The organism is Bradyrhizobium sp. Arg816, from assembly GCF_029989365.1.
GTDB lineage: Bacteria > Pseudomonadota > Alphaproteobacteria > Rhizobiales > Xanthobacteraceae > Bradyrhizobium.
Window position 1 is genome coordinate 277986 of the sequence record NZ_JAPRAQ010000009.1, and the last position, 57671, is coordinate 335656.

Consider the following 57671-nt stretch of genomic DNA (forward strand, 5'->3'; position numbering starts at 1 on the left):
GTCGAGAAGGAAGGCGCGGGCTACGACTTCGCCTACTACCGCGATGCGCCGGCCGGTCTGCGCATCTGGTGCGGCGCCACGGTCGAGGCGAAAGACGTCGAGCTCTTGACCCAGTGGATCGACTGGGCCTTCGCCGAGACCAAGGCACAGCTCGCCAAGGCCGCCTGAGCTTCTGACCCTCCCCTGGAGGGGGAGGGTCGACGCACCGTCAGGTGCGGCGGGGTGGGGTGATTTCTCCACGCGGCGCACCGGCGAGTTTCGAATCCGTAGCTTCACCCCACCCCGGCGCTTTGCGCCGACCCTCCCCCTCCAGGGGAGGGTGTGAAGGAAGACACCATGACCAAACCCAAAGTTCTCATTTCCGACGCGCTCTCTCCCGCCGCCGTTCAGATCTTCAAGGATCGCGGCGTCGAGGTCGACTTCCAGCCCAACCTCGGCAAGGACAAGGACAAGCTTGCCGAGATCATCGGCAATTACGACGGCCTTGCCATCCGCTCCGCGACCAAGGCGACCGCAAAAATCCTTGAGAAGGCGACCAACCTCAAGGTGATCGGCCGCGCCGGCATCGGCGTCGACAATGTCGAGATTCCCGCCGCCACGGCCAAGGGCATCATCGTGATGAACACGCCGTTCGGCAATTCGATCACGACCGCCGAGCACGCCATCACGCTGATGCTGGCGCTCGCCCGCGAGATCCCGCAGGCCGACGCTTCGACCCAGGCCGGCAAGTGGGAGAAGAACCGCTTCATGGGCGTCGAGATCACCGGCAAGGTGCTCGGTGTCGTCGGCTGCGGCAACATCGGCTCGATCGTCGCCGACCGCGCGCTCGGCCTGCGCATGAAGGTCGTCGCCTTCGATCCGTTCCTGTCGCCGGAGCGCGCCAAGGACATCGGCGTCGAGAAGGTCGAGCTCGACGACCTCTTGAAGCGCGCCGATTTCATCACGCTGCACACGCCGCTCACCGAGAAGACCAAGAACATCATCGACGCATCCGCGATCGCCAAGATGAAGAAGGGCGTGCGCCTGATCAACTGCGCCCGCGGCGGCCTCGTCGACGAGCAGGCGGTGGTCGATGCGCTCAATTCCAAGCACATCGCCGGCGCCGCCTTCGACGTCTTCGTCGAGGAGCCGGCGAACGCGAACGTGCTGTTCGGCCATCCCAACGTGATCTGCACGCCGCATCTCGGCGCCTCCACCACGGAAGCGCAGGAGAACGTCGCGCTCCAGGTCGCCGAGCAGATGTCGGATTACCTGCTCACCGGTGCGATCTCGAACGCCGTCAACTTCCCGTCGATCACGGCGGAAGAAGCGCCGAAGCTGAAGCCGTTCATCTCGCTCGCCGAGAAGCTCGGCTCGTTCGCCGGCCAGCTCACCGAATCCGGCATCCTCAAGGTGCAGATCACCTATGAGGGCCACGTCGCCGAGATGAAGATCAAGGCGATCACCTCGGCCGTGCTGTCGGGCCTGCTGCGGCCGATGCTGGGCGAGGTCAACGTGGTATCCGCCCCTGTCGTCGCCAAGGAGCGCGGCATGGTGGTGGACGAGATCGTGCGCGCCGCCCAGAGCGACTACGAGAGCCTGATTACCGTCACGGTGGCGACGGAGCGCCAGGAGCGCTCGGTCTCCGGCACCGTGTATCATGACGGCAAGCCGCGCCTCGTCGACGTCAAGGGCATCCGCGTCGACGCCGAGTTCGGCAAGTCGATGATCTACGTGACCAACGAGGACAAGCCGGGCTTCATCGGCAAGTTCGCGAGCCTGCTGGGTGACGCCAAGATCAACATCGCGACCTTCCATCTCGGCCGCGTCGCGCCGGGCTCCGATGCCATCGCGCTGATCGAGGTCGACGGCGTCGTGCCGCCCGAACTGCTCGCCAAGGTGCAGGCCCTGCCGCAGGTCAAGCAGGTCAAGGCACTGACGTTCTGAGGCGCTCGCGCGCCACGGAATGACGGTCGTCATATATTCCGACCTGCGGAACAACCACGCCGCCCTCCCGAGAGGGCGGCGTTTTTGTTGATGCAGCGGCCCGCTTTATTTCTCCCAAGCCAGCCGAACTTTGTGTACCAATGGCGCCGAGAAGACTTCGACCGACGCTCCGTTCAAAATCGTTCGAAAAGGGAGAAGACAATGCGTGAAGCCGTCATCGTTTCCTATGCACGCACGGGCCTCGCCAAGTCCGGCCGCGGCGGGTTCAACATCACGCCGCCGATGTCGCTCGCGGCCCACGCCATCCAGCACGCGGTCGACCGCGCCGGCGTCGAGAAGGACTATGTCGAGGATTGCTATCTCGGCAATTGCGCCCATGGCGCGCCGAACATCGGCCGTCAGGCCGCGCTGCTCGCCGGCCTGCCGACGACCACGGCCGGCGTTTCCGTGAACCGCTTCTGCTCCTCGGGCCTGCAGACCATCGCGATGGCCGCGAACTCGATCCGCTCCGACGGCGCCGACTGCATCGTTGCCGGCGGCGTAGAGAGCATCTCGATCCCGGGCGGCGGCTCGCCGAAGGAATCGATCGATCCGGAGCTGCTCAAGGTCGCGCCCGATATCTTCATGGCGATGATCGACACCGCCGACATCGTCGCCGAGCGCTACAAGCTCAGCCGCGAATACCAGGACGAGTTCTCGCTGGAATCGCAGCGCCGCATGGCCGCGGCCCAGCAGGCGAACAAGTTCAAGGACGAGATCGTCCCGATGAAGACCAAAATGAAGGTCGTCGACAAGGCGACCAAGGCGGAGTCGATCGTCGACTACGTCGTCGATCGCGACGAGTGCAATCGTCCCGAGACCACGCTGGAAGGCCTCGCCAAGCTCGAGCCAGTGAAGGGCCCCGGCAAGTTCGTCACCGCCGGCAATGCCAGCCAGCTCTCCGACGGCGCCGCCGCCGTGGTGCTGATGGAAGCCAAGGATGCCGAGAAGCGCGGCCTCAAGCCGCTCGGCCGGTTCGTCGCCTGGGCAACGGCCGGCTGCGAGCCGGACGAGATGGGCATCGGCCCGGTGTTCGCGATCCCGAAGCTGCTGAAGCGCACCGGCCTGAAGATCGACGATATCGATCTGTGGGAGCTCAACGAGGCCTTCGCCAGCCAGTGCCTCTACTCGCGCGACAAACTCGGCATCGATCCCGCCAAGTACAACGTCAACGGCGGCTCGATCGCGATCGGTCACCCCTTCGGCATGACCGGCGCGCGTCTCACCGGCCACCTCCTCCAGGAAGGTGCGCGCCGCAAGGCCAAGTGGGGCGTCGTGACCATGTGTATCGGCGGCGGCCAGGGCGGCGCCGGCTTGTTCGAGATCTACAGCTGATCCAATTCGCTGGAAGACGAAAGGCACGGCGCCGCGAGCGCCGTGCCTTTTTCGTTGCGGACCGATCGCCACGAAACTATAAGCCTCGTGTCGGAAAAGGCAGATTTGGTCTGGTAAGCCCAAATCCTTTCGGTAACGAAAGCTCTGGTCTTTGGCCTTGTGCACGAGATCCCCGCGACGAACATCGGACGCTCAGGCGTCCCATCGTTCGTCCGTGTGATTCTCGAAGCCCAGGGAACGCTCCGGTCGAACATCGACCACAGGAGCGTCTCATGCACGATCAATCCTCACTTCCATACGACGTCGTCATTGCCGGTGCCGGTCCCGTCGGCCTGTTTCTCGCGTGCGAGCTGCGGCTCGCGGGTCTCCACGTTCTGGTACTGGAGCAAGCGCGGGACCCGCATTCGGCCCTGAAACAACTCCCGTTTGGCCTGCGCGGCCTCTCGGTCCCGACACTCGAGGCCTTCCACCGGCGTGACTTGCTGGAGGGTCTCGTCGCCGCGCAGCAACGTGCGTCAGGCGCAATCAAGTCTGCTGCGCACTGGATGCAGCAGGCGCGACGGCCCGCAGGTCATTTCGCCGGCATTCAGTTCTATCAGGACAACATTGATGTCGCGAAGTGGCCCTGGCGCCTGCCGACGCCGGCCGATGCCAATTTCGCCGTCGATATGGAAACGCTCGAATCCGTTCTGGCCGCGCGCGCATGCAGCATAGGCGTCGATATCAGGCGCGGGTTTGGCGTCAATGCCATCATCGCTTCAGACAATGAAGTAAGTGTCGAGGCGGCCGGCGAGAGTTTCCGCGGACGCTGGCTGGTCGGTTGCGACGGCGGTCGCAGCACGGTGCGCAAGCTGAGTGGATTTGACTTCGTCGGCACTGATCCGGAGTTCACCGGCTATTCCGTCGAGATCGAGCTGGCCGATCCGGAAAAGCTCCGACCGGGCCGCAACTACACGCCCACGGGCATGTATACCTTTGCGCAGCCCGGGACGATCGCGATGGTCGATTTCGACGGCGGTGCGTTCCACCGCGCCGAGCCGATCACGCGCGAGCATGTGCAGAGCGTCTTGCGCAATGTCTCCGGCACGGACGTCACCATCAATGCTCTCCGGCTTGCCGCGACGTGGACGGATCGGGCGCATCAGGCAACGACATATCGCAAAGGGCGTGTGTGTCTCGCAGGCGACGCCGCCCACATCCATTCGCCGCTGAGCGGCCAAGGCCTCAATCTCGGTCTTGGCGACGCGATGAATCTGGGCTGGAAGCTGGCTGCGACGATCCGCAGGCGAGCGCCGGCCGATCTCCTCGACACCTATTCGCGCGAGCGGCATCCTGTCGGTGCGCAAATCCTCGACTGGTCGCGCGCGCAGGTCGCAATCATGCGGCCGACGCCGAGCGCCCGCGCACTTCAGGCCATCATTCGCGATCTCGTCGAGACCCGCGACGGTGCGACCTATTTCGCCGAGCGCGTGCGCGGCGTGTCGCTCCGCTACGATCTCGGCAATGGTCATCCGCTCGTGGGCCGCAGTGTCCCCGATTTCAAACTGGCTGACGGGACGACGGTGGGCGAGCTGCTCAGGACCGCGAAAGGGCTGTTGCTGGACTTCAGCGCTCATGCATCGCTCCGAGCGCTTGCAAGTCGCTGGGGTGACCGGATCACCTATGTCGCCGGTGAGGCCAGGGATCGGCTGGGTCTCAGCGCTGTGCTGGTGCGTCCCGATGGCATCGTCGCTTGGGCCAGTGACGGGGCAGGCGACGTTGAAGAAGCCGCTCGAGCCGCGGCGCGATGGTTCGGCGACTAAGCGCGCGCTGTCCGCCTCGTCATTGCGGAGCAGGCGGATGGACCGCCCGAGCGGGAGAATTCCCGATCGCTCGCCGTGAGTGCTACGCCCCCACCACCACCGGCGCGAACACCACCTCGATCAGCGTGCCGGAATTGGCCGCGCTCTTGATGTTGAACTGGGCGCGGTTGGCTTCGACCAGGGCCTTGGTCAATGACAGGCTCAGCGCCGAACTGTCCGCGGCATCGCCGGGCGGGGGCGTGCGGAACGGCTCCATCGCGGCGGCGAGCTCGCGCTCGCTCAGGCCGTGGCCGGTGTCGCGGATGCGCAGGGCAATCTCGCCGCGGTCGGTGAGCGCGGTCGAGACGATGACCTGGCCGCCGGCGCTGGCGAGCCGGATCGAGTTCGAGATCAGATTCACAGTGATCTGCCGCATCGCGCGCGCGTCCACGCTCACCTGCGGCAACGCATGCCCGAGCGAGGTGCGGATGATGATGCGCTCGCGGTTGGCCTGCGGCTGCATCACCGTGACGCAGGCTTCGACGAGATCGTTGAGGTTGAGGTTGGCGAAATTGAGATCGAGCTTGCCGGTCTCGATCCGTGACAGCTCCAGCAGGTCGTCGATGATGGTGATGACGCGCTCGCCGGAGGCGCGGATGTCCTTCATGTATTCGCCGTAGCGCTCGTTGCCGAGCGTGCCGAAGCGCTCGGAGATCATCACCTCGGCGAAGCCGATGATGGCGTTGAGCGGCGTGCGGATCTCGTGGCTGATCCGCGCCAGCATGTCGGCCTTGGCATTCGCCGCGCCGTCGGCGAGACGGCGGGCGTTCTTGAGCTCGCTCTCGCCCTTCTTGCTCTGCGAGAGGTCGCGGAACACGGCGAAGAAGTTCGGGCCGTCGGGCCTGGTGCGGCCCATGATCATGGCGAGCGGAATCACGCCGCCCTTCTTCTCGCGTCCCAGCACCTCGCGGCCGTGGTCGAGCAGGCTCGCGATGTCCTGGCTCTTGAGGCTTTCGAGATAGTCGACCACGATTTGCTGGCTCTCCGGCGCGAACAGCGTCGCCAGGTTCCGTTGCATCAGCGCTTCGCCGTCATAGCCGAACAGCGCTTCCGCGCTGCGGTTGCAGGCGTGGATGTTGCCTTCGGCATCGAACATCACGATGCCCTCGGCGGTGGTGTCGAGGATCGCGGCGAGATCCTCGGCGTCGGCATCGCCGGCCTCGGGCTCGAGCTCAGGCGCGTAGGGGAAGGATTCTGCGACGACGACAGGCGGCGCGACGATGGGCGCAGCAACGACTGTTGCCGCTTGCGGCAGCGCGCAGATCAGCGCATGTGCGCTCGCGCCGTCCCAGTCGATCGTATGCAGATGCGCTTCAGTGGTCGGAAGCGGCTCTTGGCCGTTGGCGAGCGTCGCGCTGATCGTCACCGGCGTGCCGGCTTGCGACGTGCTGCTGGCCGACGACACGCCCGGTTCGACATAGAGCGCATCGAGCCCGCCGGCATCCTCCAGCGCGCCCAGGCTGGAATAGCCCATGCGCGCGAGGAAGGCGGGGTTGGCGTAGAGCAGCCGGTCGAGCCGGTAGATCAGCATGCCCGTCGGCACGAGGTCGAGCAGCGCGCGGTCGCGCACGCTGTGGCCCTGCGCAGGCGGCGCGGGTTCGGTCAGCCATTCGGCCATCGCGAGAGGCGCCTCAGGCTCCGGCATCGGAGGTTCGGGCGCACTCTCCGCGGCCGGCGGCTCGGAGGTGCCAGCTGCGATCGTCTCGCGTTCGCGGTCGAGGCGCTCGGACAATTGCCGGGCAAGCTCGTTGAACGCGCTGTTCTCGACCGGAGTCAGCGTCGGCGATCTCTGATCACTGGGTGATCTGACATCGCCGGGCGGGCGGAACGGCACGACATTGGGAGGCGTTTCCACGGATGTTTCCGGATCGGTTGGATGTGAATTCGCGTCGGCTACGGGTTCGGGCAGTTCGGGTTCAGGTGTCGGCTCAGGCTTAGGCTCGGGTGCGGGCGGCTCGCTCGGCGGAGGCGGTGCCTCCGCCACGGGCTCCGGCTCGGGCTCGACGACGTCGGCGGAGAGGCCGTGCTGTGCGGGCGGCGCGGCGAACTGCTCAAAGCGCCTGAGCGCATCGAGCCGGTTCAGCCCGTCGAGATCGCGGCAGACGCCAAAACCCCTGAAGCCCGCGAAATTGCGCTCGCGGTCGTAGACCGGCAGGCCCGCGAGTTCGACCGGCAGATGCTCGCCGCCATCGGCCGGCCAGTTCACGGTGATCCCGGCCCAGGTGTCGTGGCTTGCAAGCGCCTGCGCGACGCGGCCATCGGGATCGAGCGCAAATTCGTCGGCGATCTCGCGCCAGGGGCGGCCGAAGCCGGCGGCGGTGTGCGGGCCGATCAGGCGGATGAAGTCGCTGGTTGCGAGCACAAAGCGCCCCTGCGGATCCATCTGCCACAGGAAGCGCAGCGGATGCTGACGCGGTGCGGACGGCTCCGCTGATTGCGGTTCGACCATGGGTGAGCTGATCGGCGCGGCCTGCGGCGACACAATGGCCTCTCGCGGGTTTTCAACCGGAGTTTTGGGCGCGGCTTCGACCGCTTCGCCGGTCGTGTCCTGGACAGGTTCGCTCGCGGCGTGCGCGTCCGCGATCGTCTCTGATGGCGGGGTGGTCTCGGTCGGAGCCGGCGTTTCGACCGGCTCGGTGAAGGCGTCGAACAGTGCGATTTCGGATGCAGCCGCGTTCGACTGCGCAGGCTGCGCTTGGTCGGGCATCGCGGCCGCAGCGACCGGCCGCGGAGCGTCAGGCGCGGGCTGAACGGCTTGTTCGCGCGCGCTGTTCTCTTCGATATCGGGTGCCGCCGGCCGCGCGGCCGGCTCGATCAGCGCGACCAGACCGACATCGGCGCCGACGCCGACCCGTTGCAGCACCATCTGGCCGATGCCGATCGGCGTCTCGGCGCGGCCTTTCGCCAGCGCATCGCTGCGGGCCTGGTCGAGGCCGGCATCGCCGAGATCGCGGAAGCCGAGCAGGGAGCGGGCGGCTTCGCTGGCGCCGACGAACAGGCCGTCGGGCGCGAACGCCGCCATCGGCACCCTGGCGCCCTCGACGAGACGATGCAGGCGTTCGACCAGCGGCATCGAGCGCAGCGTCGGATCCATCGCGGTGACGAGCACGCCGGAGCTGCCATCGGCGAAGTCGAGACGGGCGCAGGCGCAGGTCATCAGCATGCCCAGGCGGGCGCCGAAGCCGTGCAGCCGTTCCAGCCTGATCGCGCCGTTCGGCGACAATCGGCGCGCGAGCCGGGCGACCTGGCGGCGATGGCCGTCCGCCGGGCCGAAGGTTTTGTCCGCGAGTGCTGTGGCATGGGCCGCGCCAAACAGCCTTGCGCCGACCGGATTGGCCCAGAGCACGCGCGTGCCGTCGATCGACCAGAGCCAGGCGGGCAGCGGAGAGGTCGCGTGCACGGCCAGCCGGGGATCGCCCACGCCTCGCAACTGGAAATCCGAACTATTCATCCAACCGGCTTGCTTCTCGTCACGCATCTCGTGGGGCGGCTGCCGGGGAATGACAGCCTTAAGAAAGGGTTACTATCGCGCGCGGGCGCGGGCAGGTCCACGGCCCGGTCTACAGGTAGCAGCCTAAAGCCGCGATAACCTTAATCCAGATGAACCCGCAAGACCGTGGAGGCGTTGAATCCGCAGGATTCGCGACAGGAGTGGCAGCCATGACCGATCAGGCACATAAGCGTTTCGAGCTACCGCCGGCGATGCGGTCCATGGCGGAATCCAGCTTCCAGCAGGCGCGCGAGGCATTCGAGAAGCTTCTCGCCAACGCCGAAACTGCCGCCGGCTCGCTCGAGGAGCGGCGCGCGAGCATGCGCGCCGGCGCCAAGGACGTCGGCGCCAGGGCGATCGCCTTTGCCGAAACCAATGTGCAGGCCTCGCTCGACTACGCCCAGTCGCTGGTTCACGCCAAGGACCTCTCCGAGGTGATGCGGCTGTACAGCGAATATGTGCAGGCCCAGATGCGGACGCTGGCCGAACAGGCCAGCGAAATGGGCCAGATCGTCAGCCGCGCCGCGATGGATGCGACCAGGCCCCAGCCCGAGCCTAAGCCCGAGCCCGAGACCAAGCCCGAGGCCAAGCCCGAGCCCAAGTCCGAACCCACGTTCGAGGCCAAGTCCGAGCCCGAACCCGAGCCTAAGCCCGAGCCCAAGTCCGAGACCAAGTCCGAGACCAAGCCCGAACCCACGTTCGAGGCCAAGTCCGAGCCCAAGCCCGAGCTCGAGCCCGAGCCCGAGCCCGAATCCAAGCCCAAGCCCAAGTCGAAGCCCAAATCCAAGCCCAAGTCCAAGCACTAGCGCCCCGCCGCGGATGTCATTCCGGGGCGCGACGAAGTCGCGAGTGATGATGCGCAATTGCGCATTTGGGAAACCATTTGCCCACGGACTCTGCGGCCCGATGGATTCCGGGCTCCTGCGCATGAAATGTCGGAGGCGATATCCCGCTTGAGGCACTGAGATACCTCAACCATGGGTTCCCCTGGTGAGGAACCTCATCCTGACCGCGATTAAATTTCGCGCCGCAGCCCGGATCACGTTTGCGTTGCACAATGTTGACATCTTGGGCAGCGATAGTGATGGGCGCTGGGCGAGCCATCTTTTTGTATCGCGTTCCAGTCTTCGTTCCCGCTGAATTTGAGGCCTAGGTCGGGGCCGGCGGGAAGGCTCACTCCATTTTTTCATTAGCGTGAGGGACTACCATGACAGCTGCGACTGATCCGTTTTCTGCCTCGATCATTCCGTTCGAGGTCCCCGAGCAGATGCGTGCGTTCGCCGAAAAGGGCGTGTCGCAGGCCCGCGAGAGCTACGCCAAGTTCAAGGACGCGGCCGAGACCCACAACGGCACCGTCGAGGCCGTGTTCACCTCCGCCAACAAGGGCGCGAGCGAGTACACCGCCAAGCTGGTGGAGTTCATGAAGGCCAACACTAGCGCCCAGCTGGACTTCGCCCAGCAGCTGTTCGGCCTCAAGTCGCCGGCGGAAGCGCTGGAGCTGTGGACCGGCCACACCCGCACCCAGCTGGAGACCTTCCAGTCCCAGGCCAAGGAGCTGGTCGAGCTCGCCCAGCGCGTCGCCGCCGAGACTGCCGAGCCGATCAAGGCCTCTGCCTCGAAGCTCTACAAGCCCGCCGCCTGATCAGGCCGGGTCGTTCAAGTTAAGAAACCCGGGCCTAGAGCCCGGGTTTTGCTTTGGAAATAACCTCGTCGGAAGCGCGATTCTCGGGTTTTGCGGCCTTGCCAAAAACGCCCGTTGCACCTAGTTTCCGCCCCGTCCAGCCCCCCTTAGGTCGACGGCCCGTCCAGGCGCCCAAGGCGGCTCGCAAGGATGCAGTTGTAGCTCAGTTGGTTAGAGCGCCTGTCTGTGGAACAGGAGGTCGGTGGTTCGAGCCCACCCAACTGTACCAGCGAAATCAATAGTTTACTCTAGCCTTCGCGCGAAGGCAGCGGCTGCTAGCTACCATCTAGCTACCGCGGCGACGGAAACGCGGTCTGGTGCTGGAAAAAGTAACCAGTAACGGTGATCGTGAGTTCTAAAGACAGGAGCATCCGCTGAGTGGCGGGCCCCTACCGAGCATCTCTTCAAGAACGGATTGGCAGACGGCTCGCTCCCCGAAGCGGCGTTTCGTCAATATCTCGTTCACGACTACTTGTTCCTCGTGGAGTTTGCTCGCGCCTACGCGTTCTCCGTCTACAAGTCGCCCAAACTTGCCGACATGCGTGAAGCATGCGGCCGGCCGTTCGGCCATCCTTGATATCGAGATGAACCTGCATGTTAAGCTTTGTGCCGGTTGGGTCTATCCCTAGCTGTGCCCGCCGTTGTGGCGGTCGTCGCGAACAACGCCTCCCTCCCGCGCTGTCTTCGGCGTTAAGTCTGTGAGATTGTTCTGAAGCTGAAAGACGGCAAGATCACCGAGGAAATCGGGACGACGGCGTCACCGCGCTGCAGCAACTCGGGCTGATCAAGCTTGCCGCTTAGCTACGACAAGCGAATAGCCGGCCTTCCTGATTGCTGTCTCGAAGGCCAGCAATGGCGACACGTCAGTGCCATCGTTCAATGCCGGTCTCTATCGCACCAGCGATCGGGCTCTCCTACATTGCTTGTTCATGCCTGAAACCTTCTGCTGGGCAGTATTCGCGCTCGCGATTCACGCATTGCCGTTCTTCGTCGGCACGACCGTGGGGATCTATTTATTTCAAGCCGGAGCAGGTCCGGTCGGTGCCATCGTCGTTGGCTTCGTTACGGCCGGTTTCACATTCGTGATCGGACGGTACGCCTTCTCCGCCGCGTGCTCTCCGATCGTGCGCCTGGTCATTGGGTTACTATTCGCGGTTCCGGCTGCACGCGTCGGCTATGGTGTGACCCTTGCCCTTGGACACCTCGGTATTCCCGAGGGATCGTGGCAGGAGTCTTTCGCCATGCTTGGGGCCATCGCAGTCGGGGGAATCGCTTGGGCAAACGTGTCGATGCAGACCGGCTCCTCTGTCAGAGATGGCGTTGTACTCAGCCCTATCCATCCACCGAATGGGATGACGACCGCGGGCGGGTGACGTTGCGTGTCTGCTCTATCTTGGTTGGTATGACGCGGATACAGGGCGACCTTGCTGATCGCGACATCGCGATCCTCTCTCACGCTTCGATTGAGCCGGGTGATCTCGTCGGCAGACTGCTCCCGCGGTTGCTGGCGGGTACGCTGGATTCTGTCGGTTCGGAGCACGGGTCGCCTTTATGTACGCCAGGTTTCCTTTTCCTTCGCCGGGAATGTGGGGCTTCTTGTTTGAACCGATCGTTCGCTGGCACGTCTCCAAGATGCTGTTCAGCGCACGCGAGCACCTGGCCTCTCATTGGCTTGATCTGGCCGAAGGCCGGCTACGCCTCGATCGCCTGAACCGCAACGGCGGCGGGGAGACTTTCTTCCCCTGGGCTTCGCCCATTCCTCGCGAGGCAAGAAAGTCTCCCCGCAGCCATCCTCCGCTGCGCTGCGGCCCAAACGGGTGCGGCGTCGATCGCCTTCGGCTTTCAGATCGCCATCGAGGCCGCGGTGGTCGCGGGCTCGGAAACAGCAAGGAGAAGTGACATGGCTAACATCGGTTCATTCAAGAAGTCCGGCCAGGAATTCCAAGGCGAGATCGTCACCCTGAGCCTCCAGACCAAGGGCGTCCGCATCGTCCCCGAGACCGACCGGACCAACGACAACGCCCCAAGCCACCGGGTCTACGTCGGTCGCGCCGAGATCGGGGCCGCCTGGTCGAAGCGCTCCAACGAGGGCCGCGATTATCTCTCGGTCAAGCTGGACGATCCGAGCTTCAACGCTCCGATCTACGCCAATCTCTTCGACGACGAAGACGCCGAGACCTACACCCTGATCTGGTCCCGCAGCCGCAAGCCCAACGGCGACTGACCGGACCGAGTGCAGCGCCCCGCTCATCCGGCGGGGCGCTCTACGGCCGCCTTCAAGCAGCCTACGATTTGCTCCCCCGCCCAGCTCGCTTGAGCAGGTCTCCCGGATCCGCTCCCAATGCTTCGGCAATTTGGCCGAGCACGGTGACGCTTGCCGATACATCGCCGCGTTCGATGGCGCCGACGTACCGGGCGCTCAAGCCCGCGCGGTCGGCCAGCACCTCTTGCGTCATTTTTAGATCGTGGCGTTTCCGACGCAGGTTCACTGCCATAATCTCTTTGAGATCCATAGCGACAGGGGAACCTGAACCGGAACGATCGTTCTAGGAACGATCGTTCCTATTCGTCATCAGATATGCTATTCCATGTGACGTCGAGCACCGCCCTTCAAGTGCTTGCCGCTTGCAATCCGGAGCCGCCAAGCAAGGTGACTGTCTTTGTCGGAGGATTTCTGAAAGAGGAGCAGTGTTGCCAAGGCGGGCTAGTTTGCGGCCGTACTATGGCGTAAACTTTCTTGCCTTCTCAAAACGGAAATGTGCAAAAACCACCATTAGACCCAGACGTGGCCGACAGTGCCGCGGACGATAAGACGCTGGCGCTCTATGACGAGCAGCACGTCGTCACGTACACGCGTCTTTTGCAGGCGGAGAGCGAGGGGGCGGACTGGCGAGAGGTCGCGCGAAAAGTCTTGAACGCATACGACAGCCATGTGGTGCGCGCGAAATGGGTTACTGAAGAGGGACGTCTGTTGCGTGGTGCGGGCTCAAACTAGAAGATTTCACTGACCAAATGTCCGTCGAGAGTACATTTTTCTTCGACGCGATGGGGTCATCCCGGAGCACCACCCGGTGCCAAAGTAGGGGCTTCCTACAACCCAATCGTTCAGAATTATTGCGCCGCAATCCTCGTTAGCTGTGCGAAAGGTGCGGACGCAATGCCTGCATTCGATTGGCGGTCGCCGGAGTCTTACAAGAGCCCACAAGAAGCTGACATCACCGACATCGCGTGGGAACGTTTGCGTCGCAATGCCGACTACCAACGCGACTACCAAGCGACGATCGCCAACAGTCCAGACGGACAAGTAACCGCGGAATTCAGGAGGAGGTGGGGTATCTGCTTTCGCGCATGACCCTCACGGGTCCTGCGGTGAGCAGACCATCTTTTGGGTGCCTGAGGTATACGACTATCGTTCCAGTCGCAGCAGCCTCGTCGCCCGTACATGGTGGCGACGAATCTCGACCACTGCTCAACCTTGCAGTTGGTCAACTGCGAAGCGCCTCCGATGGATGGCATGTCATCCTGCGTGTTGGCGCGATTGAGCATCGCGTCTGGCTGAAGGAACCGCCAGCGCTCGGCGCGAGCTATGGCGCGGAGTTGCCGTTTGACGGCGATTTCGATGCACGCGCGTGGGCTGCCCGGCGGCTGTGGCGCGCAATGAATGGGCGCACGCCAGGGCCCGCCTTTCATGAGCTATCTAGACAGCGGCGCGAGCGGCTAAGCGTCGCTATTCGCGCACTCGATGCTCGCGCCACCGGCAGCACCTACCGTGCAATCGCCGAAGTATCATGCGGCAAGACGCGTATCCCCGATCGCGCCTGGAAACGACCTCCGCAATCGAACCATCCGTCTCGCGCAAAGCGGCCTCGCATTGATGCGCGGCGGCTATCGCGAATTGCTGCGTCCCAAGCGCAAGGACAAATAGCACCTTCAGCGGGGGTATCGAAAACATACCCCGCAATCATCGGCATCCCCCTTCGCGGTCCTTCTCCGCGATCGTGACCGTCGACGCGCCGCCGCTCGCGCTGGCGCTCCAGATGGTCACGGAGCCTTTCAAATGCCCGATCCGAACGCCGGCTTGCCGCCGCGATACCTGCGCACGCCCGAAGCCGCGCGATTTCTCGGTCTTTCCGGCCGCACCCTGGAAAAACACCGCACATACGGCACAGGACCGACCTATCGGAAGATCGGCGGTCGCGTCGTCTATGCTGTGGACGATCTGAAGGCTTGGGCTGATCTCGGCGCCAAGACATCGACGTCTGATCCGGGCAAGGGGACGGTTCTGCCAGCCAAGAAGCATGCGAACCTGCGCCCGTATGCGGGCCAGGAACGCCGCTGATTGCCAGAAGAGGGCACTAGCGATGCGGCGAAAACTCCCATCCGAACGCGATCAACCTGAACTGTTTCGGGCGCTACCTGGCGATCTCGCGCCACGCGATGCGCAGGACCTGATGGCCTATCCGTTCTTTTCGCTCGCAAAGACCAAGCGCATTGTACCAATCGATTTTCGTGCGGGCGCAATCTCCATTCGCGTCGAGGCCGTGCCGGAGCACGGCATGGCAACCATCTGGCATGCGGATGTCCTGATCTGGGCCGCGTCGCAAATCGTCGAGGCTCGGGATGCGGGTTTGAAGACCTCACGCCTGATGGCTGCAACTCCTTACGAGATTCTGACGTTCGTTGGCCGTGGCACCAGTGTGCGCGATTATGATCGCCTTAAGGCCGGTCTCGACAGGTTACAGTCAACGACCGTACCGTCGATCCGCCAGCCGGCAGAACGGCGGCGCCATCGATTCTCCTGGATCAACGAATGGAAAGAGACGGCAGAAGCAAATGGACGTCCGCTCGGGCTCGAACTGATTCTGCCGGATTGGTTCTACGCAGGCGTGATCGATGATGCTCTCGTGCTCACCATCGATCGCGCGTATTTCGACCTGACGGGCGGACTTGAGCGCTGGCTTTATCGTCTGGTGCGCAAGCATGGTGGCAGGCAGGAGGGTGGCTGGAGTTTCGATCTTGTGCATCTCCATGCCAAGTCTGGCAGCCTCTCGCCGCTCAAGCATTTTGCATACGACGTGCGCCAGATCGTCCAGCGGCAGACATTGCCCGGCTACCGACTTGTGTTCACGCGTGACCTGAAGGGCGCCGAGCGATTGAACTTCGCACCCGCGTTCGTCGATCCATTATCCGACAGGGTCCGCAGGCGCGGCCTCATTCCAAAGCCGGGAGATAACCTGTGAATCAGCTCGTGCTATCGGGGACCATAACCCTCGTGCCATCAGGGACCGGATCCTCGTGCTATCGGGGACCGAATTTGGACCTAAGCCCTTATTGCCCAAGGTGCGGCCGTAACTCTACTAACCAGAAATCCTTCGGATTTCTTCTAACGGATCGCGCAACTCGCGCCGCTGGGGACAACAACCAACAGCCATCCGCGAGTTCTGCGTCGCCTCGCTGTCAATGGTGGCGACGACGCGCTGTCGCCATCGCGCTCCAGCCACGCAATCGAAACATCTCTCAAGCTCCTGGTGTCTCATGAGCGATCTCACCGAAGTCGAACTCCTCTGGCTCGAGAAGCGCATTGAGAACCGCATCCGCTTTGGGCGTGCCGTCACGGAAAAAATCCTCGATCGTCGCCGACGGCTGCTGTCGTTTGCGCCGGGCAGCATCTTTGCGTTCGTCCGCTGGACGTCGAACGACTTCGGAACGGCGATCTCGCGGATCGACATTCTGCGCGCGGTCGCGCCGGGCCAGCGATGCTCCACCGTGCCCTATGTGAAGCCGGGTGGTGAGATTATTCTGCGGCTGTCCGGCTGGCCAAAGGTCGAGCGGGTGCTTCAGCTGATCGATGCCGTCGAAGCACTGGACATCAATCCGGCGGACGCTGCGCACGAATATTGGCATCACGTTCACAACCGCCTGTCCGTCAACGAAAACCCGCGTCCTTACACGAAAGGGCGTCATCAGGCATGGCTTCACCGGCAGAGGGTCATGCGATGATCAGTCGGTGGAAAACGTTGACCACGATGCTTGCCGGTGCTGCCGCCGTCATCTCGCCGATCGTTCTAGAGATCACGCCGGCCTACATCTGGAATGCATCCGAGAGTGTGCCGATCGGACTGTATCGTTTGCAACTCGCGGACACCCTGTTCGTGACGGAACTCCTCGCCGTACAGCCACCGGAGCCGCTCGCCACCTTCCTCGATCTGAACGGCTATCTGCCAGCCGGATTGCCGATACTCAAACGCGTGCTGGCGCTTCCCGGGCAGATCGTTTGTCGAAGCGGGCTCACCATTTCAGTTGACGCCATCGAAATGGGCGAAGCCCGAGATCGCGATGGCCGCGGTCGGCCGCTCCCGAAATGGCAGGGCTGCCGTGTCGTTGGGGAGGGCGAACTATTCGTCATGAACTGGCAATCCACCAACTCGTTGGATGGCCGCTACTTCGGGTTCTTGCCGGCGTCGGCCGTCATTGGCCGTGCACTGCCAGTGTGGACCTGGGAGGAGTGTCCGTGCGCGAATTGAGCATCCGATCTGCCTCGCCTCTGTTCGACCGAGTGCGGCACCATTCCCCCGCCCCGACTAACGATTGCGCAGGCGCCGCGCGCCGCGGCGGTCCAGGGCGGCCGAAAGGCCAACGCGAAGCGTCTTTACCCTGGACGGGCGCGAGCACGGCGGCACACTTGCGTTTGTTCGAGAGTAGCTTGCGCGCTGTCGTGCCGGTGTTCGTTGCGCTGGCCGTGAGCAACGCTACTGCTGTCGCCGAGACACGACCCGCGGAGCCCACAGCGAGTTATCGAGCTGGCGATCCATTTGCGGAGTTCGTCGAGGAGGCCTCGCGTCGCTTCGGCGTCCCGGTGCACTGGATACGCGCAGTCATTGACGTCGAAAGCGCCGGAGACGTACGCGCAAGGTCGCCGAACGGCGCCATGGGGCTGATGCAGATCATGCCGGAGACGTGGGCAGAGCTACGCCTGCGGTACGACCTCGGCAACGATCCCTACGACTCCCACGGCAACATTCTTGCGGGGACCGCGTACCTTCGCGAACTGCACGACCGGTACGGTTCACCGGGCTTCCTTGCTGCCTACAACGCGGGACCTGCTCGCTACGAAGAGAATCTCGCCGGCCATTCTTTGCCAGCTGAGACCCAGGCCTATTTGCAGAAACTTGTGTCGGTGGTCGGCAGCGACATCGCGGGTTCCAAGGCAGTTGCGAATCTGCGGCCATCGGCAGCGGCGCTTTTCGTTGTGCGGCCTGAAAACTCAAAGACCGCTGCGCGGCTGCAGTCTGGGCGTCCGGCGAACCGGGATCCGACGGCTGCCTCGGTTCGCGACATCTCGGCGATTGTGCCACAGGCAACCGGGTTGTTCGTCGCGAGATCCGATGCGGGAGACCCGCGATGACTGAATGCGCAAGCTGGCATGCATTGGCGTGCTCTGGAGAACAATGGGCGGAGTGGGGAGATCAGTGGGGAGACACGACAGCAGGACTGCCGCCCGTAATCGGTCTGCGCCCGGAGTTGCGGCCACAGCGCAAGTGGTCTGCGCGATGAATGACGCGCACAGTGCGCCGCCTCAGCAACGCGGGAGGCGTGTGATGGAATTCTTCTGTGGTTTGGATGTCGGCATTGACGAGACGGCAATCTGCGTGGTGGATGACAAGGGCAAGGTGGCGCTGGAGGTTGCGGTGGTGACCGATCCGGACGCGATCAAGGCGGCGTTGACGCCGTATCTCGGCCGGCTGCGGCGGCTCGGCCACGAGGCGGGCTCGCCGTCGCGCTGGCTGCATCCGGAACTGCTCAAGCTCGGCCTGCCGGCGGTCTGTCTGAAAACCTTCCACGTCCGCGCGGCGCTGAAGGCGCAGCGCAACAAGACCGACCGGACCGACGCGCTCGGCCTGGCACATTTGATGCGCACCGGCTGGTTCCGAAAGGTGCACATCAAGAGCGCGGCGTGCTACCGGCTGCGGCTGTTGTTGACGCACCGGCGCAATCTGAAGCGCAAGTTTGTGGATCTGGAGAATGCGATCCGGCATTCGCTGAAGGTGTTTGGCATTCGCCTCAGCCATGTTGGCCGCGGCGGATTCGCGCAAGCGGTGCGCGAGGCGGTGGCGGGCGATGCGCTGGTCAGCGAGCTGATCGACGCCATGCTGAACGCGCGCGCCGCGCTGTGGAAGGAGTATTGCCGGCTGCACGATCTGGTGGTCAAGCTGGTCGCCGGACATGAGCTGTGCCGGCGCTTCATGCAGATCCCCGACGTGGGGCCGGTGGCCGCCCTGAGCTTCATGACAGCAGTCGATGATCCTTCGCGCTTCAAAAGGTCGCGCGATGTGGCGGCGTATTTTGGCCTGACCTCGCGGCGCTGGCAGTCCGGCACGTCGATCGACGTGCAGGGGCGGATCAGTAAGGCGGGCGATGCCGACGTGCGGCGGGCGCTCTATGAGGCGGCCAGTGCGTTGCTGACCCGGTTCAAGCGCAAGGACAAGGTCAAGACCTGGGGGCTGGCGATCGCCAAGCGCACCAGCCACCGCAAGGCGACCGTGGCGGTGGCGCGCAAGCTCGCGGTGATCATGCATGCGATGTGGGTCGATGGCACCTTTTTACTGCGGCGATCCGGCGGCCTCGCAGGCGGACGTCAGTGCACGTGCCGCCGTCAAGGAGCGCAAGCTGCTCGGCGCCCATGCATGACCAGAACACAGATGTGACGGATCCAAAGACACGATGAGCGCAACAGTTTGAACACGGAGCTCCGCGACAGCGGAAGAGACCTGGTGCAGATCAACGACGACGGAACGCACGTTATCTTGCCTGTGGCCACGCACGTGACGTGCAAGCTGGACCACGCCGGACTGCCTGTGATGTGGCTCCGTCATGCCGATGGAAAATTGCGCCGCGACGGCATTCCCGCTGCCCTGCTGCAGCGACGTTACGCCGTCGATGAGCGCGGAAGAGTGCACGGCGCACCGGGCCTCGCGGCTGTGGTGGCGCATCGTGTCCAGGCGTGGCGCAGAGGGCCTTGTCGCAACAGAGAAAGGAAGCGAGAATGGGTGAGATCAAGCACAAGCAACGACCGATTAAGAGGGCTCTTCAAATCTGGCTTCGAGATACCGGTGCACGGCGATAACACAGTCGTGGCCGGATCCGGGGTCTGGTGCAACGACTTAAAAGGTTGTTGCCACAAGGGAGAGCTCCGATGAAACTCTACATTGGATTGGACGTCGGTCTAGAAGAAGCCAGCCTTTGTATCGTCGATGGCGAGGGTCTCACGGTTAGCGAAGTGAAGGTCAGCACGGAGCCGGAGGCGATCCGCTCAGCTGTGGAGAGCTACGCGGATCGCCTCGATAGAGTGGGAGTCGAGGCGTCATCGCTTGGTATCTGGCTCTATCGCGAATTGCAGCCAGCCGGGCTTCCGATCATCGTCGTCGAAGCGCGCCACATGCGCGTTTCGCTGTCGACAATGCGTAACAAGACTGACCGGAATGACGCGCGCGGCATCGCGCAGATGATGCGGCTGGGCTGGTACCGAGCCGTCCACGTCAAGAACATCGAGATGCAGAAAATGCGCTCGCTACTGGCCAACAGGAAGCTCCTCAAGCGCAAGCTGATCGACCTTGAAAACCACATTCGTGGCACGCTGAGGGCGTACGGTCTGATGGTTGGCGCGGTCGGCCGCGGGGGATACGAAGCGCGGGTCCCGAGCTCATCGAGCACAGCGATCCGGTATTTTCCATGATGATTGAGGCCATGTTGGACGTGCGCCGAGCGATCTTCGAGGGCTACGAACGATTGCATAAGGTGCTCCTGCAGGTCGTCCAGCATGATGCGATTTGTCGTCGGTTGATGACCGTACCTGGCGTCGGTACCGTTGCCGCCCTTTCGTTCAAGGTCGGTGTTGATGACCCCTCTTCGTTTCGCGCGATCTCGGACAGTTGGCGCGCATTTTGGCCTTACGCCAAGGCGACACCAGTCGGGAACATCAATCGACTACGAGGGTCGAATTACCAAACAGGGCGACGTCAAGGTTCGCAAGGCGCTCTGCGAGGCAGCAGCAAGCCTGCTGCTGCGGGTCAGGAAGTGGTCGGCTTTGCGGGCGTGGGGCCTGCGGATCGCCAAACGGTCGAGCATGCTGTGCGCGATCGTCGCGGTCGCACGCATGCTTGCGAGCATCCTGCACAGGATGTGGGTCAATCAAACCGACTTCCACCTTGGGTTTGGCGCCAAGGTCACACGGTGATTGCGTTTGAAGCCTGCGCAGTAATTGCTGCGGGGACGCAAAAGATTAGTGCTGGTGTTACAGCCGGCATGTCGAGAAGGAGCAACCATTAGAGATCCGCGCGCGCGGTGAGCGTCTCCTGGCGGGGCCGCGAAACGGGGAATGTCCGCTATCTCTCGCCTGCTGCCATCTTCGTGATGAGATCGCCAGACTGCTTGGACAGCCCTGTTTACGAACCTGATGAAGAGCATGCGACGGCTGAAGTGCTGAACGCGAAGGAACGCATGGACCCCGCCTGGTGAATGCACGTCGCGTACGTGGCCGCGGTGAAGTGTGCGTTGTTGGTGCAAGGAGTCGGTAATGGTCGAAGTTGGAAGAGTCGAAGAAAAGCGTAGGAATGAGTTGACTTTGAACGCCCGATTAGGAAGGCGAGATAAAAGGGGCTCGCCGGTCGAACCGCAAGCCATTGGCATGGCTTGGGTTCTACCGTGCCGGTCGGTCGGGACGCGTGCCGCGCCTTGCATTTTGAGCAATGTAATCAAGGACCTTTTCGGCACCGTAGGCGACTTTGCGCAACTCGAGGCCCGGCCATGACCGTAGGCGACAGCGATCTGCGTGTTCGGCCCGGGCGCATTGGCAGCACCCGCGCACCTAAACAGAAGAGTTTCATCAACCAGGTGCTGCGCGCCGCGAAGAAGGCCGGGCACACCTCTAATCAGTCTGCGATTGGTAGGCGATCCACGGCTTATGGGCGCTCGACGTTTGGCCGCGGCAGGCTTGCGTTTAGCCGCAGCCGGTTGTTCAGCCCGACGCGGCGCGTCGTGGTGAAAGCGCGCGTTGTTCGCCACAAAGGGCTAGCGTTCCGCTCAGCACCGTTGTCGGCTCATCTCTCGTATTTGAAGCGCGATGGCGTGACTCGGAGCGGCGAGCGGGCCGAAATGTTCGACGCCGGGAGCGACCGTGCCGACAGCGCGGCTTTTGCGGAGCGGTGCGAGGACGATCGGCATCATTTTCGGTTCATCGTCTCGCCCGAAGATGCCGGCGAGATGACCGACCTCAGGGCGTTCACCCGCGACCTCGCCAGGCAGATGGAAGCCGATCTTGGCACGCGGCTCGATTGGGTGGCCGTCGATCACTGGAATACGGACAACCCTCACGTCCATGTTCTCGTTCGGGGAGTCGATGAGGAGGGGGCTGATCTCGTGATTTCCCGCGACTATATCAGCCGAGGTCTGCGCTCACGCGCTGAGGAACTGGTCGCGATCGAACTGGGTCCAAAACCGGAGCATGAAATCCGCAATTCGCTAGAACGGGAAGTCACGGCGGAACGATGGACGCGGCTCGATCGGGAGATCCGACTGGCGGCAGATGAGACCGGCTCTATCGATCTTCGACCAGAGAACCCCGGCCAGTCCGATCCCGAGATCCGGCGCCTAATGGTCGGTCGCCTTCAACACCTGGAGAAGATGGGCCTTGCCGCATCCGCCGCACCGGGGGAATGGTTGGTTGGGCTCGAGGCCGAGCGGAGCTTGCGCGACCTTGGCATGCGCGGCGATATTATCAAGACCATGCACCGCGCCTTTACCGAGCGTGGGGAAGCGCGCGGCGTGGCCGACTTCGTCGTCGAGGGTGGACAGCCGACGTCCGAGATCATCGGACGGCTGGTCGACCGTGGCTTGCATGACGAACTGACTGGCGAGGCCTACGCCCTGATCGATGGAACCGATGGGCGCGCGCATCACGTGCGCTTCCGAGGGGTCGCGGCCTTCGAACAGGCGCCACCGGTCGGAGGCATTGTCGAAGTCCGACGCTTCGGTCAAGCCGGCGATCCGCGGCCGACCATGGTGCTCGCGACCCGCTCCGATCTCGATCTCGGTAGCCAGATCACGGCACGAGGCACGACCTGGCTCGACCATCGGTTGGTTGAACGGGACCCCATGCCGCTCGCCATGGGCGGGTTCGGCCGCGAGACCCGAGACGCCATGGAAGCCCGTACCGAGCATCTGATCCAGGAGGGCCTGGCGCGGCGACAGGGTCAACGCATCATCCTGCAGCGCGACCTCTTGAACACGTTGCGCCTACGTGAACTAGACGAGGTGGCCGCAAAAGTCACGGCCGACACCGGCCTGCCTCATGTGAAGCCCGCCTCCGGGGAGCATGTGGCGGGCACGTATCGTCAACGTCTGACGCTCACCTCGGGACGCTTCGCCATGATCGACAATGGGCTCGGCTTCCAACTTGTGCCCTGGTCGCGCGAACTCGAGAAGAGGCTTGGCCAACACGTCACCGGCGTCGTGAAGGACGGCGGTGGCATCGAATGGGGCCTTAGTCGCAAGCGCGACCTCGGCCTGTAGCAACCTCGTCAATTCAGTTGCGGAAGGGCGTTCGGGATGTCCGGAACCAAAATCCTCTGGGGACAGGTGATCGTCGTCGGCCTGATCGTTTTGCTGGCCATCTGGGGAGCAACCGAGTGGACGGCTTGGCGGCTCGGCTGGCAACCGGAGCTCGGGCGGCCCTGGTTCGAGTTGTCGGGCTTCAAGGTCTATTACCCGCCCGTTTTCTTCTGGTGGTGGTTCGTCTACGACGCCTATGCGCCGCAGGTCTTTGTCGAGGGTGCCTTCATCGCGGCGTCGGGGACCTTCGTTTCGATCGCGGCGGCGATCGGCATGTCAGTGTGGCGGGCGCGCGAGGCCAAGAATGTCGAGACCTATGGTTCGGCGCGCTGGGCTGATGCGGAGGAGGTTCGAGCGGCGGGATTACTCGGTCCGGACGGTGTGGTGCTCGGCAAGCTCGATCGCGACTACCTCCGCCATGACGGACCGGAGCACGTCTTGTGTTTTGCACCCACCAGATCCGGCAAGGGCGTCGGTCTTGTCGTACCCACGCTGCTGGCTTGGCCCGGCTCGGCCATCGTTCACGACATCAAGGGCGAGAACTGGCAACTGACCGCGGGCTTTCGCTCGCGGCATGGCCGCGTTCTCTTGTTCGACCCCACCAACCCGAAGTCGTCAGCCTACAATCCGCTCCTCGAAGTCCGGCGCGGGGAATGGGAGGTGCGCGACGTCCAGAACGTGGCCGACGTCCTGGTCGATCCCGAAGGCTCGCTCGACAAGCGGAACCACTGGGAGAAGACCAGTCATTCCCTCTTGGTCGGTGCCATCCTCCATGTCCTCTATGCCGAGGTCGACAAGACCTTGGCCGGCGTCGCAGCTTTCCTGTCCGATCCGAAGCGGCCGATCGAGGCGACGCTGAAGGCGATGATGACCACGCCGCACCTCAGCGAGCAGGGTGCTCATCCTGTGGTCGCCTCGACCGCGCGCGAACTCCTCAATAAATCCGAGAACGAGCGGTCCGGCGTCTTGTCCACCGCGATGTCGTTTCTCGGGCTTTACCGCGATCCCGTCGTGGCCCAGGTGACCTGTCGCTGCGACTGGCGGATCGCCGATCTGATCGCAGACCGCCGCCCTACGACGCTTTACCTGGTGGTGCCGCCGTCCGATATCTCGCGGACCAAACCATTGATCCGTCTGGTGCTGAATCAGATTGGACGGCGCCTGACCGAGGACTTGCACGCCCGCGACCGCCGGCATCGAGTCCTGATGATGCTTGACGAGTTCTCGGCACTCGGGCGGCTTGATTTCTTTGAGTCCGCGCTCGCCTTCATGGCGGGGTACGGCATCAAGAGTTTCTTGATCGCGCAGTCGCTCAATCAGATCGAGAAGGCCTACGGGCCCAACAACGCCATTCTCGACAATTGCCACGTCCGCGTCAGCTTCGCGACCAACGACGAGCGGACCGCCAAGCGCGTGTCCGACGCGCTCGGCACGGCGACGGAGATGCGGGCGATGAAGAATTATGCCGGTCACAGGTTGAACCCATGGCTGGGGCACCTGATGGTCTCGCGTCAGGAGACGGCGAGGCCGCTGCTGACCCCGGGCGAGGTCATGCAGCTTCCGCCGGCGGACGAGATCGTCATGGTGGCAGGGATGGCGCCGATCCGGGCGAAGAAGGTCCGCTACTACGAAGATCGGCGGTTCACCGAGCGGGTTCTGCCGCCGCCCGATCCGGCGAGCGCCAGCCGATCGCAGCGAACCGATGGATGGTCAGCGCTCGGACCGCTGAAGCCGACGGCAGGTCCGACTGACAAAGCTGCGGAGGCCGAGGAGGACACGGCGAACAGCGGGCTCCGTCGTGAGCCGGAACTCCCCGATCACGTCGCGATCGTCAAGGAAACGACCGAACCGACGCCGGCAGAGGAATTTGCCGCCGTTCTTGATGATGACGACGATGCGGTCCGTCAGTCCCGGCTCATACGCCAACAAATGCGCGGTGTCGCCCGTCAAGTCGCCATGGACCCGAATGACGGTATGGAGCTCTGAGGCAATATGCGTGACCGGATGAACGTCTACTTCCCGCCCGAGCTTCTGAAACAGATCTCCGAGCTTGCCGATCGGAAGAAGCTATCCCGGTCTGCGATCGTGGAAGCGGCGGTTGCTTCGTTTTTGTCGCCGGATGGAGCGGACAGGCGGGAGGCGGCGTTTACCCGTCGCCTGGATCGGCTGTCGCGTCAGATGCAGAGGCTGGAACGCGACGTTGGTTTGACGGCGGAGACCTTGGCCCTGTTCATCCGTTTCTGGCTGACGATCACGCCACCACTGCCCAACGACGCGCAGGCGACCGCGCAGGCAAAAGGCCGGGAGCGATTTGAGGGATTTGTCGAGGCGCTTGGGCGCCGTTTGCAAAAAGGGCAAAACTTTCTGCGCGAGATTCCAGAAGATATCCGCCGTCAGGAACCGGCCGAAGAAACCTGATTGAACCACGTAGCGAGACCATTGCGCCGGTCCTTCTTTTTCTACGCCAGCCTACGACCGCAGCGATTTAGCCGAACTGACAAAAGCTGGACGCGCTATCGGCTCGAGCGAGCTGAGAGCAGAGGGGCCAGCATGCAAATCTCAACAGCATGGCGTCGAATCGCGCGCGTTTTTCTTCCTTTTGTAGCTGGGTACTATCTCTCGTATCTGTTTCGAACGATCAACGCTCTGATCGCCAGCCATCTCAGCTCGGATACCGGGGTTGGGGCTGCCGATCTCGGGTTGCTTACGTCAGTCTATTTCCTTGTTTTCGCAGCGGCGCAGATTCCCATCGGTATATTGTTGGACCGCTTTGGTCCGCGTCGCGTCCAGAGTGTTCTGCTCTTGGTCGCAGCAGCGGGCGCCGGATTGTTCGCGGTATCGACCGGCTTCCTGTCACTTTTGATCGCGCGTGCAATGATCGGGCTTGGTGTAGCGGCGGCGCTCACGGCAGGACTGAAGTCCATCATCCTTTGGTTCCCCAGGGAGCGAGCCGCCCTACTCAACGGCTACATGATCGCGCTGGGGTCGCTAGGAGCGGTGACCGCTACGGCTCCCGTCGAACACCTGCTCGCTTGGATGGGCTGGCGGCAGCTCTTTGAGATCCTGGCGGCCGCTACCGGTGCGACGGCCATTCTCATCTACGTCGTAGTGCCTGAACGAGGCATTGCCCCATCAACAGCGTCCACCAACCTCAGCTCAGTTTTCAGAGACCGGCGCTTTTGGCGAATGGCCCCGTTGTCGGCGACTTGCGTTGGATCGGCCTGGTCCCTGCAGGGATTGTGGGCATCGCCGTGGCTGACGGACGTAGAGGGGCTTGATCGCGCAAGTCTCGTCAGACAGCTTTTCATGATGTCCATCGCATTGAGCGGTGGCGCCTGGCTGTTCGGCATGACCGTCCACTACGTCAAACGAAGAGGAATCGGGGCGGAGACGATATTAGCGATAGTTGCAGTTCTGTTCATCGCAGCTGAATTAGCCTTGATCCTGCGAGCGCCTCTGCCGTCCATCTTGCCATGGTCCCTTGTCGCAATTGTCGGAACGGCAACCGTGGTCAGCTTCGCGGTGATAGCGGATTACTTCCCGCCGGAGCTTGCCGGTCGTGCCAATGGAGCCTTGAACGTCTTGCACTTTGGTTGGGCATTTCTGGCACAATACGCGACAGGCCTGATCCTGGAGCAATGGTCTGCGAATGATGGCCATAGACCCGTCCAAGCCTATCAAGTCGCGTTCGGTCTCAACGTGGCGCTGCAGATCGCGGCGTTGGTCTGGTTCGCGTTGCCTTGGCGCGGATCCGTCGCTTCAGGGATGAGTTCGATCCTCTTCTTCAAGCCGGCTGATGCTTCCTTCGTTGGCGAGTCAGTTGGGTTGTATGAAAATTCGGTCATCCTCTTGCCCGCGGATGACAATGCGGAGTGGTGAGCAGCGATTCGCGGCGAACGGATATAATTAAGTAGCCGTCAAATGCCAGTTCTCAGTCTTCCTTTTTCTACGCCAGCCTACGATCACCGAAAGCGCTTGTTGCGCCAAGTCCATTGGTGCCTTTTCTAATGATCCCCATCTGAGCGCGCTCTTTGAGCGTCCTCATTAGGTGGGGCGAACGGTGGCAATCCATTCCATTCAATCGGAAGCGAGTTCGCGCGGCGCGCGAATGCTGCGCAGCGCGCTTGGCTCTGCGATTGCCGGCTACCTCGAAGACGAATCGATCATCGAGGTGATGCTCAATCCGGATGGGCGGTTGTGGATCGACCGGTTGTCGAATGGCCTGATCGACACAGGCGAAACACTGTCGGCGGTGGACGGCGAGCGCATTGTTCGTCTGGTAGCGCACCACGTAGGTGCGGAGGTGCATGCCGGCGCGCCGCGGGTCTCGGCCGAATTGCCTGGGACCGGCGAGCGCTTCGAAGGTCTGTTGCCTCCGGTCGTTGCGGCACCGGCCTTTGCGATCCGCAAGCCCGCTGTCGCCGTGTTTACGCTCGACGACTACGTCGGCAGGGGGATCATGACCTCGGAGCAGGCCAAGATCCTGCAGAACGCGGTTGCCGCACGGAAGAACATTCTGGTCGCCGGCGGGACATCGACCGGCAAGACAACATTGACGAATGCGCTCCTGGCCGAGGTGGCAAAGAGTTCCGATCGGGTCGTGCTGATCGAAGATACGCGCGAACTGCAGTGCAAGGCGCCCAATCTCGTGGCTTTGCGGACCAAAGATGGCGTGGCCACGCTATCGGATCTCGTTCGTTCCTCGCTGCGACTGCGTCCTGACCGCATTCCGGTCGGCGAAGTTCGCGGTGCCGAAGCACTCGATCTGCTCAAGGCCTGGGGCACAGGCCACCCCGGCGGCATTGGGACCATTCACGCGGGCAGTGCGCTAGGTGCGTTGCGGCGGCTCGAGCAACTCATCCAGGAAGCCGTCATCACGGTTCCTCGCGCTTTGATCGCCGAGACCATCAATCTCATCGCCGTGCTCGCGGGGCGCGGCGCCGACCGTCGCCTCGCAGAACTCGCCCTCGTCACGGGACTTGGACCCGCCGGCGACTACAGTCTTTCATCAGCAGGAGACTGACATGCGTCCGCAATTTCGCTTTCGTCGAGATACCGCTTCACTAGCCATGTCCGGGATGGTTCTTTTGGCGTCGGCGCCGGCATGGGCTGCCGGCTCGAACATGCCGTGGGAACAGCCGCTCAACCAGATCTTGCAGTCGGTGGAAGGGCCGGTCGCCAAGATCATCGCCGTCATCATCATCGTCGTGACGGGGCTCACGCTCGCGTTCGGGGACTCGTCAGGTGGTTTCCGCAGGCTGATCCAAATCGTGTTCGGTCTGTCGATCGCGTTTGCCGCCTCGAGTTTCTTCCTGTCGTTCTTCTCCTTCGGCGGCGGCGTGGTGATCTGATGGATGAACCGGTCAAAGGCTTTGTCGTGCCCGTTCACCGCGCGCTCACTGAGCCAATCTTGATGGGCGGGGCGCCGCGGTCGGTTGCAATTGTCAACGGCACGCTTGCGGCAGCCCTTGGGCTCGGACTGAGGCTCTGGATCGCGGGTCTTGTCCTCTGGTTCATCGGCCACATGGCCGCCGTCTGGGCCGCCAAGCGCGATCCCGCCTTTGTCGACGTGGTGCGCCGACACTTGCGCATTCCCAGCCATCTTAACGTCTGAGCACTTGATCATGATGAATCTCGCCGAATATCGCCATTCCGACACTCGTCTTGCCGACTTCCTGCCTTGGGCAGCCTTGGTCGATGAGGGAATTATCCTGAACAAGGACGGTTCGTTCCAGCGGACGGCAAAATTCCGGGGACCTGACCTCGACAGCGCAGTGCCGGCTGAACTCGTCGCTGTCGCCGGTCGTTTGAACAATGCCATGCGTCGCCTGGGATCTGGCTGGGCCGTCTTCGTTGAGGCGCAGCGTCATTTTGCGGGGACCTACCCGCCTAGTTCCTTTCCGGATGTCGCGTCTGCGCTGGTCGACGCGGAACGCAGGGCTCAGTTCGAGGAGGCGGGTGCCCATTATGAGTCCAGCTACTTCCTGACCTTCCTCTACCTGCCTCCAGAGGAAGGGGCCGCCAGGGCAGAGCAACTGCTCTACGAGGGACGCGATCGGACCGTTGGAGCGGACGCGCGCGAGGTCCTCCGCGGGTTTATCGACCAGACCAATCGTGTGCTTCAGCTCGTTGAAGGGTTCATGCCGGAATGCACCTGGCTCGACGATCAGGACACGCTGACCTACCTGCACTCGACGATCTCGACCAAGCGTCACCGTGTTCGCGTGCCCGAAATTCCGATGTACATCGATGCGCTGTTGGCAGATCAGCCGCTGACCGGCGGGCTAGAGCCGATGTTGGGCTCAGCCAATATTCGGGTCCTGACGATTGTTGGCTTTCCGGGCGCCACGACCCCGGGGATCCTGGACGACTTGAATCGCCTGCCATTCTCTTATCGTTGGTCGACTCGCGCGATCATGCTCGACAAGACCGACGCCACCAAGCTTCTGACCAAGATTCGGCGGCAGTGGTTCGCCAAGCGAAAGTCGATTGGCGCCATTCTCAAGGAGGTCATGACGAACGAGGCGTCGACGCTGCTCGATACCGACGCACACAACAAGGCGCTTGATGCCGACGCGGCGTTGCAGGAACTAGGGTCGGATCAGATCGGGCAAGCTTTTGTTACGGCGACCATCACTGTTTGGGACCGTGATCCCAACGCTGCCGATGAAAAGCTGAGGTTGGTCGAGAAGGTCATCCAGGGTCGCGATTTCACCTGCATGATTGAGACGGTGAACGCCGTCGAAGCCTGGCTCGGCAGTCTGCCGGGGCACGTCTACGCCAATGTGCGGCAGCCTCCGATTTCGACCCTCAACCTCGCCCATATGATTCCGATGTCGGCCGTGTGGGCCGGCGAGGCGAGGGATCGGCACTTCAAGGGTCCGCCACTCCTGTTTGGCAAGACCGAGGGATCGACGCCGTTCCGATTCTCGCTTCACGTCGGCGACGTCGGCCATACCCTTGTGGTCGGACCGACGGGGGCTGGCAAGTCGGTACTCCTCGCTCTGATGGCGCTACAGTTCAGGCGTTATCCAAACTCTCAGGTCTTTGCGTTCGACTTCGGTGGTTCGATCCGGGCGCCCGCTCTCGCCATGGACGGTGATTGGCACGATCTGGGCGGGGCATTGTCTGACGGAGGTGAGCAACCCGTTGCGTTGCAGCCGCTGGCTTGGATCGACGATCCTTCCGAGCGCGGATGGGCCACGGAATGGATCTGCGCAATCCTTGCGCGGGAAAGGGTCGAGATTACCCCGGAGGTCAAGGATCATCTGTGGTCGGCGCTGACATCTCTCGCTTCGGCGCCGAGGGAGGAACGGACCCTCACGGGCCTGTCCGTGCTGCTTCAATTGAACTCCCTGAAACGCGCCTTGCAACCTTATTGCCTCGGCGGTCCGTCCGGGCGCCTGCTCGATGCCGAATTCGAGCGCCTAGGCGAGGCCTCGGTCCAGGCGTTTGAGACCGAAGGCTTGATTGGAACAAGCGCGGCACCGGCTGTGCTGGCGTACCTCTTTCATCGCATCGGGGACCGTCTCGATGGGCGGCCGACACTTCTGATTGTCGATGAGGGTTGGCTTGCCCTCGACGACGAGGATTTCGCCGGCCAGCTCCGGGAATGGCTGAAGACGCTTCGGAAAAAGAACACGTCTGTCATCTTCGCGACCCAGTCACTTTCGGACATTGATGGCTCTGCGATTGCGCCGGCTATCATCGAAAGCTGCCCAACGCGCCTGTTGCTCCCGAACGAACGGGCGATCGAACCGCAGATCACTGCCATCTATCGCCGCTTTGGCCTCAATGACCGCCAGATCGAGCTTCTGAGTCGGGCAACGCCAAAGCGCGACTACTACTGCCAGTCGCGTCGCGGCAACCGGATGTTCGAACTTGGCCTTGGTGAGGTTGCGCTCGCATTTATCGCAGCCTCTTCCAAGACAGACCAGGCCACCATCACGCAACTCATCGCCGAACATGGACCCGACGGCTTCGTGCCTGCGTGGCTCCAGCATCGTGGCGTCGCCTGGGCGGCAGATCTGATCCCCAATCTCGTCAATCTGGAAAAATCGCTATGAGACCTCTTGGCCTATTGGCGACCACGGCCGCCTTCGCGCTGCTGCTTGGCGTTACGCTGCCCGCACGGGCGCTGATCGTCTTTGATCCCACCAACTACGTCCAGAATGTCCTTACGGCCGCGCGGGAGCTCCAGCAGATTAATAATCAGATCACCTCGTTGCAGAACGAGGCTCAGATGCTGATCAATCAGGCAAAGAATCTGGCAAGCCTGCCGTATTCGTCGCTGCAGCAACTGCAATCCTCGATCCAGCGCACGCAGCAATTGCTGGCGCAGGCCCAACGCATCGCATACGACGTGCAGCAGATAGATCGCGCCTTCGCGACCAGCTACGCGCCAGCGACCAGCAGCCAATCGAACCAGTTACTAATCTCCAACGCTCAGTCGCGTTGGCAGAATTCCTATGCCGCGACGCAAGATGCGCTTCGTGTCCAGGCCGGCATCGTTGGCAACCTCGACACCAATCGCATCCAGACGTCTGCCCTCGTAACCTCGAGCCAGAGTGCCAGCGGCACCTTGCAGGCAACTCAGGCCGGCAACCAGATCCTCGCGCTTCAAGCGCAACAACTTGCCGATCTCACAGCGGCCGCGGCGGCACAGGGCAGGGCGCAGAGTCTTGAAGCCGCTCAGCGCGCCTCGGCTCAGGATCAGGGACGAGAACAGCTTCGGCGCTTCCTGACACCAGGGCAGGGCTATCAATCCTCCAATGTGCAGATGTTCCACTGATGACCGACATAAGGGCATTCAAGGCGCTGTCGCTGCTTACGACAATCGGCCTAGTGGCCGTAGCGGCCTGCACGATTCAGCTGCGTGGCCGAGACGAATCTGGGTCGGCGCCGAAGGCGGAGCAGACGACCGATGCAGCCAACGCCGACCTCGTACGTTGCCGCGGCGTCACTCCGGAGGAGACGGCAGGCTATCGCCACTGCCAGCAGATTTGGGCCGAAAACCGGCGCCGCTTCCTTGGCAGGAAAGACGGCGTCGGAGCTCCCGGCCACGATGACTCAACCAGCTCGATAACTGCCCAAAAGGATCAAAGCCGGATCCCGCAGGGATATCCGAACCCGGCGACACCCGAGGCGAACAAGCCATGACTGGTACGGCGATCATCGACCAGTTCCTGGAAACGTTCACGCGTTATATCGATAATGGCTTCGGGCTGCTGGAGAGTGATGTCGGATATCTCGCAACGACCCTTGCTGCGATCGACATCACGCTCGCCGCGTTGTTCTGGAGTTGGGGAACTGACGAGGACATCATCGCGCGCCTCGTCAAGAAGACGCTCTTCGTGGGGGTCTTCGCCTACCTCATCGGCAACTGGAACAGCCTGGCGCGCATCATCTTCGAGAGCTTTGCCGGCCTTGGGCTGAAAGCATCCGGCACAAGCCTGTCCGCATCCGACTTCCTTAGACCGGGAAAGATCGCCCAAGTCGGACTCGATGCCGGCCGACCATTACTCGATTCGATCTCGAATCTGATGGGCTACATCAGCTTCTTCGAGAACTTCGTGCAGATCGTTGTTCTCCTGTTCGCTTGGGTCGTGGTGCTACTTGCCTTCTTCATTTTGGCGATCCAGCTCTTTGTCACCCTGATCGAGTTCAAGCTCACGACGCTCGCCGGCTTCGTGCTCATTCCCTTCGGACTGTTTGGCAAGACTGCCTTCGCGGCAGAGCGGGTCTTGGGTAACGTCATCTCTTCAGGGATCAAGGTCCTGGTCCTGGCCGTCATCGTCGGCATTGGCTCGACCCTGTTTTCGCAGTTCACCGCTGGCTTTGGCGGCGCTCAGCCGACCATTGAAGACGCGATGACCTTGGTCCTTGCCGCACTATCTTTGCTGGGCCTCGGTATCTTTGGTCCCGGAATCGCGAACGGCCTGGTGTCGGGCGGACCCCAACTCGGCGCCGGGGCCGCGATTGGAACTGGCCTTGCTGCCGGCGGCATTGTAGCGGCGGGCGCGGGTCTTGCCGCCGGAGGCGTTGGTCTAGCTGGCGGCGCGATTGCTGGCGCCGCGCGCGGTGGCGGCGCTGTCATAAGCGGAGCATCAGCCGCCTACCGCAGCGGCGGCCTTGCCGGCGCCGCGGAGGCCGGCGCTTCCGCTGCCATGAGCCCGTTGCGTCGTGCAGCGGCTGCGCTCGGCGGAGGTGGGCAGGCCGGCGCGCAGGCCGCCAGCACTTCGGCCGAAGGGCAGCCCGATTGGGCGCGGCGCATAAAGCGAGCCGAGACTATTCGACACGGTGCGTCGGCAGCCGGGCACGCGATCCGCTCAGGCGATCACGGTGGCAGCGGCTCTTCCGTCGATTTGTCTGAAGGAGAGCGCTGACACGCCGCCATTGCACCTTCGCTATCCGCTGCGCGGGCGTCTCAAACGCGGACACCGCTCGACTCGAAACCGATCACTTGATCTCAGGGGCAACTATCGATGTTCAAACGACCTTCCGTTCATTACGGGCGCATGCCCGAACCGGTTACGCCGTATCAGAAAGCAGCGCAGGTTTGGGACGAACGCATTGGATCCGCCCGCTTACAAGCCAAGAATTGGCGCTTGATGGCGTTCGGCTGCCTGATGCTATCGGCCGTTCTCGCAGGTAGCCATGTCTGGCAATCGAGCCAAGGCTCGATCACGCCGTGGGTGGTTGAAGTCGATCATCTCGGCCAAGCCCAAAGGGTTGCGCCGGCCAACATCGACTATCAACCGACTGACGCTCAGATCGCCTACCATCTGGCGCGCTTCATCGACGATGTCAGAGGTCTACCGGCCGACGGTATCGTTCTGCGCCGAAACTGGCTCAGGGCCTATGATTTCACGACCGATCGTGGCGCCGCTGCGCTCAACGACTACGCGCGCAACAACGACCCCTTTGCCAAGCTGAGTAAGGTGCAAATTTCCGTCGACGTATCGAGCGTCATTCGCGCGTCGTCGGAAAGCTTTCGGGTCGCGTGGACCCAGCGCACCTACGACAACGGCTCGCTGAGCTCGACTGAACGTTGGACTGCAATCCTCACGATCGTGATCGAGACGCCGCGCGATGCCGAACGCCTGCGCAAGAATCCCCTTGGCGTCTATGTCCGCGCCATCAACTGGTCAAAGGAGTTGAGTCAGTGACTAAGACGCCGTCTGACGTTCATTCGAAATGTTCCCTTCAGCAAAGCAGGCTCAATTCGGCTTGGCTCGAGTTCGTGAGCTCGAAGCGTGCATTTCTGTCCGCTCTTCTGCTTTGCTCGTCTGTGCTCGGTGGGTGTGCGACCTACATTCCGCCGGAGATCAGCTATGACGCGGATGTCCCTCCGCTGCGGGCGGTTCCGGCGGCTCTGGACGACAGATCGCGACCACTTCACGTTCCGCCACTCTGGAAGCCGGCCCTTGGCGGGAAATCGGGCGCGAAAGAGGACGCTGAACCCGTGAGCCGGGTTGAGACCGCAAACAGCGCAGCCCGGGTCGAACCGCGCAAGCGGGGGTATTTCAACGCAGCGCAAATCTACGCTTACAGCCCCGGAGCGCTCTTTCAGATCTACGCTGCGCCTGGGCAGATCACGGATATCGCGCTCGAGGAGGGAGAGCAGTTGACGGGATCAGGGCCCATCGCGGCCGGCGACACCGTCCGCTGGGTCGTAGGGGATACCGAGAGCGGGAGTGGCGATACGCGACGGGTCCACATCCTGGTCAAGCCAACCCGCGCATCGATCGAGACCAATCTTATCGTCAATACTGACCGGCGCACCTACCTGATTGAGCTCCGCTCCCGCGAGCGGCCATACATGCCGTCTGTTGCCTGGTACTATCCTGAAACGGTACGCGAACGGTCCCGTTCAGCCGCTCTGAAACCCGCTCTTCCGGACCCGGCGCAGCGCATCTCCCGCTATGCCATTGAAGGGGACAGTCCTCCCTGGCGGCCGCTCGCCGCATATGACGATGGCCGCAAAGTCTATGTCGAATTCTCGCAAGGCATCGTGCAGGGCGAGATGCCTCCACTTTTCGTCATCGGCCCGGACGGCAAGACCGAACTCGTCAACTACCGCGCATACGGCAACGTGCTGATCGTTGATCGGCTGTTTGCTGCCGCTGAGCTCCGGCTCGGCGGTGAGCACCAGCAGAAGGTCAGGATCGTCAGGACGGACGGGAGGCCGTCGTCATGAACACCCGGAATGAAAACGATCACGAGCAAGCAGTGCCGCCGGAGACACAAGCGGAGCAGTCCGAAAGCTTCCGCTTGAGAGCGGAGCATCCGCGCGTGACCAGGTTGTCGCGGAAGGTCCTGGCCGGCGGGAGCGCGGTTGCATTGCTTGTCATCGGCGGAGCGGTACTGTGGTCGCTGCAGAGCAATCGTCCCCGCAATCAGGCGGCCGATGAGCTTTACAGCACCGACCGTCACAACGTTGCCGACGGCATTATGACGCTGCCGAAGGACTATGCCGGCGTTCCGCGCCAGCCAATCCCGCAGCTTGGTCCGCCGCTCCCCGGGGACCTCGGTCGACCGATCCTTGCCGCTCAAGGCCAGTCGCCGGCGATCGGGGCTGATCCTGACCAGCAGCGCCGGGATCAAGAGGCCGAGGCAGCCCGCATCAGTCATCCATTCGCTTCGACCAATGGACGTGAAGTACGTCCGCCCACCGCTGCGATTATTGGAAGTGACCGCGTCGTGCCATCGAATGCAACGGGGACCGGCGATGACGCATCTGCACAGAGCGGTCAGGACCGAAAGCTTGCCTTCGTGAACGCCTCTGTAGACCGTCGCACGGTCAGCCCTGACCGCATCACCAGGCCGGCCTCACGATATATCGTGCAGGCCGGGACGGTCATTCCGGGAGCCCTAATCACGGGAATCCGATCAGACCTTCCAGGCCTAGTCACGGCACAGGTAACCGAGAACATATTTGATACACCGACCGGCCGCTTTCTGCTTGTGCCCCAGGGAGCGCGTCTGATCGGCATGTACGATAGTCAGGTCACTTTCGGTCAATCCCGCGTCCTTCTCGCCTGGACGCGGCTGATCATGCCGAATGGACGTTCTATCGTTCTCGAGCGGCAGCCTGGCGCTGACAGCGCTGGCTACGCAGGCCTCGAAGACGAGGTCGACAATCACTGGGGTGAGCTGTTCAAGGCTGCGGCACTATCGACGTTTCTGGCGGTCGGGACCGAACTAGGGGCAGGTTCGGACACAAATAGCAACAACAGCGCCATCATCCAGGCATTGCGACACGGCGCCTCCGACTCACTAAATCAAACCGGACAGCAGGTGGTTCGACGCAGTCTCAACATCCAGCCTACTTTGACCGTACGACCGGGCTTCCCGGTTCGTGTTCTTGTCAATCGTGACCTCATACTTACGCCGTATGGAGGCTGACAACATGCCAAGACTCAAAATAGGAGAGCTTCCAGACGACAAGCCCGTCAAAGTGAGTACGGAGCTGCCTGCGGCCGTGCATCGTGATCTCATTGCATATGCAGAAGCGCTTAAGCGTCAGGGTGGTCAAGTGGTCGATCCGACTAAACTCATCGCCCCCATGTTGGCGCGCTTTATGGCCACGGATCGAGGATTTTCTAAACTGAAACGTGAAGGACACGTTCCGGCCGCTGAGGAAGGACAGTGACGCTCAAGGGTTTCCGAAGCTGTTGGTCGACGCTAAATAGTTGCGTAGATCAAACCTAGGCGCTGCCGAGTTGAGCTGAGATATCGTGTCGGAAAGTGTGTTCCCGCGTCTGCCGAAACAACTCCGCTTACCAGGTTTTCTCATTTTCAGACGCGAGAGCGCTGGGCATCGACGTGCAATTATTTAGTCACCTTCAGCCGCGTTACACTGCTTCGGCCATCGACGCTGACAGGCACGTCACCCTCGATCGTGGCCCGACGTACGACGCGATGCTGGTCCCCGTAATCGTTGACCGCGTAATGCTGCGTTGCGCGGTTATCCCATATCGCAATATCGCCCTCTAACCAGTTCCAGCGCACAGTGTTTTCGGGCGCGGTGATGTGAGACTGGAGCAGATCGAACAGCTTTTGTCCGTCGTATTTGGGGATCCCAACAAAATGCTTCACCAAGGCGCCGAGCACTAGCGTCCGCTCGCCTGTTTCGGGATGGACGCGTACGACGGGATGCTCGGTCTCAAAAACCGTTCTGGTGAACACCTCGTCAAAGTGTTTCTTGTCGACCTCGCGGACACGCGCGATCCCGGCGTAATCGAAGACGTTGCTGTGAACGGCCCATAGGCCCTCGGCGAGCCGTTGTAGTGGCGGCGGCAAACCAAGATAAGCGGCAGCTGTGTTCGACCACAGGGTGTCGCCTCCGAACGTTGGCATTACAACGGCCCGCAGGACCAAAATCTTGGGATAGGCGTCGGCGAAGGTTCCATCCGCGTGCCAAACGTCGGCGCGACCGCCGCCGCGACTGGAGTCCAGTTCGAGCAGCGACGCCATCCCCTTGGTAGCACCGAGCATCGGATGTGGCACTAGCTTTCCGAGACGAGCGGCAAAGCGCTCCTGCTCCGCGTCATTGAGATGTCCTTGATTGCGGAAGAAGATCACCTTGTGCTCGAGCAATAAGCTGTTGATCGCGGCGATCGCGTGATCCGGTAGATCGCCTGATAGCTTGATATTTTTGACTTCGGCGCCGATGCGCGCTGCATGTTTCGCAACATCGGTGCTCGGAATGACGCCGCCGATCAAAGCGTTTGTGCTCATCTTGCTTTTCCAAGCCCTTGCAGTTCTTCCTCGCCCATTGGAGCAAATGATCTTCAGCAAGCATCGTGCCAAGCGAAAGACAAACATGTACTCGACAATGGGCAGTGAACGAATCGTGGCATTTGGCGCGAGTCCTCGAACTGAGCCAGTGGTTGGGCCGAGTGACGAAAGAACTCGATCGCCGACCTCACCCCTTCGAATGTCGAATCGCGAAGCGGACAGCAGGAGCGCGCCAACGGCAGATCTTCAGTTATGCTTCTGTAATCACTCAACTACGCTGAAAAAGCAATGTTTCTGCAGAATTGGCAATAGTTCATGATGGTCATGAATCATGTAGTCGAGCTCTGCCGCCCGCAAGCGCGCTTCGGAAACAAATTCTTCCACGATTGATACGTTGATGAGACCGAGATTGCGGGCAATTTCCGTCTCAACTGGCATATCGCCCACGATGACGGTTCTTCTGGGGATAAATCATTGGCCTGCATATAGAAGCGCAGCCGCTCTTCCTTGCTCATGCTCCTAAACTGAGTTGCGCGGCTCGCAAATGCGAAAATGTCGCTGACGTAAGTCTCAATTCCAAGTCTTTGCACACTCAACAAATGTGATTGCTGACAATGACGGTTTGGACGGCTCTCTGATCAGCGGCGAGCGAAGACATTTCGTGCCCCTTTTACGTAAGGCGGCGTAGCGCGCCAAGAATTCGTAGGTGTCGTGCAAAATGGCGCCCTCCTTGCCATGCATGAGCTCGATTCATTTGTCGACATACCCAGATTGCGGAAAAGAATGGAGGGGAGCTCAAACTCCTCTCGAAACCCATCCATATCGATGATCGCGCGGCTGAAGCCGCTCAAAATAGCTTTGACGGTTTGCAACACCGCATTGGCGTCATCGAGTAGTGTGCCACAATGGCGGATCTCATGCGTGAACCTGGGGCACGTCATCTTGCGGTAATCGATTTGTTTAAGCAATGGCCATCCCAGGCGGCGCCGGGAAAGTCACAAAGCCGAATGGGCTTTCGAAAGTCTCAACGCTTACTATGTGCGTTTGTTCTGGACCTGACACGAGATTGTGCCTCTGTCAGTATACGGACAAGTGTCTACACAGTGCGGCAAGCCCGACTGTTTCGTTCGTGAATTTCGCGAGGTAATTGATGGCCCGACCGCTGGAGTCTGTGAGAGCTGTAGATGCAAGATCGCTCTCCGTCGAGCGGCGCTGTTACCGTGTTCGCCTTCGCTCTCATCGAGGAAGAGCGGAAGAGGCGTCGCAAGTGGCCCATCTGATGTCGCTGTGATCAGGTTGGCCAATCGGGCGCAGCGGATTGTTGCTCGAATGTTCTCGATGTCGTCGTCTCGAAAGTGGAGTGGTATGTACATGGAGGCTCTCCGCTGGCGGTCGTCGAGATAAACCCAAGTCAATAGGCTAGAAAACTGCCAGTCTTAGTCGTTCCCGTAGAGGTTCTCCGCTTCCTCTTTTGACGTGACGATTTCGAAGTTATCTGGGACCCGGCGATTTCACTCAGCCGCTTCAATCCGTCGAGCTGCTGGTTGGGGTGGTGTTTCCGTAGCTATTCTCCTGCGGGCTGAGCCAGGCATTCATGGACCTTTAGAGATCTCACCCCGGCGGCGCCTGTATGAGGCGGTCCGGCAGCTCTCCTTCGACGGGCACTCACCGAGTCGCGTTTGGCGAACTACTCCTTGATCTCGGCAAGATCGCCGCCGACCTCAAAACCGTCTTCATCGTTTCGATGAACGCCGCCGATGAGTGCAAGTCGGAGGTGATCGTAACGAACCCATGTAATACACCAAAATCCTCGTCTACATGGTGGCCGCCCTCGCCCGTGGGCAATCGCCGAGGAGATTGTCGACGATTTTCCCTCGCTGACGCGAGGCCGCGGTCGAACACGCCAAGGCGTATCCCAAGCGAGAGTGCCTATCCCCCTGAGTCTGAATCGGGCGCTGGCGAGCTAGCGGACCTTGGGTTCGATGACGAAGCCGAGACGGGCGAGGTTGCGCCGCGCCGGATTCCGTGACTGCGTATTTAATCGACGAGAACGTCCTTCGCGAATGGCGCACGTGGCAACGTGAACGTGCGCAAGTGGCTTGCAACCCGCTCCTGGATCAAAGCGCGCTCATACTGCGCGAGCGCGCCGCCTCTGGAGCAGGAATTCGCCCGGGCGCGTCGTGGTGTCCAGGTTCTCGGTCAGGGAGCGGAACGCCACTCGATTGTCCGAGCGAGCTCGCGATCGCGAGCAGGTGCGACAGCGAGTGCCCGCGCCAAGCCGGTGCGGTCATCCTTCGCCCTAGGCGTGATTCTCGAACAGGGACGCGGATCAACGCCGGCGGCGAGCAGCGCATCGCGCTGCAAGTCCCTGTTCTGACGGTCGGAGTCCGGTCGACACGCGCATGTAGCCAACCAACATAGGCGGATACCCATCGGAAATAGGTTTCCGTTTGGTAGCGCGTGGCGACAGAGTTTTCCGCTTATTTTTTGCACCACCAGGCGTTTAGCTCAGAGGGCTACTACAAGATTTGGTAGATGGCTAAAGCCAACTTGAGGCCCTAGGAGTCGGCCGCCATCATCATCGACGAACAGAAGTGAACGCAAGCGCACGTGAAGCCGCTGCCCGCAGCGCCTGCGGGCACCTTCCGCCCTTTCATCGCTTAGAGAGTGAAGTGCCACCGTGTCCGAACAACCCCTGCCGACGCTGCCGATGTGGCGCGTCGATCACATTGAGCCCTCGCCCGAGATGTTGGCGATACGCGCCAACGGTCCGATCCACCGCGTGCGTTTCCCGTCAGGGCACGAAGGCTGGTGGGTGACAGGCTACGACGAGGCCAAGGCGGCGCTGTCCGACGCGGCGTTTCGGCCGGCGGGAATGCCGCCGACGGCATTCACCCCGGATTCGGTAATTCTCGGTTCGCCGGGGTGGCTGGTCTCGCACGAGGGGGGCGAGCATGTCCGGTTACGCACGCTCGTGGCGCCGGCCTTCAGCAGCCGCAGGGTGAAGCTGCTGGCGCCGCATGTCGAGGCGATCGCTGCGCAGTTGTTCGAGAACCTGGCGGCCCAGCGCCAGCCCGCCGACTTGCGGCGCCACCTCTCCTTTCCGCTTCCGGCCATGGTCATCAGCGCGCTGATGGGCGTGCTCTACGAGGATCACGCCTTTTTCGCCGGGCTGTCCGACGAGGTGATGACGCACCAGCATGAAAGCGGCCCGCGCAGCGCGTCGCGCTTGGCCTGGGAAGAACTGCGCGCCTACATTCGCGGCAAGATGCACGACAAGCGCCAGGATCCTGGCGACAACCTGCTGACGGATCTGCTCGCGGCGGTCGACCAGGGCAATGCGACCGAGGAAGAAGCGATCGGCCTGGCGGCGGGCATGCTGGTGGCGGGGCACGAGAGCACCGTCGCGCAAATCGAATGCGGGCTGCTGGCCATGTTCCGCCATCCGCAACAGCGCGAACGCCTGGTCGGCGATCCATCCCTGGTGGACAAGGCGGTGGAGGAAATCCTGCGCATGTACCCGCCGGGCGCGGGCTGGGACGGCATCATGCGCTATCCGAGGACCGACGTGACCATCGCGGGCGTGCATATTCCCGCGGAGAGCAAGGTGCTCGTCGGCCTGCCGGCAACGTCGTTCGATCCGCGCCATTTCGACGACCCGGAAATCTTCGACATCGGACGCCAGGAAAAGCCGCACCTGGCGTTCTCCTACGGGCCGCACTCCTGCATCGGCGGGCCGCTGGCCAGGCTGGAACTCAAGGTGGTGTTCGGTTCGATCTTCCAGCGCTTTCCCGCGCTGCGCCTGGCCGTGGCGCCCGAAGAACTGAAGTTGCGCAAGGAGATCATCACTGGCGGGTTCGAGGAGTTCCCCGTGCTCTGGTGATGTGCGGACGCCGCTGGGGGATCGCGATCGTCTCCACGATTTGCCGGCGCGCCTGCCGCGCACCGGTCAGATCAGTCAGCCAACAGGTAACCAAGATGGACGTGCAAGAAACAACGGCAGCATGCCGGGACGCCTTCGCCGAACTGGCGTCGCCGGCCTGCATCCACGACCCGAATCCGTTCATGCGGTGGTTGCGCGAGCACGATCCGGTGCATCGCGCGGCATCAGGCCTCTTTCTGTTGAGCCGCCATGCCGACATCTACTGGGCGCTCAAGGCCACGGGCGATGCGTTTCGGGGACCGGCACCGGGCGAACTGGCGCGCTATTTTCCGCATGCGGCGACCAGCCTGTCGCTCGATCTGCTGGCCTCCACGCTAGCGATGAAGGACCCACCAACGCATACGCGTCTGCGTCGGCTGATCTCGCGCGAGTTCACCATGCGCCAGATCGACAACCTGCGGCCGAGCATCGTGCGCATCGTCGCGGCACGCCTGGACGGCATGGCGCCCGCGCTGGAGCGCGGGGAGGCCGTGGACCTGCATCGGGAGTTCGCGCTGGCGTTGCCCATGCTGGTCTTCGCCGAACTGTTTGGCATGCCCCAGGACGACATGTTCGGGCTCGCCGCCGGCATCGGCGCCATTCTGGAAGGCCTGAGCCCGCACGCCAGCGATCCCCGGCTCGCCGCGGCGGACGCGGCCAGTGCCAGAGTGAAGGCCTACTTCGGCGGTCTCATACAGCGCAAGCGCACCGATCCCCGCCACGACATCGTGTCGATGCTAGTCGGCGCACACGACGATGATGCCGACACGCTCTCGGATGCTGAGTTGATCAGCATGTTGTGGGGCATGCTGCTGGGTGGCTTCGCCACCACTGCTGCGACCATCGACCATGCGGTCCTGGCGATGCTGGCGTATCCCGAACAGCGGCAATGGCTGCAGGGAGACGCCATGGGGGTGAAGGCATTCGTCGAAGAAGTCCTGCGCTGCGACGCGCCCGCCATGTTCAGCTCCATTCCGCGCATCGCCCAGCGCGACATCGAATTGGGCGGCGTGGTGATCCCGAAGAACGCGGACGTGCGCGTGCTGATCGCGTCCGGCAATCGCGACCCTGACGCCTTCGCCGATCCCGACCGCTTCGATCCCGCGCGGTTCTACGGCACCAGTCCTGGCATGTCGACCGACGGAAAGATCATGCTGAGCTTCGGCCACGGCATCCACTTCTGCCTCGGTGCGCAACTGGCCCGGGTGCAGTTGGCCGAGAGTTTGCCGCGGATTCAGGCGCGCTTCCCCACGCTGGCATTGGCCGAGCAGCCGACCCGGGAGCCCTCCGCGTTCCTTAGGACGTTTCGCGCGCTGCCGGTCCGGCTGCGTGCGCAGGGGGCTGAGATGCGCGTCGTGGTCGACCAGGATCTGTGCGGAACCAGCGGACAGTGCGTGCTGACGCTACCGGGCACTTTTCGCCAGCGCGAACCGGACGGCGTGGCCGAAGTGTGCGGGGCGACACTGCCGCAGGCGCTGCACGCCGCCGTGCGGCTCGCAGCCAGCCAGTGCCCGGTCGCCGCCATTCGGGTCATCGGAAGGGAAGCTGGCGATGACGAGCGCGCCAGCGCCGACAGTGGGCCTTCTCCGGCGGAGGCGGAGCGGCATGCCGCGAGAGACAAACGCAATCCTGGAGGACACCATGGGACGGTTTGAGGGTAAGGTGGCCGTGGTGACCGGCGCCGGGGCCGGTATCGGCAAGGCATGCGCCCTCGCCATCGCGCGCGAGGGCGGCAGAGTGGTGGTCGCCGACATCGATGGCTCGGCGGCCATGGCCTGCACCGCGCAAATCGCGGCCGAGGCGGGCCACGCGCTGGCCCTGGCCATCGACATCGCCGAGGCGCAGGCGGTGGCAGCGCTGTTCGAGATGGCGGAGCGGCACTTCAGTGCGGTCGACCTGCTGGTGAACAACGCGGGCGCCATGCATCTGACTCCGCGCGACCGCGCGATCCTCGACCTGGACCTGGCGGTCTGGGATCAGACCATGGCAACCAATCTGCGCGGCACGTTGCTCTGCTGCCGGCAGGCCATCCCACGGATGATCGCCCGCGGCGGTGGCGCGATCGTCAACATGTCGTCGTGCCAGGGGCTCAGCGGTGACACCGCGCTGACGTCCTACGCCACGTCGAAGGCGGCGATGAACATGCTATCGGCCTCGCTCGCCACCCAGTACGGTCATGCGCAGATCCGCTGCAACGCGGTCGCGCCGGGTCTCATCATGACCGAGCGTCTCCTCGCCAAGCTGGACGAGTGCATGCAACGGCATCTGCGCCGGCACCAGCTCCTGTCGCGCGTCGGCCGCCCCGAGGACGTGGCCGCGCTGGTGGTGTTCCTGCTCTCCGACGATGCAGCGTTCATCACTGGCCAGGTCGTGTGCATCGACGGCGGCATGCTGGCGCATGTGCCGACGTACGCCGACGGTGGCAACAGCCGCGCCGCGCGGCCTTCCGGCGAGACCGCCGAAGCGGCCGCGTCGGCGCGCTGCTGATGGGCATGCTGCTCAACCCGCTGAACCGTCGGCATCGGCTGCGGCACGACATCCCGGTCGTGCCCGGCGCTTTCCCCTTGGTCGGGCATCTTCCCGCCGTCGTCTGCGACCTGCCGCGCCTGCTGCGGCACGCGGAACGGACGCTGGGCAGCCACTTCTGGCTGGATTTCGGCCCTGCCGGACACCTGATGACCTGCATGAATCCGGATGCGTTCGCACTACTCCGACACAAGGACGTGTCCTCGGCGCTGATCCAAGAGATCTCGCCCGAATTGTTTGGCGGAACGTTGGTCGCCCAGGATGGCGGCGCGCACCGGCAGGCGCGCGATGCGATCCAGGCTGCGTTCCTGCCCATGGGGCTGACCCAGGCCGGACTCGGCGAGCTGTTCGCGCCCGTCATCCGGGCGCGGGTGCAGAGGTGGCGCGACCGCGGCGACGTAACCATCCTGCGCGAAACCGGCGATCTGATGCTCAAGCTCATCTTCAGCCTCATGGGAATCCCCGCGCAGGACCTGCCGGAATGGCGTCGCAAGTACCGGCAACTGCTGCAGTTGATCGTCGCGCCCCCGGTCGACCTGCCCGGACTGCCCTTGCGGCGCGGCCGCGCCGCCCGCGACTGGATCGACGCGCAGTTGCGCCGGTTCGTCCGCGACGCGCGCGAACATGCCGCGCGCACCGGGTTGATCAACGACATGGTGAGCGCCTTCGATCGCAGCGACGATGCGCTCACCGATGAGGTCCTGGTCGCCAATATCCGCTTGCTGCTGCTTGGTGGTCACGACACCACCGCCTCGACGATGGCCTGGATGGTGATCGAGCTGGCGCGGCAGCCTGGGCTATGGGACGCCCTTGTCGAGGAGGCGCAACGCGTGGGCGCGGTGCCGACCCGGCACGCGGACCTGGCGCAGTGTCCGGTCGCCGAGGCGCTGTTCCGCGAGACGCTGCGCGTGCATCCGGCGACGCCGCTCCTGGTGCGTCGCGCACTGCGTGAATTGCGACTCGGCCAACGGCGCATTCCCGCGGGCACCGATCTGTGCATCCCGCTGCTGCATTTCTCCACCTCGGCGCTGCTGCACGACGCGCCTGATCAGTTTCGCCTGGCGCGGTGGTTGCAACGCACCGAGCCGATCCGGCCGATGGACATGCTGCAGTTCGGTACCGGCCCACACGTCTGCATCGGCTACCACCTGGCATGGTTGGAACTGGTGCAGTTCTGCATCGCCTTGGCGCTGACCATGCACGAGGCTGGGGCGCGGCCGCGGTTGCTGAGCGGCGTCGAAAGAGGCCAGCGCTATTACCCGACCGCACATCCGTCCATGACTATCCGCATCGGATTCTCATGAGCTGGCATCGCATGCCCGTGTGGCGAGGCAGCGGCGCCGCGACGCGCGGCATTGCTGCACTCGGCCCGCGCGCACGGTGCGACGCCGACAACACCGCGGCTCGCCTGTCAGGGACAAGGACATGAAGAACATGCAGACCGGTTCCACGCCACAGAACGACAGAACTGGTGATTCCGCGCTCGGCGAATTGGGCGCGCAGGCGCGCGGCGCATCCGGCGGGCTGCTGCCCGAGATCTGGATGCAGGACGGCGCAAAGCGGGTCGAACAGGTGCTGGCGCGTCTTCTGCGCGCCGAACATGAGGCTGAGCTGATGGCGGCGATGCGCTACGCCACCTTGCATGGCGGGAAGCGCACCCGCGCCTTGCTCTGTCTGGCTGCCGGCGGACTGGCCGACACGCCGGCGCACATGCTCGACGACGTGGGTGCCGCCGTCGAGATGATGCACGCCTGTACCCTGGTCCACGACGATCTGCCCGCGATGGACGACGACGTGCTTCGCCGCGGCCTTCCGACCGTGCACGTCAAGTTCGGCGAAGCTACTGCGATCCTGGTCGGCGATGCGCTGCAGGCGCACGCCTTCCTGACCTTGGCGAGCCTGGATGCGCCCGGCGACAACCGTATCGCGCTCGTGCGCGAACTGGCACAGGCGGTGTCAGCCGAGGGTGCCGCAGGCGGGCAGGCCATGGATCTGTCGCTGGTTGGAAAGCACGTCGAGCTGGACAAGATCGTGGAGATGCACCGGATGAAGAGCGGAGCGCTAGTGCGCGCGTCCGTTCGCATGGGCGCGCTATGCGCTATCGCGGAGGATGCCGCGCACGCTGCGCTGTACTGTGCGCTCGATCACTACAGTGCCTGTTTCGGCTTGGCGTTGCAGGTGATCGACGACATTCTCGACGTGACAGCGGATACCGCGACGCTGGGCAAGACCCCCGGCAAGGACGCGGCGGCGCAGAAGCCGACCTGCGCGTCGATCATGGGACTGCAGGCAGCACGTCAGTTCGCGCTGGATCTGTTGCGCGATGCCAGGGAGGCCATCGCGCCGCTGGGGCCGCGTGCGGAACGGTTGGCGCAACTCCTACAGCGGGCCAACGCGTATCTGTTCAAGCACGCGCCATGCGCATGAGCGCGCCGGTGTCGCCCCTGTGCCGCTGCGATGAGTCCGCGGCGCCGATTGCAGCGGTTGCCCGCCGCGGCGTGCTGTGCGCAAGCCTATGCGGCGGAGCGGCGCCAGCATCGGGTCGCCGCGCCGAAGGACGGTGGCCGTCCGACGCTGCCTATGCGACGGGCCTGCGGCGACATGCGCGGCGTCTGCCCGATCCCGGTTCTCGTCGACCGTCTGCAAAAGGCACATCCCGCGTGAACACGCTTTCCGAACAGATCCTTTCCGACTTGCGCCGCCTGCTGAGCGAAATGAGCGATGGCGGCAGCGTCGGTCCGTCTGTCTACGACACGGCGCGAGCGCTGCGCTTCCACGGCAACGTCACCGGTCGGCAGGACGCATACGCGTGGCTCATCGCGCAGCAACAGGCCGACGGCGGATGGGGAAGCGCGGACTTTCCGCTGTTCCGCCATGCGCCCACGTGGGCAGCGTTACTGGCATTGCAGCGTGCCGATCCTCTTCCCGGTGCTGCCGACGCAGTCCAGGCTGCAACCCGGTTCCTCCAGCGCCAACCCGATCCCTACGCGTATGCGGTACCGGAAGACGCGCCGATCGGCGCGGAGCTGATCCTGCCGCAGTTTTGCGGTGAGGCCGCATCCTTGCTGGGTGGCGTAGCGCTTCCGCGCCATCCAGCGCTGTTGCCGTTGCGGCAAGCGCGCCTGGTCAAGCTGGGGGCGGTGGCGATGTTGCCGAGCGGCCATCCGTTGCTGCACTCCTGGGAAGCCTGGGGGACGTCGCCGACCACCGCATGCCCGGATGACGACGGCAGCATCGGCATCAGTCCGGCGGCCACTGCCGCCTGGCGTGCGCACGCCGTGACACGGGGACGCACGCCGCAGATATGGCGCGTCGACGCGTATCTGGAGATGGCATCACGGGCGACGCGCAGCGGCATCGAAGGTGTCGTCCCCAACGTCTGGCCGATCAATGTGTTCGAGCCATGTTGGTCGCTGTACACCCTGCATCTGGCCGGGCTGTTCGCGCATCCCGCGCTCGCCGAGGCGGTCCGCGTGATCGTCGCGCAGCTCGACGCCCGTCTGGGCGTGCGCGGTCTGGGCCCCGCCTTGCACTTCGCGGCCGATGCGGACGACACCGCCGTTGCGTTGTGCGTCCTGCACCTTGCAGGCCGCGACCCGGCGGTCGATGCGTTGCGCCGTTTCGAAATCGGCGAGCTGTTCGTCACCTTCCCCGGCGAGCGCAATGCCTCGGTGTCGACCAACATCCATGCCCTGCATGCGTTGCGACTCTTGGGAAAGCCTGCCGGGGGCACCAGCGCGTACGTCGAGGCCAATCGCAACCCGCAGGGTCTATGGGACAACGAAAAATGGCACGTTTCGTGGCTGTATCCCACCGCGCATGCGGTCGCTGCGCTGGCGCAAGGCAAGCCCCAGTGGCGCGACGAGCGTGCGCTGTCGGCGCTGCTGCAGGCGCAGCGTGACGACGGCGGCTGGGGCGCCGGTCGCGCGTCCACGTTCGAGGAAACCGCCTATGCGCTGTTCGCGTTACACGTGATGGACTGGAGCGAAGAGGCGACAGAGCGCCGGCGCATCGCGCAGGTGGTGGCGCGTGCGCTGGAGTGGATGCTCGCCCGCCATGCGGCGCATGCATTGCCGCGGACGCCGCTGTGGATCGGCAAGGAACTGTATTGCCCCACTAGGGTCGTGCGCGTGGCCGAACTCGCCGGGTTGTGGCTGGCGCATCGTTGGGGGCGGCGCGTCCTGGCCGAGGGAGCAGGAGCGGCGCCGTGATCCAGACCGAACGCGCGCTGCAGCAGGTGCTGGAGTGGGGGCGTTCCCTGACCGGGTTCGCCGACGAGCATGCCGTGGAAGCGGTCAGGGGCGGCCAGTACATCCTGCAGCGCATCCACCCGAACCTGCGCGACACCAGCGCCCGCACCGGTCGCGATCCGCAGGACGAAACGCTGATCGTGGCGTTCTATCGCGAACTGGCGCTGCTGTTCTGGCTCGACGATTGCAACGACCTTGGCCTGATCGCGCCGGAGCAGGTCGCCGCGGTGGAACAGGCGCTGGGGCAGGGCGAGCCGTGCGCGCTCCCCGGATTCGAGGGCTGCGCCGTGCTGCGCGCCTCGCTGGCCGCGCTCGCCTACGATCGTCGCGACTATGCTCAGCTTCTCGTGGATACCCGGTGCTACTGCGCGGCGCTGCGCGCCGGACACGCGCAGGCGGCAGGGGCGGAACGCTGGTCCTACGCCGAGTACCTGCACAACGGCATCGATTCGATCGCCTACGCGAACGTGTTCTGTTGCCTGTCGTTGCTGTGGGGGCTGGACATGGCGACCTTGCGCGCGCGTCCGGCCTTTCGCCAGGTCCTGCGGCTCATCTCCGCGATAGGGCGCCTGCAGAACGATCTGCATGGACGCGACAAGGACAGGTGGGCCGGCGAGGCCGACAACGCGGCGATCCTGCTGCTGCAGCGCTATCCAGCTATGCCTGTGGTAGAGTTCCTCAACGACGAGCTGGCCGGCTATACGCGCATGTTGCACCGGGTGATGGCGGAAGAACGCTTTCCGGCGCCGTGGGGACCGTTGATCGAGGCCATGGCGGCCATCCGCGCGCAGTACTACCAGACCTCGGCCAGCCGCTACCGCAGCGACCCTGCCGGGGGAGGCCAGCGTGCGCCGGCCTGAACGCGCGGGAGGCGGCGGCGTGCGGGCTGCCGCGGTCCGATCCGACGCAACGCCGTCGCCCGATACGACGGATGGAGCGAGCAGGAGCGACACCGCCCTGGGCCGGCGCAAGGACGACCATCTGGACATCGTGCTGGATCGGCGAGCGGCTCCGGCCACGGTCGCAGCCGGCTGGGAGCACTGCGCATTGCCCGGTTGGACCTGACGCAAATCGACCTGCGCGCCTCGCTGCTGGGCAAGACCATGCGCCCGCCGCTGCTGATCAGCTCCATGACCGGCGGCATACCACGCGCCGAGGCCATCAACCGGCATCTGAGCGAAGCAGCGCAAGCCTTGGGGATCGCCATGGGCGTCGGTTCGCAGCGCGTGAGCCTGCAATCCCGCAACTCCTAGGGGCTAACGCGCACGCTGCGCCGCCTGGCCCTAGACACCCTGCTGGCCAATATCGGCGCCGCGCAACTGCGCGAGGCCGACGGCCTGGACCTGGCGGGCCGGGCGGTGGATGCGCTGGAGGTCGATGGACTCATCGTCCCTCTCAATCCGCTGCAGGAAGCGGTACAGCCGGAGGGCGACCGCGACTGGCGAGGCGTCCTGGCGCAGATCGCTCGCGCCGCGCGCAGCGTGGGCGTGCCAATCCGTGCCAAAGGCCATCCGCCTGGGCGCGGACATCGCCGGGCAGGCGGCCGGCGTGCTGCGCGCGAGCACGTGCGCCTCACATTGAATAGTCCAATGTGGCGAATGAGACTCCAATTGGCCTGGCGTCCAGCGCGCCGCCTGGACCGATACGCAGACGCTCCCGTTCACACGCAACGAATCTGTCCAGCCGCCGGTGCTCGTTCGATAACCAGCTTTTCTGACGGCCGCGCGAATAACCGGTCAGGCATCGGCCAAATAATGGCTGAACTTCGAAACCGCGCTGAGGTAGGATCGTTGCGTCGCCGGCGACAGATTGTGAACGGTCATGTCTTCGATCGTGCGGCGGCGAAGAGGGCTCAAATCGGCCATCTCGATACCCCTGTCTGAGGGGGCTCCAACACCCACATCCTCTCAGCCAGGGAGCGATCTACGCCACCTTGGCCCCTCACGCCGCGGCAGCTGCTTAGTTCAATCCACAACGAAATTTTGGGATCTCGAGCGCCCAATTCCTGCAATCTCAAATGCCGCCGCATCCGAAAAACAGACTCTCCTCAATCGCTTTGAGGCTTGTTCACGGGCGACAACTCAAGGTGTGCGGGCGTTGGCTGTGCCGTTTGTGGTGTCAGCCCATTTCAGTAGCGACAGTTCGGCCGAGAAGCCTGGCCCAAAGGCGCCTAAGATACCGTATGATCCTGGCGCTTGCTCCGCATGCGCCAGCACGTGTTCCAGAACGAATAGCACAGTTGCGCTGGACATATTTCCATGAAGTCGAAGCGTCTCATAGCTGGAAAAGAAGTTCTCAGAGGACCTCCCAAGGCCCTGCTCACAGACCTCCAATACTTTTCTCCCGCCGGGATGAAAGACAAAGCTCTTCACCTGACTGGGAAGAATGCCATCCTCCGCTAGCAACGAACGCATTGCGCGTGGCAACAATTCGCTAATCATTGATGGAATGCGCTCGGAGACCACGACTTCAAATCCGGAGTCGCCAAAATGCCAGCCCATTAGAGAAGTCGAGTCCGGGTGAAGCAAACTCGTACTTCTCACGATATCCAGTTTGCCAGAGCCGCTTTCAGCTGGTCCGATTAATAGCGCGGCAGCACCATCCCCAAAGAGGCTTGAGGCGACAACGTTCTTTGGGGTCAGATCATTCGGCTGGAATGTAAGGGAAGTCAGCTCAACGGCAACGAGGAGAATGCGTTCGTTGGTTGCTCGGCAAAGAGCTCCTGCTAAGCTAACTCCCGATGCTCCCCCAGCGCATCCGAGGCCAAAAATCGGCGTCCGTCCCACATCTGCTCGCAATCCGATCTTCAAGATCAGCTCAACATCGAGACTAGGGGTCGCTATCCCTGTCGTCGAGACGAATATAACTCGATCGACTTGCTCGGGCTTAACGCCAGCCCGGTTGAGACATAACACTGTCGCTTTGCACGCCAGCTCCTTTGCCCAATCCAAGTATATCTGGTTTGTCTCACCTATGCGATGCTCGCTGAGAAGCCATTCGGGCGTAACACAGAAGAAGCGCTGATCGACTAGCGCGTGATCGAATACTGTAAGATACCTCTTCAGCTTCTCCATTCTGGACCCGAAGTGGCGACCCGCTAAAGCCTTAGCGTCAGTCTGCGAAAACCGGAATGGTGGCAAAGCCGTCCCAACAGCCAAAATTCTGGACATCAGTTACTCTTGTCGCTCGACAGGGATTCACACCAAAAGGAAGATCAAGGACGTCCGCGACATCCAGGCGTTAGCTCACGTAGACCAAACCGATGTTGATGTCCTGCCCAGGGCAGTTCTTGCGGGGCCGCCCGTTGGAAAAGCGCGCGATTCCGGTCGAACAAAAGCCAATGATCGACGGGCAAGAGCACGCAATCGTACTCAGCGCTGACGGCTTAGTGGGTAGCAAGGAAGACTTTACGTCCACTCCTGCTGCACCGCCCCGTTGGCCTTCGCTGCTGTTGACGAGGGGCAGCGGAGTCGCAAGCTCGCAGAGCTGATATTTATTTCGGGCGACCGCAGTGGCACCTTTTACGTACACGAGCACGTCATTCCAGGTGTAACCGAGCGGGTCTCTAACCTGACCGCGTATAACAATATTGCCTTCATCCTGAAGCCCGGCAGAACGAGATTAGCGTTGGAGTCCTCGGATTGGCGCACTTGCCGTTCACCGGGATGCCGAACATCGAGTTGGCCATCTGCCAGCGAAAACCGATTTCGCCGCCGAGCGGGCCTCCAGTCGCACCAAGACACCTCATGGGAGGAGGCGAAGCACGAACCACATCGCCAGCGTTGACGAGATCCCAGCAACGACGGCCACCGCCCCTATTGATACCGATGTCAGAACCTCTTCGCTCGCAGAGCCGCGCGGCCAGACCAGCGACTTTTGCGGCCAGCACCATGAGGACTATTGTGCCAAGCATTTTCATCTTTCTCGACGAAATTTTGAGGTCAACTTTCTTGACGGCATTCACGGAACCGGATGCATGCCATGTGTCTGTCTTCTTGATCAATTGATAGGGTTGGTAGTTGACCCGAAAGATTGTGTCCGCTTCTGGCAATGAATGGCTCGTCTTCTTCTGTGCGGATCATATGAGTTTGTCGCGCCGGGCCGTTTTGCCATCGTCGATAGGCCTGGCGCCGCCGGACACATTGACGGGATTTGGTGGCGGGTTGACATGTCGGACGAAGCTGGCTCGGTCGTCGCCGCGTATTTTAGCGATGCTTGCGGCGAGCTGTGCGCAAACCATCCGCAGCGCCGTCGAAAGTTGTGATCCTCGCCGGCCTCGTTACTGCGGGGCGAATTTAATAGGACCGAAGGAAAAGGCGTTGTCCAAGGGCCCGAGAGGATTTTGCCCGGCCGAGAACGGCGGAAAACCGCTTCAAAAGTTTGTCGACGTCCATGACCATCAGTTGTGCGTCCGGTAACCTTTCATCTGAGAATGGCGCTACATCGATTGCCTGCCCTCTATGAGGTCGATGCAGTCACGCTTTGGCTACGACAACGGAATCCAGCGGATGAGTGTTGGGCAAAAGTAGGAGTATGCCACGATTCTTCCGACGGCGCCTCGTGGTACTCGGCATTTTGCCGGAAACCGCCCTGTCCTTCAGGTAGGCGTACGCGATCGGGTTAGGCAGGCCGCTATTTCGGGATGCCTGTTTTCCCGTCGGCGCGCAGCCTGAGTGGCTTGGCCGTTGTCACGCAGCCTTTCGACCGGAACATAGGTGTGTAACATTCCGCACGCTGTCTTGAATCCATTAAGATATATCAGAGAATTGCAATTCTGCCTGTGCAATCCTTTCCTAGGCGCCAGCGGAAGGGCAAAGTGCGGAAGCGGGACGTTCACCCCTGACCCTCGAGTCTGCGCGACAGCCAATTTTCTGGACTGAGCGCTAGGACCAAGGCTTCCTTCCTTTCCGTCCAATGGCTTCTTGTCGGCGCTTATGGGGTGACTCCCCTGACTGCTGACGCAAGGTTGTGAACCTCCTCAATCGTATTGTAGCAGTGCGGCGATGCGCGAACGATGTCCGGAAGGCCTCGCCGTGTTGCGTCCAACGGGGTACTTGTCGGCGGCGAGACCGATACGTTGATCTTCTGTGTTGCGAGGTGGCGCATAACCTCGCGTGCGCTCGCTGTGCGGAGGGTGAACGAAACGATTGAAGCAGGATTCTCTCCGAGATCGTGAAGCGACACGTCTGAGATAGCGCCGAGTGCCGCTCGCAATTCGCGCGCAAGCTGCCGCCAACGTTGTTCGATTCTATCGATGCCAATCGAAAGCGCATAGTCGATGACTATCCCGAGTCCTAAGCGAGCTGCATAGTTCGCTTCCCACGTTTCGAATCGTCGTGCGTCGGGTCTGAGTTCGTAGCGCTCGGGTCCAACCCAGGGTGCTCCGAACAGGTCGATCATGGCCGGTTCGATGTCCTTTAGGAAATCGTCTCGGATGTAGAGGAACCCCGTTCCGCGCGGGCCCCGCAGGAATTTTCGGCCGGTCGACGTAAGCATGTCGCAACCAAGTGCATGGACATCCAGCGGGATCTGTCCAACCGCCTGGCACGCATCAAGCAGGTAAGGAACGTTATGCGCTCGCGCGATGCGGCCGACAGCCTCGGCCGGATTCACAAGCCCTCCGTTCGTAGGACCCACGTAATGGCGATTAACTTCACGTGGGCATCGATCATGGCCTCGAGCGCGTCAGGATCGAGAGCGCCATTTGCATCGTCTGGGATGATGTCGACCTGCACACCGGTTCGGCGCCTCATTTGCAGGAAGGCGATATAATTGGCGGCAAATTCCGCGGTGGTCGTAAGAATGCGGTCGCCTCGGCCGAACTGCAGCGAGGAAAAGGCGCGCTGCCATGCCAGCGTGGCAATCTCCGCGAGCGCAATCTCTTCCCGGCTGGAGCCAACGAGCCTGGCGATGCTGTCATACACGGCGTCAAGCCGGGCACCGTTCTCCGCGGCCGCTTCGTCGCCGCCGATTTCCGCTTCGCGCTGAAGGTAGCCGATCATACCCGCAACAACCGGCTTCGGCATAAGAGCGGCGCCGGCATTGTTGAAGTGGACGCGATTGCTGACGCCAGCTGTATCGTCTCTTACTTTGTCGATATCGGCGCTCCCGAAGTCTTCAGGGGCCGGCCGGGATTGTGCTTGCAATGCAGTCGTCCTTTTCGCTTTCTTCCTCGATCCGATGCGGGTCACCACCGCAGCCGGTCTAACAGAGCCACTTCGAGATGATATCTGTCGGCAATGGCCCAAACCCGCCATTTTGGCGCCAACTATGCCCAATTCGTTCGCTGACGGCGCTAAACTTCGCGCCAAACGGCTTACAGTGTTGGCACATTGGAATCTATTCCAATGGGACTTGTTTGCGGGAGAAGGACTTGGGAGCATCTTTGGAGCCAACGGGCGCTGTGGCAAATGTGAAATCGAACCGTCGACCGGTGCTGTTGCGCAGCGAGACACGAGGCGCGATTCAGATTCCTTGGTGGGGTGCACAAGACGCACCAAAGGAGCCCGATCGGCTGCTGCGAGCTTGCCCCCGGTACGTGCCGACGCCCTTGATATCCTTACCAGGAATGGCCGACCGGGCGGGAATTGGCCAGCTCTGGATCAAGGACGAGACGCAGCGCCTCGGAATCGGTAGCTTCAAAGGGCTCGGCGGCGCTTACGCCGTGCTGAAGCTCGCCATGAGGTACGTCGAGAAGATAACGGGCCGGGCAATCCTGCCAGCCGAACTGCTCGATCCTGGCGTGCGTTCGTTGTTCTCGGCGCTCACGTTTTCCTGCGCTTCGGACGGCAATCACGGTCGCTCGGTTTCAGCAGGAGCGCGGTTGATCGGAGCGCGAGCAGTCGTCTTTCTTCACGCCGGCGTCAGCGACGAGCGGGCGGCCCATATTACCCGTCTGGGCGCGGACATCGTACGTGTTGGCGGAGACTATCACGACTCGGTCGAGGCTGCAGCAAAGGCCGCTTCATTGGACGGTTGGATTGCGGTTCCAGACACGGTGGGGCCGGGCGAAGATGATGCGGCTTGCACCTTTGTCGTCCAAGGCTACGCGATGCTGATCGAAGAGATCATCGCGGCCACAGGGCAGGGATCTGCCTTCACCCATGTCCTGGTTCAGGCAGGCGTCGGAGGTTTGGCCGCGAGCGTATTCGGCCATGGCTGGGCTCGCGGATTATTCGGGCCCGACACCCATCTATGGATTGTGGAGCCGGAGCGGTCGGCCTGTCTTTATGAGAGCGCCCGAGCCAAGATGCCCGTACGACTTCCGCCGGGTCCCGCGACGAACATGTCGATGCTCGAATGCCAAAGCCCATCGATGTTGGTTTGGCCGATCATCGAAGCACTGACTACCGGCTACATCACGGTGACGGACGAGGAGGCCTCGGGCGCGGTACGCTTGCTTGATCAGGGCGTTTCAGGCGATCAGCGTCTTCGTGTCGGAGAGTCGGGAGCGGCGGGATTGGCAGGCCTCTTGCGGGCAACAGCGGAGAGTGACCGAAAGCGACTTCGGCTCGATCAGTCCGCCAAGGTTCTGCTGTTCGCGACGGAAGGCCCCACTGACCTTTCGGCCTGGAGCGGAAACCAGTAGGTAGGAGCAAAGCGTTCGATCAGGATACGTCAAGGCTAATGCGGGTGGTGAACTTGACCGTCTGCATCGACACGTAGGTGTTGAATGACTTGATGTTCTTGTCGGGAAAGAACGCTCGTTCAGTGAACGCCCCATACTCCTCCATCGAACCGGTGTTGACGACGAGAATGAAATCGGCCGAACCGGTGACGTAGTAGCATTGCGTGACCTCGGGACAGGCGCTCATCCGATTCTTGAACGTGTCCAGAAGGTCGAGGTGCTCCTGCTCGAGCGCCACCAGCACGATCGACGTGACCCGTGCCCCCGCGACCGAAGGCGAAATAATCGAAACATCGGACATGATCGCCCCGTTTTCGCACAACCGCCTTAGCCGACGCAGACAAGACGTTGGTGAGAGTCCCACGCGATCGGCTAGTTCTTCGGAGGTCAGCTGATTGTTCTCCTGCAGAAGCATGAGCAGCTTGAGATCGAGGCGATCGAGGTCGGCACGCGCCACAGCCATTTAAAATTCCCTTAAGTTTGCAGGTTTCTGGCATCAAGGGAGCGAAAACGACCAATTTAGTCGCTCACTTTGAGCTTGCTCCCGGATCTCAGCTCAGGCAGGACGAGCTCGCCGAGCGGTTTGGAACAAGCCGGATCCCAATAAGAGAGGCGCTCAGACAGCTGGAAGCCGAAGGGTGTGTGACTTTCCAGCCCAATCGCCGCGCGGTAGTTTCCGACTTGTCGATCGACGAAGTCATCGAATTGCTCGGGATCCGAATCGCGCTCGAGTGTCACGCGCTGCGCCTAGCCATTCCCGCCATGGGAGAGATCGATCTCAATGAGGCGAAAGCGATCCTCCAGTCATATGATGACGAGCCCGATCCGGCGCGATGGGGCGCGTTCAATTAGAAATTCCACGAGACGCTCTACGCACCATGCAATCGCCCGCGACTCTTGTCGATGATCGAGGCGAACTATGGTCATGTGAGCCGGTTTACTCGGGCGCTCGTTTCCCGCGCGGCCGGCAAAGAGCGGCCGCAGCGCGAGCACTATCAGCTACTGGAGCACAGCCGTAACGGTGAAAGCGAAAAGGCCGTCCGGCTTCTTCGCGAGCATATCGTTGAGACGCAGAAGACGGTGAGATCCGCGCAACGCATTGCCACACGGGATGTCAGCTCGGGCAATTGAAGGCCCGATATACACCGTGGCGTCCTCCGGCGCAGGTCTAATGAACGACAATCAGAATATTTGCGGGGTGAATGCGAGGTGTCCTCTGAACGGCTCGCTTCCCGCAACGCGACCTGCAGAAATTAAATGAACGATCGTAACGTCGATATTGCTGTAATCGGCGCGGGAATCATCGGTATCGCCTGTGCTTACTATCTCGCGAAGGGCCGTCCTGCATTCCGGATTAGATCATCGATCCCAATGCGCCGACGAGCTTGACCTCGGCTGCCTCGGGCGAAAATTATCGGAACTGGTGGCCTCATCCGGTCATGACTGCCTTTACGGACTACAGCATCGACCTGCTTGAGGAAATCGCCCGTCAGCACGCCAATCGGATTCACACGACCCGCACTGGCTACACGCGATGCGAGACCTGACCAACTACTGAGGGAGTTACAAACAGGGTATGGGCGCCGAAGGCGCAAGGCGGATTGTCCACGAGGCGGCTTCGTCGCCTAGCTATACGTCGGCGGTCTCGGCAGATTGGCAGGATGCACCCGAAGGGGTCGACGTGCT

The 57671-nt window shown here is 62.6% G+C and carries 49 protein-coding genes, 1 tRNA gene and 10 pseudogenes (1 of these 60 only partly in view); 50 read left to right on the forward strand and 10 right to left on the reverse strand.

Annotated elements, in window-relative coordinates; translation table 11 throughout:
- From OWC48_RS23455 to OWC48_RS23470, 4 genes are all read left to right on the forward strand, one after another.
- A protein-coding gene (locus tag OWC48_RS23455) for a phosphoserine transaminase (protein ID WP_014492059.1) crosses the window boundary here: on the forward strand, positions 1–168 show its 3' end. Its footprint begins 1005 nt before the window's first position; the window shows 168 of its 1173 coding nt (coding positions 1006–1173); the start codon falls outside the window, past its left edge; its stop codon occupies positions 166–168.
- A 168-nt stretch (positions 169–336) separates the two neighbouring features.
- Entirely contained in the window at positions 337–1926 is a 1590-nt protein-coding gene (gene serA / locus OWC48_RS23460; protein ID WP_071909593.1) for a phosphoglycerate dehydrogenase, read from the forward strand.
- Between the two features lie 201 nt (positions 1927–2127).
- The gene (locus tag OWC48_RS23465; RefSeq protein ID WP_282522070.1) at positions 2128–3300 is read left to right on the forward strand and encodes an acetyl-CoA C-acyltransferase; all 1173 of its coding nucleotides are present in this window, start codon (positions 2128–2130) and stop codon (positions 3298–3300) included.
- Positions 3301–3572: 272 nt separating this feature from the next.
- Positions 3573–5102 carry an FAD-dependent monooxygenase gene (locus OWC48_RS23470; RefSeq protein ID WP_282522071.1) on the forward strand — a complete coding sequence of 510 codons (1530 nt, stop codon included), beginning with the start codon at positions 3573–3575 and terminating at the stop codon, positions 5100–5102.
- A gap of 82 nt (positions 5103–5184) precedes the next feature.
- Here the strand turns inward: OWC48_RS23470 and OWC48_RS23475 are convergent, their stop codons facing one another.
- Positions 5185–8592 (reverse strand): PAS domain-containing protein, encoded by a 3408-nt coding sequence (locus tag OWC48_RS23475; RefSeq protein WP_282522072.1) that lies wholly within the window; start codon positions 8590–8592, stop codon positions 5185–5187.
- Between the two features lie 209 nt (positions 8593–8801).
- Between OWC48_RS23475 and OWC48_RS23480 the strand changes: the two are divergent.
- The 7 genes and pseudogenes from OWC48_RS23480 to OWC48_RS23510 form a co-directional block, all read left to right on the forward strand.
- A pseudogene (locus OWC48_RS23480) lies at positions 8802–9179 on the forward strand (phasin family protein); the annotation flags it as partial.
- Between the two features lie 659 nt (positions 9180–9838).
- Entirely contained in the window at positions 9839–10273 is a 435-nt protein-coding gene (locus OWC48_RS23485) for a phasin (protein WP_282522073.1), read from the forward strand.
- 191 nt (positions 10274–10464) lie between these two features.
- Positions 10465–10541: transfer RNA gene (locus OWC48_RS23490), tRNA-His, on the forward strand.
- A 126-nt stretch (positions 10542–10667) separates the two neighbouring features.
- Positions 10668–10929, forward strand: a pseudogene (locus tag OWC48_RS23495) (thiaminase II); the annotation flags it as partial.
- A gap of 312 nt (positions 10930–11241) precedes the next feature.
- Positions 11242–11685 carry a hypothetical protein gene (locus OWC48_RS23500; RefSeq protein ID WP_282522074.1) on the forward strand — a complete coding sequence of 148 codons (444 nt, stop codon included), beginning with the start codon at positions 11242–11244 and terminating at the stop codon, positions 11683–11685.
- Between the two features lie 223 nt (positions 11686–11908).
- Positions 11909–12211: a hypothetical protein gene (locus tag OWC48_RS23505; protein WP_282522075.1), complete on the forward strand. Its 303-nt coding sequence runs from the start codon at positions 11909–11911 to the stop codon at positions 12209–12211.
- Between the two features lies 1 nt (position 12212).
- Positions 12213–12536, forward strand: a complete 324-nt coding sequence (locus tag OWC48_RS23510; protein WP_045013298.1) for a DUF736 domain-containing protein — start codon at positions 12213–12215, stop codon at positions 12534–12536.
- A 61-nt stretch (positions 12537–12597) separates the two neighbouring features.
- Here the strand turns inward: OWC48_RS23510 and OWC48_RS23515 are convergent, their stop codons facing one another.
- Complete coding sequence (locus tag OWC48_RS23515; RefSeq protein WP_282522076.1) at positions 12598–12825, reverse strand: helix-turn-helix domain-containing protein; 228 nt, start codon at positions 12823–12825, stop codon at positions 12598–12600.
- A 245-nt stretch (positions 12826–13070) separates the two neighbouring features.
- Here OWC48_RS23515 and OWC48_RS23520 point away from each other — a divergent pair, with 245 nt between their 5' ends.
- From OWC48_RS23520 to OWC48_RS23645, 26 genes and pseudogenes are all read left to right on the forward strand, one after another.
- The gene (locus tag OWC48_RS23520) at positions 13071–13307 is read left to right on the forward strand and encodes a DUF2285 domain-containing protein (protein ID WP_282522123.1); all 237 of its coding nucleotides are present in this window, start codon (positions 13071–13073) and stop codon (positions 13305–13307) included.
- Positions 13308–13469: 162 nt separating this feature from the next.
- Complete coding sequence (locus OWC48_RS23525; RefSeq protein ID WP_282522077.1) at positions 13470–13664, forward strand: transcriptional regulator domain-containing protein; 195 nt, start codon at positions 13470–13472, stop codon at positions 13662–13664.
- 305 nt (positions 13665–13969) lie between these two features.
- Positions 13970–14237: pseudogene (locus OWC48_RS23530) on the forward strand (DUF2285 domain-containing protein).
- A gap of 132 nt (positions 14238–14369) precedes the next feature.
- Positions 14370–14651 carry an AlpA family transcriptional regulator gene (locus OWC48_RS23535; protein ID WP_282522078.1) on the forward strand — a complete coding sequence of 94 codons (282 nt, stop codon included), beginning with the start codon at positions 14370–14372 and terminating at the stop codon, positions 14649–14651.
- A 22-nt stretch (positions 14652–14673) separates the two neighbouring features.
- Positions 14674–15552: a replication initiator protein A gene (locus tag OWC48_RS23540; protein WP_282522079.1), complete on the forward strand. Its 879-nt coding sequence runs from the start codon at positions 14674–14676 to the stop codon at positions 15550–15552.
- Between the two features lie 295 nt (positions 15553–15847).
- Positions 15848–16312 carry a DUF2840 domain-containing protein gene (locus OWC48_RS23545; RefSeq protein ID WP_282522080.1) on the forward strand — a complete coding sequence of 155 codons (465 nt, stop codon included), beginning with the start codon at positions 15848–15850 and terminating at the stop codon, positions 16310–16312.
- On the forward strand, positions 16309–16836 hold the full coding sequence (locus OWC48_RS23550; RefSeq protein ID WP_282522124.1) for a S26 family signal peptidase: 528 nt from the start codon (positions 16309–16311) through the stop codon (positions 16834–16836). Before OWC48_RS23545 ends, OWC48_RS23550 begins: the two co-directional genes overlap by 4 nt.
- A 179-nt stretch (positions 16837–17015) precedes the next feature.
- Positions 17016–17717: a lytic transglycosylase domain-containing protein gene (locus tag OWC48_RS23555; RefSeq protein ID WP_282522081.1), complete on the forward strand. Its 702-nt coding sequence runs from the start codon at positions 17016–17018 to the stop codon at positions 17715–17717.
- Positions 17718–17910: 193 nt separating this feature from the next.
- Positions 17911–19000, forward strand: a pseudogene (locus OWC48_RS23560) (IS110 family transposase).
- Positions 19001–19505: 505 nt separating this feature from the next.
- Complete coding sequence (locus OWC48_RS23565) at positions 19506–20045, forward strand: transposase (protein ID WP_282522082.1); 540 nt, start codon at positions 19506–19508, stop codon at positions 20043–20045.
- A 162-nt stretch (positions 20046–20207) separates the two neighbouring features.
- Complete coding sequence (locus tag OWC48_RS47200; RefSeq protein ID WP_368860671.1) at positions 20208–20546, forward strand: transposase; 339 nt, start codon at positions 20208–20210, stop codon at positions 20544–20546.
- Positions 20547–21115: 569 nt separating this feature from the next.
- On the forward strand, positions 21116–22879 hold the full coding sequence (locus OWC48_RS23575) for a VirD2 family relaxase/mobilization nuclease (RefSeq protein WP_282522084.1): 1764 nt from the start codon (positions 21116–21118) through the stop codon (positions 22877–22879).
- Between the two features lie 36 nt (positions 22880–22915).
- Complete coding sequence (locus OWC48_RS23580; RefSeq protein ID WP_282522085.1) at positions 22916–24904, forward strand: conjugal transfer protein TraG; 1989 nt, start codon at positions 22916–22918, stop codon at positions 24902–24904.
- A 6-nt stretch (positions 24905–24910) separates the two neighbouring features.
- Positions 24911–25336, forward strand: coding sequence for a CopG family transcriptional regulator (locus OWC48_RS23585; protein WP_282522086.1), 426 nt, complete (start codon positions 24911–24913; stop codon positions 25334–25336).
- A gap of 132 nt (positions 25337–25468) precedes the next feature.
- On the forward strand, positions 25469–26797 hold the full coding sequence (locus OWC48_RS23590) for an MFS transporter (protein WP_282522087.1): 1329 nt from the start codon (positions 25469–25471) through the stop codon (positions 26795–26797).
- A 229-nt stretch (positions 26798–27026) separates the two neighbouring features.
- Entirely contained in the window at positions 27027–27941 is a 915-nt protein-coding gene (gene trbB / locus OWC48_RS23595; protein ID WP_282522125.1) for a P-type conjugative transfer ATPase TrbB, read from the forward strand.
- 46 nt (positions 27942–27987) lie between these two features.
- On the forward strand, positions 27988–28269 hold the full coding sequence (locus OWC48_RS23600) for a TrbC/VirB2 family protein (protein WP_282522088.1): 282 nt from the start codon (positions 27988–27990) through the stop codon (positions 28267–28269).
- The gene (locus OWC48_RS23605) at positions 28269–28532 is read left to right on the forward strand and encodes a VirB3 family type IV secretion system protein (protein ID WP_282522089.1); all 264 of its coding nucleotides are present in this window, start codon (positions 28269–28271) and stop codon (positions 28530–28532) included. Before OWC48_RS23600 ends, OWC48_RS23605 begins: the two co-directional genes overlap by 1 nt.
- A gap of 10 nt (positions 28533–28542) precedes the next feature.
- A complete protein-coding gene (trbE, locus tag OWC48_RS23610) occupies positions 28543–30984 on the forward strand; it encodes a conjugal transfer protein TrbE (protein ID WP_282522090.1) in 2442 nt (813 codons plus the stop codon).
- Positions 30981–31709 (forward strand): P-type conjugative transfer protein TrbJ, encoded by a 729-nt coding sequence (gene trbJ, locus OWC48_RS23615; protein ID WP_282522126.1) that lies wholly within the window; start codon positions 30981–30983, stop codon positions 31707–31709. The genes trbE and trbJ overlap by 4 nt, the downstream gene beginning before the upstream one ends.
- Positions 31709–32077: a putative entry exclusion protein TrbK-alt gene (gene trbK-alt, locus OWC48_RS23620; RefSeq protein WP_282522091.1), complete on the forward strand. Its 369-nt coding sequence runs from the start codon at positions 31709–31711 to the stop codon at positions 32075–32077. Before trbJ ends, trbK-alt begins: the two co-directional genes overlap by 1 nt.
- Entirely contained in the window at positions 32074–33303 is a 1230-nt protein-coding gene (gene trbL / locus OWC48_RS23625; protein ID WP_282522092.1) for a P-type conjugative transfer protein TrbL, read from the forward strand. Before trbK-alt ends, trbL begins: the two co-directional genes overlap by 4 nt.
- A gap of 99 nt (positions 33304–33402) precedes the next feature.
- Positions 33403–34086 carry a conjugal transfer protein TrbF gene (trbF, locus tag OWC48_RS23630; protein WP_282522093.1) on the forward strand — a complete coding sequence of 228 codons (684 nt, stop codon included), beginning with the start codon at positions 33403–33405 and terminating at the stop codon, positions 34084–34086.
- Complete coding sequence (gene trbG, locus OWC48_RS23635; RefSeq protein ID WP_282522094.1) at positions 34083–35117, forward strand: P-type conjugative transfer protein TrbG; 1035 nt, start codon at positions 34083–34085, stop codon at positions 35115–35117. The genes trbF and trbG overlap by 4 nt, the downstream gene beginning before the upstream one ends.
- The gene (locus tag OWC48_RS23640; RefSeq protein WP_282522095.1) at positions 35114–36325 is read left to right on the forward strand and encodes a TrbI/VirB10 family protein; all 1212 of its coding nucleotides are present in this window, start codon (positions 35114–35116) and stop codon (positions 36323–36325) included. The genes trbG and OWC48_RS23640 overlap by 4 nt, the downstream gene beginning before the upstream one ends.
- A 4-nt stretch (positions 36326–36329) precedes the next feature.
- Positions 36330–36572, forward strand: a complete 243-nt coding sequence (locus OWC48_RS23645; RefSeq protein ID WP_282522096.1) for a DUF2274 domain-containing protein — start codon at positions 36330–36332, stop codon at positions 36570–36572.
- Positions 36573–36751: 179 nt separating this feature from the next.
- Here the strand turns inward: OWC48_RS23645 and OWC48_RS23650 are convergent, their stop codons facing one another.
- The 3 genes and pseudogenes from OWC48_RS23650 to OWC48_RS23660 form a co-directional block, all read right to left on the reverse strand.
- Positions 36752–37660 (reverse strand): TauD/TfdA family dioxygenase, encoded by a 909-nt coding sequence (locus tag OWC48_RS23650; protein WP_282522097.1) that lies wholly within the window; start codon positions 37658–37660, stop codon positions 36752–36754.
- A 264-nt stretch (positions 37661–37924) separates the two neighbouring features.
- The gene (locus OWC48_RS23655) at positions 37925–38107 is read right to left on the reverse strand and encodes a hypothetical protein (RefSeq protein WP_282522098.1); all 183 of its coding nucleotides are present in this window, start codon (positions 38105–38107) and stop codon (positions 37925–37927) included.
- A gap of 770 nt (positions 38108–38877) precedes the next feature.
- A pseudogene (locus OWC48_RS23660) lies at positions 38878–39033 on the reverse strand (FMN-binding negative transcriptional regulator); the annotation flags it as partial.
- Positions 39034–40340: 1307 nt separating this feature from the next.
- Between OWC48_RS23660 and OWC48_RS23665 the strand changes: the two are divergent.
- The 9 genes and pseudogenes from OWC48_RS23665 to OWC48_RS23710 all read left to right on the forward strand — a co-directional run.
- Positions 40341–41543, forward strand: a complete 1203-nt coding sequence (locus OWC48_RS23665) for a cytochrome P450 (RefSeq protein WP_282522099.1) — start codon at positions 40341–40343, stop codon at positions 41541–41543.
- A gap of 95 nt (positions 41544–41638) precedes the next feature.
- On the forward strand, positions 41639–43237 hold the full coding sequence (locus OWC48_RS46940) for a cytochrome P450 (protein ID WP_306664428.1): 1599 nt from the start codon (positions 41639–41641) through the stop codon (positions 43235–43237).
- The gene (locus OWC48_RS23680) at positions 43224–44069 is read left to right on the forward strand and encodes an SDR family oxidoreductase (protein ID WP_282522100.1); all 846 of its coding nucleotides are present in this window, start codon (positions 43224–43226) and stop codon (positions 44067–44069) included. The genes OWC48_RS46940 and OWC48_RS23680 overlap by 14 nt, the downstream gene beginning before the upstream one ends.
- Positions 44069–45412 carry a cytochrome P450 gene (locus OWC48_RS23685; protein WP_282522101.1) on the forward strand — a complete coding sequence of 448 codons (1344 nt, stop codon included), beginning with the start codon at positions 44069–44071 and terminating at the stop codon, positions 45410–45412. The genes OWC48_RS23680 and OWC48_RS23685 overlap by 1 nt, the downstream gene beginning before the upstream one ends.
- Positions 45413–45542: 130 nt before the next feature.
- Complete coding sequence (locus OWC48_RS23690) at positions 45543–46535, forward strand: polyprenyl synthetase family protein (RefSeq protein WP_282522128.1); 993 nt, start codon at positions 45543–45545, stop codon at positions 46533–46535.
- A gap of 48 nt (positions 46536–46583) precedes the next feature.
- Positions 46584–46772, forward strand: coding sequence for a hypothetical protein (locus OWC48_RS23695; protein WP_282522102.1), 189 nt, complete (start codon positions 46584–46586; stop codon positions 46770–46772).
- A complete protein-coding gene (locus tag OWC48_RS23700; RefSeq protein ID WP_282522103.1) occupies positions 46769–48319 on the forward strand; it encodes a hypothetical protein in 1551 nt (516 codons plus the stop codon). The genes OWC48_RS23695 and OWC48_RS23700 overlap by 4 nt, the downstream gene beginning before the upstream one ends.
- Complete coding sequence (locus OWC48_RS23705; protein ID WP_282522104.1) at positions 48316–49218, forward strand: terpene synthase family protein; 903 nt, start codon at positions 48316–48318, stop codon at positions 49216–49218. The genes OWC48_RS23700 and OWC48_RS23705 overlap by 4 nt, the downstream gene beginning before the upstream one ends.
- A 97-nt stretch (positions 49219–49315) precedes the next feature.
- Positions 49316–49863: pseudogene (locus tag OWC48_RS23710) on the forward strand (type 2 isopentenyl-diphosphate Delta-isomerase); the annotation flags it as partial.
- A gap of 246 nt (positions 49864–50109) precedes the next feature.
- Here OWC48_RS23710 and OWC48_RS23715 read toward each other — a convergent pair.
- From OWC48_RS23715 to OWC48_RS23730, 4 genes and pseudogenes are all read right to left on the reverse strand, one after another.
- A pseudogene (locus OWC48_RS23715) lies at positions 50110–50223 on the reverse strand (integrase); the annotation flags it as partial.
- A gap of 216 nt (positions 50224–50439) precedes the next feature.
- Complete coding sequence (locus OWC48_RS23720; protein ID WP_282522105.1) at positions 50440–51528, reverse strand: type III polyketide synthase; 1089 nt, start codon at positions 51526–51528, stop codon at positions 50440–50442.
- Positions 51529–51953: 425 nt separating this feature from the next.
- Positions 51954–52409, reverse strand: a complete 456-nt coding sequence (locus OWC48_RS23725; RefSeq protein WP_282522106.1) for a hypothetical protein — start codon at positions 52407–52409, stop codon at positions 51954–51956.
- A gap of 881 nt (positions 52410–53290) precedes the next feature.
- A pseudogene (locus OWC48_RS23730) lies at positions 53291–54384 on the reverse strand (aminotransferase class V-fold PLP-dependent enzyme).
- A 197-nt stretch (positions 54385–54581) separates the two neighbouring features.
- Here OWC48_RS23730 and OWC48_RS23735 point away from each other — a divergent pair.
- Positions 54582–55946, forward strand: a complete 1365-nt coding sequence (locus OWC48_RS23735; RefSeq protein WP_282522107.1) for a diaminopropionate ammonia-lyase — start codon at positions 54582–54584, stop codon at positions 55944–55946.
- 19 nt (positions 55947–55965) lie between these two features.
- On the opposite strand, the gene OWC48_RS23740 is transcribed toward OWC48_RS23735, so the two are convergent.
- A complete protein-coding gene (locus OWC48_RS23740) occupies positions 55966–56448 on the reverse strand; it encodes an Lrp/AsnC family transcriptional regulator (RefSeq protein WP_282522108.1) in 483 nt (160 codons plus the stop codon).
- Between the two features lie 17 nt (positions 56449–56465).
- On the opposite strand from OWC48_RS23740, the pseudogene OWC48_RS23745 reads away from it, so the two are divergent.
- The 3 genes and pseudogenes from OWC48_RS23745 to OWC48_RS23755 all read left to right on the forward strand — a co-directional run.
- Positions 56466–56648, forward strand: a pseudogene (locus tag OWC48_RS23745) (GntR family transcriptional regulator); the annotation flags it as partial.
- 18 nt (positions 56649–56666) lie between these two features.
- Positions 56667–56837 carry an FCD domain-containing protein gene (locus tag OWC48_RS23750; RefSeq protein WP_282522129.1) on the forward strand — a complete coding sequence of 57 codons (171 nt, stop codon included), beginning with the start codon at positions 56667–56669 and terminating at the stop codon, positions 56835–56837.
- 12 nt (positions 56838–56849) lie between these two features.
- Positions 56850–57116, forward strand: a pseudogene (locus OWC48_RS23755) (FCD domain-containing protein); the annotation flags it as partial.
- Positions 57117–57671: the final 555 nt, after the last annotated feature.

Coding starts and splice junctions, on each gene's coding strand:
- serA (WP_071909593.1), top strand. CDS start 337: ATGACCAAACCCAAAGTTCTCATTTCCGACGCGCTCTCTCCCGCCGCC.
- OWC48_RS23465 (WP_282522070.1), top strand. CDS start 2,128: ATGCGTGAAGCCGTCATCGTTTCCTATGCACGCACGGGCCTCGCCAAG.
- OWC48_RS23470 (WP_282522071.1), top strand. CDS start 3,573: ATGCACGATCAATCCTCACTTCCATACGACGTCGTCATTGCCGGTGCC.
- OWC48_RS23475 (WP_282522072.1), bottom strand. CDS start 8,592: ATGAATAGTTCGGATTTCCAGTTGCGAGGCGTGGGCGATCCCCGGCTG.
- OWC48_RS23485 (WP_282522073.1), top strand. CDS start 9,839: ATGACAGCTGCGACTGATCCGTTTTCTGCCTCGATCATTCCGTTCGAG.
- OWC48_RS23500 (WP_282522074.1), top strand. CDS start 11,242: ATGCCTGAAACCTTCTGCTGGGCAGTATTCGCGCTCGCGATTCACGCA.
- OWC48_RS23510 (WP_045013298.1), top strand. CDS start 12,213: ATGGCTAACATCGGTTCATTCAAGAAGTCCGGCCAGGAATTCCAAGGC.
- OWC48_RS23515 (WP_282522076.1), bottom strand. CDS start 12,825: ATGGATCTCAAAGAGATTATGGCAGTGAACCTGCGTCGGAAACGCCAC.
- OWC48_RS23525 (WP_282522077.1), top strand. CDS start 13,470: ATGCCTGCATTCGATTGGCGGTCGCCGGAGTCTTACAAGAGCCCACAA.
- OWC48_RS23535 (WP_282522078.1), top strand. CDS start 14,370: ATGCCCGATCCGAACGCCGGCTTGCCGCCGCGATACCTGCGCACGCCC.
- OWC48_RS23540 (WP_282522079.1), top strand. CDS start 14,674: ATGCGGCGAAAACTCCCATCCGAACGCGATCAACCTGAACTGTTTCGG.
- OWC48_RS23545 (WP_282522080.1), top strand. CDS start 15,848: ATGAGCGATCTCACCGAAGTCGAACTCCTCTGGCTCGAGAAGCGCATT.
- OWC48_RS23550 (WP_282522124.1), top strand. CDS start 16,309: ATGATCAGTCGGTGGAAAACGTTGACCACGATGCTTGCCGGTGCTGCC.
- OWC48_RS23565 (WP_282522082.1), top strand. CDS start 19,506: ATGAAACTCTACATTGGATTGGACGTCGGTCTAGAAGAAGCCAGCCTT.
- OWC48_RS47200 (WP_368860671.1), top strand. CDS start 20,208: ATGACCCCTCTTCGTTTCGCGCGATCTCGGACAGTTGGCGCGCATTTT.
- OWC48_RS23575 (WP_282522084.1), top strand. CDS start 21,116: ATGACCGTAGGCGACAGCGATCTGCGTGTTCGGCCCGGGCGCATTGGC.
- OWC48_RS23580 (WP_282522085.1), top strand. CDS start 22,916: ATGTCCGGAACCAAAATCCTCTGGGGACAGGTGATCGTCGTCGGCCTG.
- OWC48_RS23585 (WP_282522086.1), top strand. CDS start 24,911: ATGCGTGACCGGATGAACGTCTACTTCCCGCCCGAGCTTCTGAAACAG.
- OWC48_RS23590 (WP_282522087.1), top strand. CDS start 25,469: ATGCAAATCTCAACAGCATGGCGTCGAATCGCGCGCGTTTTTCTTCCT.
- trbB (WP_282522125.1), top strand. CDS start 27,027: ATGCTGCGCAGCGCGCTTGGCTCTGCGATTGCCGGCTACCTCGAAGAC.
- OWC48_RS23600 (WP_282522088.1), top strand. CDS start 27,988: ATGTCCGGGATGGTTCTTTTGGCGTCGGCGCCGGCATGGGCTGCCGGC.
- OWC48_RS23605 (WP_282522089.1), top strand. CDS start 28,269: ATGGATGAACCGGTCAAAGGCTTTGTCGTGCCCGTTCACCGCGCGCTC.
- trbE (WP_282522090.1), top strand. CDS start 28,543: ATGATGAATCTCGCCGAATATCGCCATTCCGACACTCGTCTTGCCGAC.
- trbJ (WP_282522126.1), top strand. CDS start 30,981: ATGAGACCTCTTGGCCTATTGGCGACCACGGCCGCCTTCGCGCTGCTG.
- trbK-alt (WP_282522091.1), top strand. CDS start 31,709: ATGACCGACATAAGGGCATTCAAGGCGCTGTCGCTGCTTACGACAATC.
- trbL (WP_282522092.1), top strand. CDS start 32,074: ATGACTGGTACGGCGATCATCGACCAGTTCCTGGAAACGTTCACGCGT.
- trbF (WP_282522093.1), top strand. CDS start 33,403: ATGTTCAAACGACCTTCCGTTCATTACGGGCGCATGCCCGAACCGGTT.
- OWC48_RS23640 (WP_282522095.1), top strand. CDS start 35,114: ATGAACACCCGGAATGAAAACGATCACGAGCAAGCAGTGCCGCCGGAG.
- OWC48_RS23645 (WP_282522096.1), top strand. CDS start 36,330: ATGCCAAGACTCAAAATAGGAGAGCTTCCAGACGACAAGCCCGTCAAA.
- OWC48_RS23650 (WP_282522097.1), bottom strand. CDS start 37,660: ATGAGCACAAACGCTTTGATCGGCGGCGTCATTCCGAGCACCGATGTT.
- OWC48_RS46940 (WP_306664428.1), top strand. CDS start 41,639: ATGGACGTGCAAGAAACAACGGCAGCATGCCGGGACGCCTTCGCCGAA.
- OWC48_RS23680 (WP_282522100.1), top strand. CDS start 43,224: ATGGGACGGTTTGAGGGTAAGGTGGCCGTGGTGACCGGCGCCGGGGCC.
- OWC48_RS23685 (WP_282522101.1), top strand. CDS start 44,069: ATGGGCATGCTGCTCAACCCGCTGAACCGTCGGCATCGGCTGCGGCAC.
- OWC48_RS23690 (WP_282522128.1), top strand. CDS start 45,543: ATGCAGACCGGTTCCACGCCACAGAACGACAGAACTGGTGATTCCGCG.
- OWC48_RS23720 (WP_282522105.1), bottom strand. CDS start 51,528: ATGTCCAGAATTTTGGCTGTTGGGACGGCTTTGCCACCATTCCGGTTT.
- OWC48_RS23735 (WP_282522107.1), top strand. CDS start 54,582: ATGATATCTGTCGGCAATGGCCCAAACCCGCCATTTTGGCGCCAACTA.
- OWC48_RS23740 (WP_282522108.1), bottom strand. CDS start 56,448: ATGGCTGTGGCGCGTGCCGACCTCGATCGCCTCGATCTCAAGCTGCTC.